Annotated in this window: 53 protein-coding genes (2 of these 53 cut by a window edge); 28 read left to right on the plus strand and 25 right to left on the minus strand. The window is 55.7% G+C overall.

The window, feature by feature from the left end; translation table 11 throughout:
• The 7 genes from rhaD to rhaM form a co-directional block, all read left to right on the plus strand.
• On the plus strand, positions 1-84 hold the 3' end of the coding sequence (rhaD, locus tag SK62_RS19395) for a rhamnulose-1-phosphate aldolase (RefSeq protein ID WP_047718182.1). The gene continues 747 nt to the left of window position 1, outside the view; the window shows 84 of its 831 coding nt (coding positions 748-831); the start codon falls outside the window, past its left edge; it ends in the stop codon at positions 82-84.
• An 82-nt stretch (positions 85-166) separates the two neighbouring features.
• The gene (gene rhaS, locus SK62_RS19400) at positions 167-1,153 is read left to right on the plus strand and encodes a rhamnose ABC transporter substrate-binding protein (RefSeq protein WP_032649875.1); all 987 of its coding nucleotides are present in this window, start codon (positions 167-169) and stop codon (positions 1,151-1,153) included.
• A 99-nt stretch (positions 1,154-1,252) separates the two neighbouring features.
• Complete coding sequence (locus SK62_RS19405) at positions 1,253-2,755, plus strand: sugar ABC transporter ATP-binding protein (protein WP_047718180.1); 1,503 nt, start codon at positions 1,253-1,255, stop codon at positions 2,753-2,755.
• Positions 2,756-3,760, plus strand: coding sequence for an ABC transporter permease (locus SK62_RS19410; protein WP_047718178.1), 1,005 nt, complete (start codon positions 2,756-2,758; stop codon positions 3,758-3,760).
• Positions 3,757-4,761, plus strand: a complete 1,005-nt coding sequence (locus tag SK62_RS19415) for an ABC transporter permease (protein ID WP_015569926.1) — start codon at positions 3,757-3,759, stop codon at positions 4,759-4,761. The genes SK62_RS19410 and SK62_RS19415 overlap by 4 nt, the downstream gene beginning before the upstream one ends.
• A gap of 97 nt (positions 4,762-4,858) precedes the next feature.
• The gene (gene fucO, locus SK62_RS19420; RefSeq protein ID WP_047718177.1) at positions 4,859-6,007 is read left to right on the plus strand and encodes a lactaldehyde reductase; all 1,149 of its coding nucleotides are present in this window, start codon (positions 4,859-4,861) and stop codon (positions 6,005-6,007) included.
• Complete coding sequence (gene rhaM / locus SK62_RS19425) at positions 6,004-6,318, plus strand: L-rhamnose mutarotase (protein ID WP_015569925.1); 315 nt, start codon at positions 6,004-6,006, stop codon at positions 6,316-6,318. The genes fucO and rhaM overlap by 4 nt, the downstream gene beginning before the upstream one ends.
• Here rhaM and SK62_RS19430 read toward each other — a convergent pair.
• The 4 genes from SK62_RS19430 to SK62_RS19445 all read right to left on the minus strand — a co-directional run bounded on the left by SK62_RS19430 (position 6,306) and on the right by SK62_RS19445 (position 11,418).
• Positions 6,306-7,583, minus strand: a complete 1,278-nt coding sequence (locus SK62_RS19430; RefSeq protein WP_015569924.1) for an MFS transporter — start codon at positions 7,581-7,583, stop codon at positions 6,306-6,308. The two genes, rhaM and SK62_RS19430, sit on opposite strands and share 13 nt — an antisense overlap.
• A 44-nt stretch (positions 7,584-7,627) precedes the next feature.
• A complete protein-coding gene (locus tag SK62_RS19435) occupies positions 7,628-9,751 on the minus strand; it encodes an alpha-galactosidase (protein ID WP_047718175.1) in 2,124 nt (707 codons plus the stop codon).
• Positions 9,752-9,856: 105 nt separating this feature from the next.
• Positions 9,857-10,852, minus strand: coding sequence for a LacI family DNA-binding transcriptional regulator (locus tag SK62_RS19440; RefSeq protein WP_003861974.1), 996 nt, complete (start codon positions 10,850-10,852; stop codon positions 9,857-9,859).
• A 17-nt stretch (positions 10,853-10,869) separates the two neighbouring features.
• Positions 10,870-11,418 carry a helix-turn-helix domain-containing protein gene (locus SK62_RS19445; RefSeq protein ID WP_003861973.1) on the minus strand — a complete coding sequence of 183 codons (549 nt, stop codon included), beginning with the start codon at positions 11,416-11,418 and terminating at the stop codon, positions 10,870-10,872.
• A 103-nt stretch (positions 11,419-11,521) separates the two neighbouring features.
• Here SK62_RS19445 and SK62_RS19450 point away from each other — a divergent pair, with 103 nt between their 5' ends.
• Both SK62_RS19450 and SK62_RS19455 read left to right on the plus strand, forming a co-directional pair.
• On the plus strand, positions 11,522-12,181 hold the full coding sequence (locus tag SK62_RS19450; protein ID WP_047718174.1) for an AzlC family ABC transporter permease: 660 nt from the start codon (positions 11,522-11,524) through the stop codon (positions 12,179-12,181).
• On the plus strand, positions 12,181-12,504 hold the full coding sequence (locus SK62_RS19455; protein WP_015569921.1) for an AzlD domain-containing protein: 324 nt from the start codon (positions 12,181-12,183) through the stop codon (positions 12,502-12,504). The genes SK62_RS19450 and SK62_RS19455 overlap by 1 nt, the downstream gene beginning before the upstream one ends.
• Before the next feature lie 42 nt (positions 12,505-12,546).
• On the opposite strand, the gene SK62_RS19460 is transcribed toward SK62_RS19455, so the two are convergent.
• The 6 genes from SK62_RS19460 to fdhD form a co-directional block, all read right to left on the minus strand.
• Complete coding sequence (locus SK62_RS19460) at positions 12,547-13,146, minus strand: DUF1120 domain-containing protein (RefSeq protein WP_017382680.1); 600 nt, start codon at positions 13,144-13,146, stop codon at positions 12,547-12,549.
• Positions 13,137-15,560 carry a fimbrial biogenesis usher protein gene (locus SK62_RS19465; protein WP_047718172.1) on the minus strand — a complete coding sequence of 808 codons (2,424 nt, stop codon included), beginning with the start codon at positions 15,558-15,560 and terminating at the stop codon, positions 13,137-13,139. The genes SK62_RS19460 and SK62_RS19465 overlap by 10 nt, the downstream gene beginning before the upstream one ends.
• A 26-nt stretch (positions 15,561-15,586) precedes the next feature.
• Positions 15,587-16,273, minus strand: a complete 687-nt coding sequence (locus SK62_RS19470) for a fimbria/pilus chaperone family protein (protein ID WP_015569918.1) — start codon at positions 16,271-16,273, stop codon at positions 15,587-15,589.
• Between the two features lie 77 nt (positions 16,274-16,350).
• Positions 16,351-17,064 (minus strand): DUF1120 domain-containing protein, encoded by a 714-nt coding sequence (locus tag SK62_RS19475; protein WP_015569917.1) that lies wholly within the window; start codon positions 17,062-17,064, stop codon positions 16,351-16,353.
• 486 nt (positions 17,065-17,550) lie between these two features.
• Positions 17,551-17,763 (minus strand): YdgH/BhsA/McbA family protein, encoded by a 213-nt coding sequence (locus tag SK62_RS19480; RefSeq protein ID WP_015569916.1) that lies wholly within the window; start codon positions 17,761-17,763, stop codon positions 17,551-17,553.
• A gap of 114 nt (positions 17,764-17,877) precedes the next feature.
• A complete protein-coding gene (fdhD, locus tag SK62_RS19485) occupies positions 17,878-18,714 on the minus strand; it encodes a formate dehydrogenase accessory sulfurtransferase FdhD (RefSeq protein WP_023295636.1) in 837 nt (278 codons plus the stop codon).
• Between the two features lie 371 nt (positions 18,715-19,085).
• On the opposite strand from fdhD, the gene fdnG reads away from it, so the two are divergent.
• Genes fdnG through fdhE form a run of 4 tightly spaced genes read left to right on the plus strand, consistent with a single transcriptional unit; the run spans position 19,086 to position 24,609 of the window.
• Positions 19,086-22,136 carry a formate dehydrogenase-N subunit alpha gene (gene fdnG / locus SK62_RS19495; RefSeq protein WP_085929672.1) on the plus strand — a complete coding sequence of 1,017 codons (3,051 nt, stop codon included), beginning with the start codon at positions 19,086-19,088 and terminating at the stop codon, positions 22,134-22,136.
• 12 nt (positions 22,137-22,148) lie between these two features.
• Positions 22,149-23,051 (plus strand): formate dehydrogenase subunit beta, encoded by a 903-nt coding sequence (gene fdxH, locus SK62_RS19500; protein ID WP_014072386.1) that lies wholly within the window; start codon positions 22,149-22,151, stop codon positions 23,049-23,051.
• The gene (gene fdoI, locus SK62_RS19505) at positions 23,048-23,683 is read left to right on the plus strand and encodes a formate dehydrogenase cytochrome b556 subunit (RefSeq protein WP_015569914.1); all 636 of its coding nucleotides are present in this window, start codon (positions 23,048-23,050) and stop codon (positions 23,681-23,683) included. Before fdxH ends, fdoI begins: the two co-directional genes overlap by 4 nt.
• Positions 23,680-24,609 carry a formate dehydrogenase accessory protein FdhE gene (gene fdhE / locus SK62_RS19510; RefSeq protein ID WP_003861956.1) on the plus strand — a complete coding sequence of 310 codons (930 nt, stop codon included), beginning with the start codon at positions 23,680-23,682 and terminating at the stop codon, positions 24,607-24,609. Before fdoI ends, fdhE begins: the two co-directional genes overlap by 4 nt.
• A 39-nt stretch (positions 24,610-24,648) precedes the next feature.
• Here the strand turns inward: fdhE and SK62_RS19515 are convergent, their stop codons facing one another.
• Together SK62_RS19515 and SK62_RS19520 are read right to left on the minus strand one after the other, a co-directional pair.
• Positions 24,649-25,020, minus strand: a complete 372-nt coding sequence (locus SK62_RS19515; protein WP_015569913.1) for a PIN domain-containing protein — start codon at positions 25,018-25,020, stop codon at positions 24,649-24,651.
• A 2-nt stretch (positions 25,021-25,022) separates the two neighbouring features.
• Positions 25,023-25,265 (minus strand): ribbon-helix-helix domain-containing protein, encoded by a 243-nt coding sequence (locus SK62_RS19520; RefSeq protein ID WP_015569912.1) that lies wholly within the window; start codon positions 25,263-25,265, stop codon positions 25,023-25,025.
• Positions 25,266-25,463: 198 nt separating this feature from the next.
• Between SK62_RS19520 and SK62_RS19525 the strand changes: the two genes are divergently transcribed.
• Positions 25,464-26,384 (plus strand): alpha/beta hydrolase, encoded by a 921-nt coding sequence (locus SK62_RS19525; RefSeq protein ID WP_047718170.1) that lies wholly within the window; start codon positions 25,464-25,466, stop codon positions 26,382-26,384.
• Positions 26,385-26,392: 8 nt separating this feature from the next.
• Here the strand turns inward: SK62_RS19525 and fabY are convergent, their stop codons facing one another.
• From fabY to SK62_RS19555, 6 genes are all read right to left on the minus strand, one after another.
• Positions 26,393-27,334: a fatty acid biosynthesis protein FabY gene (gene fabY / locus SK62_RS19530; RefSeq protein ID WP_015569910.1), complete on the minus strand. Its 942-nt coding sequence runs from the start codon at positions 27,332-27,334 to the stop codon at positions 26,393-26,395.
• Between the two features lie 44 nt (positions 27,335-27,378).
• Positions 27,379-27,816: a D-aminoacyl-tRNA deacylase gene (gene dtd / locus SK62_RS19535; protein ID WP_045348649.1), complete on the minus strand. Its 438-nt coding sequence runs from the start codon at positions 27,814-27,816 to the stop codon at positions 27,379-27,381.
• Positions 27,813-28,694: a virulence factor BrkB family protein gene (locus SK62_RS19540; RefSeq protein WP_003861949.1), complete on the minus strand. Its 882-nt coding sequence runs from the start codon at positions 28,692-28,694 to the stop codon at positions 27,813-27,815. The genes dtd and SK62_RS19540 overlap by 4 nt, the downstream gene beginning before the upstream one ends.
• On the minus strand, positions 28,688-29,287 hold the full coding sequence (gene yihX / locus SK62_RS19545; RefSeq protein ID WP_003861947.1) for a glucose-1-phosphatase: 600 nt from the start codon (positions 29,285-29,287) through the stop codon (positions 28,688-28,690). The genes SK62_RS19540 and yihX overlap by 7 nt, the downstream gene beginning before the upstream one ends.
• A gap of 118 nt (positions 29,288-29,405) precedes the next feature.
• A complete protein-coding gene (locus SK62_RS19550; protein ID WP_003861944.1) occupies positions 29,406-30,206 on the minus strand; it encodes a DeoR/GlpR family DNA-binding transcription regulator in 801 nt (266 codons plus the stop codon).
• A gap of 34 nt (positions 30,207-30,240) precedes the next feature.
• A complete protein-coding gene (locus tag SK62_RS19555) occupies positions 30,241-31,137 on the minus strand; it encodes a sugar kinase (protein ID WP_039269436.1) in 897 nt (298 codons plus the stop codon).
• A gap of 155 nt (positions 31,138-31,292) precedes the next feature.
• Between SK62_RS19555 and yihU the strand changes: the two genes are divergently transcribed.
• From yihU to ompL, 7 genes are all read left to right on the plus strand, one after another.
• The gene (gene yihU / locus SK62_RS19560) at positions 31,293-32,183 is read left to right on the plus strand and encodes a sulfolactaldehyde 3-reductase (RefSeq protein ID WP_032649900.1); all 891 of its coding nucleotides are present in this window, start codon (positions 31,293-31,295) and stop codon (positions 32,181-32,183) included.
• A 17-nt stretch (positions 32,184-32,200) separates the two neighbouring features.
• Complete coding sequence (gene yihT / locus SK62_RS19565) at positions 32,201-33,076, plus strand: sulfofructosephosphate aldolase (protein ID WP_047062213.1); 876 nt, start codon at positions 32,201-32,203, stop codon at positions 33,074-33,076.
• Between the two features lie 14 nt (positions 33,077-33,090).
• Positions 33,091-34,332: a sulfoquinovose isomerase gene (gene yihS, locus SK62_RS19570; protein ID WP_023295642.1), complete on the plus strand. Its 1,242-nt coding sequence runs from the start codon at positions 33,091-33,093 to the stop codon at positions 34,330-34,332.
• Positions 34,333-34,348: 16 nt separating this feature from the next.
• Complete coding sequence (locus SK62_RS19575) at positions 34,349-36,373, plus strand: alpha-glucosidase (protein ID WP_015569903.1); 2,025 nt, start codon at positions 34,349-34,351, stop codon at positions 36,371-36,373.
• Positions 36,374-36,418: 45 nt separating this feature from the next.
• Positions 36,419-37,801: an MFS transporter gene (locus tag SK62_RS19580; protein ID WP_003861932.1), complete on the plus strand. Its 1,383-nt coding sequence runs from the start codon at positions 36,419-36,421 to the stop codon at positions 37,799-37,801.
• 43 nt (positions 37,802-37,844) lie between these two features.
• Positions 37,845-39,269: an MFS transporter gene (locus SK62_RS19585; RefSeq protein WP_017382668.1), complete on the plus strand. Its 1,425-nt coding sequence runs from the start codon at positions 37,845-37,847 to the stop codon at positions 39,267-39,269.
• Positions 39,270-39,343: 74 nt separating this feature from the next.
• Positions 39,344-40,030: a porin OmpL gene (ompL, locus tag SK62_RS19590; RefSeq protein ID WP_003861929.1), complete on the plus strand. Its 687-nt coding sequence runs from the start codon at positions 39,344-39,346 to the stop codon at positions 40,028-40,030.
• An 80-nt stretch (positions 40,031-40,110) separates the two neighbouring features.
• On the opposite strand, the gene typA is transcribed toward ompL, so the two are convergent.
• Entirely contained in the window at positions 40,111-41,934 is a 1,824-nt protein-coding gene (typA, locus tag SK62_RS19595; RefSeq protein ID WP_048249824.1) for a ribosome-dependent GTPase TypA, read from the minus strand.
• A gap of 377 nt (positions 41,935-42,311) precedes the next feature.
• Here typA and glnA point away from each other — a divergent pair, with 377 nt between their 5' ends.
• The 4 genes from glnA to SK62_RS22995 all read left to right on the plus strand — a co-directional run bounded on the left by glnA (position 42,312) and on the right by SK62_RS22995 (position 46,583).
• On the plus strand, positions 42,312-43,721 hold the full coding sequence (glnA, locus tag SK62_RS19600) for a glutamate--ammonia ligase (RefSeq protein ID WP_003861925.1): 1,410 nt from the start codon (positions 42,312-42,314) through the stop codon (positions 43,719-43,721).
• Between the two features lie 167 nt (positions 43,722-43,888).
• Positions 43,889-44,938 carry a nitrogen regulation protein NR(II) gene (glnL, locus tag SK62_RS19605; RefSeq protein WP_003861923.1) on the plus strand — a complete coding sequence of 350 codons (1,050 nt, stop codon included), beginning with the start codon at positions 43,889-43,891 and terminating at the stop codon, positions 44,936-44,938.
• 11 nt (positions 44,939-44,949) lie between these two features.
• Positions 44,950-46,362 (plus strand): nitrogen regulation protein NR(I), encoded by a 1,413-nt coding sequence (gene glnG, locus SK62_RS19610; protein WP_003861919.1) that lies wholly within the window; start codon positions 44,950-44,952, stop codon positions 46,360-46,362.
• A gap of 110 nt (positions 46,363-46,472) precedes the next feature.
• Complete coding sequence (locus SK62_RS22995; RefSeq protein WP_017382667.1) at positions 46,473-46,583, plus strand: YshB family small membrane protein; 111 nt, start codon at positions 46,473-46,475, stop codon at positions 46,581-46,583.
• 100 nt (positions 46,584-46,683) lie between these two features.
• On the opposite strand, the gene hemN is transcribed toward SK62_RS22995, so the two are convergent.
• Both hemN and yihI read right to left on the minus strand, forming a co-directional pair.
• Positions 46,684-48,057 (minus strand): oxygen-independent coproporphyrinogen III oxidase, encoded by a 1,374-nt coding sequence (hemN, locus tag SK62_RS19620; protein ID WP_015569899.1) that lies wholly within the window; start codon positions 48,055-48,057, stop codon positions 46,684-46,686.
• A gap of 188 nt (positions 48,058-48,245) precedes the next feature.
• A complete protein-coding gene (gene yihI, locus SK62_RS19625; protein ID WP_015569898.1) occupies positions 48,246-48,761 on the minus strand; it encodes a Der GTPase-activating protein YihI in 516 nt (171 codons plus the stop codon).
• Between the two features lie 579 nt (positions 48,762-49,340).
• Between yihI and yihA the strand changes: the two genes are divergently transcribed.
• Positions 49,341-49,970, plus strand: coding sequence for a ribosome biogenesis GTP-binding protein YihA/YsxC (gene yihA / locus SK62_RS19630; protein WP_003861913.1), 630 nt, complete (start codon positions 49,341-49,343; stop codon positions 49,968-49,970).
• A gap of 312 nt (positions 49,971-50,282) precedes the next feature.
• On the opposite strand, the gene polA is transcribed toward yihA, so the two are convergent.
• Entirely contained in the window at positions 50,283-53,075 is a 2,793-nt protein-coding gene (gene polA, locus SK62_RS19635) for a DNA polymerase I (RefSeq protein ID WP_047718167.1), read from the minus strand.
• Positions 53,076-53,514: 439 nt separating this feature from the next.
• On the opposite strand from polA, the gene SK62_RS19640 reads away from it, so the two are divergent.
• Positions 53,515-54,423, plus strand: a complete 909-nt coding sequence (locus tag SK62_RS19640; RefSeq protein WP_045911407.1) for an acyltransferase — start codon at positions 53,515-53,517, stop codon at positions 54,421-54,423.
• A gap of 22 nt (positions 54,424-54,445) precedes the next feature.
• On the opposite strand, the gene dsbA is transcribed toward SK62_RS19640, so the two are convergent.
• The 3 genes from dsbA to SK62_RS19655 all read right to left on the minus strand — a co-directional run bounded on the left by dsbA (position 54,446) and on the right by SK62_RS19655 (position 56,428).
• Positions 54,446-55,069 carry a thiol:disulfide interchange protein DsbA gene (dsbA, locus tag SK62_RS19645; RefSeq protein ID WP_003861908.1) on the minus strand — a complete coding sequence of 208 codons (624 nt, stop codon included), beginning with the start codon at positions 55,067-55,069 and terminating at the stop codon, positions 54,446-54,448.
• Positions 55,070-55,096: 27 nt separating this feature from the next.
• Positions 55,097-56,083, minus strand: coding sequence for a serine/threonine protein kinase (locus SK62_RS19650; protein WP_023295647.1), 987 nt, complete (start codon positions 56,081-56,083; stop codon positions 55,097-55,099).
• A gap of 75 nt (positions 56,084-56,158) precedes the next feature.
• A complete protein-coding gene (locus SK62_RS19655) occupies positions 56,159-56,428 on the minus strand; it encodes a YihD family protein (RefSeq protein ID WP_003861904.1) in 270 nt (89 codons plus the stop codon).
• A gap of 68 nt (positions 56,429-56,496) precedes the next feature.
• On the opposite strand from SK62_RS19655, the gene mobA reads away from it, so the two are divergent.
• Positions 56,497-56,990, plus strand: partial view of a molybdenum cofactor guanylyltransferase MobA gene (mobA, locus tag SK62_RS19660; protein ID WP_017694040.1) — the 5' portion only. Its footprint extends 91 nt past the window's final position; 494 of the gene's 585 nt are visible here — the first part of the coding sequence; its start codon is at positions 56,497-56,499; its stop codon lies off the right edge, out of view.

A 56,990-nucleotide genomic window follows, 5' to 3' on the forward strand; every position in this document is an offset into this window, starting at 1 on the left:
ACCATCACCCGGGAAGAACTGATCGCCCTGGGTAAACGCTTTGGCGTCACCCCCATGCAGTCGGCGTTAGATTTGTACCAATAACAACATCGCGCCCCGCTCACCGAGACGGGGCGAAAACCACCTGCAATCCCTACAACTAACTCAAGTCAGTGGAGTAAAAGCAATGAAAATAAAAGCAAGCTTGATCCTCACCGTTGCCGCTCTGGCGTTGTCCGGTTCCGCTTTAGCAGAAGTGAAAATCGCCCTGGTGGCGAAGTCCTTAGGGAATGGATTCTTCGAGGCAGCGAACGTCGGCGCGCAGGAGGCGGCCAAAGAGTTAGGCGATGTAAAAGTGATTTATACCGGCCCGACCACCACCACGGCGGAAGCGCAGATCGAGGTGCTGAACGGGCTGATCGCCCAGGGCGTGGATGCGATCGCGATTTCCGCGAACGATCCGGACGCCGTCGTGCCGGTGCTGAAAAAAGCGATGCAGCGCGGCATCAAGGTTGTGTCGTGGGATTCCGGCGTGGCGAAAGCCGGGCGTCAGATCCACCTCAACCCGTCCAATAACGCCCTGATTGGCGAAACTAACGTCAAGCTCGCCGCCGATGCCCTGAAAGCGCTGAACGTGGAGAAAGGCGATGTGGCGGTGCTGAGCGCCACGCCAACCTCCACCAACCAGAACACCTGGATTGCGGAGATGAAAAAGGTGCTGCCGAAGTACCCGTCCGTCAATCTGGTGACCGTGGCCTACGGGGACGATCTCTCTGACAAGAGCTACCGCGAAGCTGTCGGCCTGCTGAAAACCTACCCGGAGCTGAAAGTGATTGTTTCGCCTTCTTCCGTGGGCATTGTGGCTGCCGCGCAGGCGGTGAAGGACCAGGGCAAGATTGGCAAAGTGTACGTCACCGGTTTAGGCCTGCCGTCTGAGATGGCGGGCGCGGTGAAGTCCGGCGCAAGCAAGAGCTTTGCCATCTGGAACCCGATTGACCTGGGCTATGCCGCAACCTACCTGGCGGATGACCTGGTGAAAGGCACCGCCACGAAAGGCGAGGCCAGCATGGGCAAGCTGGGCAAAGTGAAGCTGGATGCCGACGGCAACGGCGCGATGGCCGAGCCGTTCGTTTACGATGCCAGCAATATTGATAAGTTCTCAAAAATCTTTTGATGCGATTTGTAGGCCGGATAAGCGTAGCGCCATCCGGCAAAAGGCGGGTGGCGCTGCCGCTTACCCGCCCTACAAATTCCCCTGTCCAGGAGAACTATCATGACCCCATTGCTACAGCTTTCTGGCATCACCAAGGTGTTCCCCGGCGTGCGTGCTCTTGAGAACGTGCAGCTTGCGCTGTGGCCCGGCAAAGTGACGGCGCTTATCGGCGAAAACGGCGCGGGCAAGTCGACGCTGGTCAAAGTGATGACCGGCATATACCAGCCCGACGAGGGCGAAATTCTCTACAAGGCGATCCCCGTTCACCTTCCGACGCCGGAGTCGGCGCATAAAATGGGCATCACCGCCATTCACCAGGAAACCGTCCTGTTCGATGAACTCTCGGTCACCGAAAATATCTTTGTCGGTCAGTACCTTCACAAAGGCTTCCTGAAAAAGCTCGACTGGCCGGAAATGCACCGCCGGGCGCAGTCTATTCTCGCCCGCCTTGAGGTGCAAATCGACCCGCGCGCAACGCTGAAAACCCTGAGCATCGCCCAGCGTCACATGGTGGCGATTGCCCGCGCGCTGTCGTTTGAGGCGCAGGTGGTTATTCTTGATGAACCTACAGCGGCGCTGTCACAGCATGAAATCCTCGAGTTTTACCAGATTGTGGAGCGCTTAAAGCAGGAGGGCAAAGCCATCCTGTTTATCTCCCACAAGTTCGACGAGATTTTTGAGCTGGCCGATCACTACACCATTTTGCGCGACGGCATGTTCGTTGGTGCAGGGGCAATAAATGAGATCACCGAGGAGCGGATGGTGTCGATGATGGTCGGGCGCGCCATTACCCAAACCTTCCCGAAAATCGACTGCGAAAAAGGCGAGACGGTGCTGGAGGTGAAAAACCTCTGCCATCCGACCGAGTTTGCGCATATCTCGTTCTCCCTGCGTAAAGGGGAGATCCTCGGCTTTTACGGGCTGGTGGGTGCCGGGCGTACCGAGCTGATGCAGGCGCTTTCCGGCGTCACGCGGCCATCGTCCGGGGAAATTATCCTCAACGGTCAGCCCCGGCGCTTCCGCCAGCCTGCGGATGCGATCAAAGCCGGTATCGTCTGCGTGCCGGAAGAGCGGCAGAAGCAGGGTGCGATTATCGAACTGTCCATTGCCCAGAACATCAGCCTGCCTCAGCTCAGCAGGCTCAATCCGAACGGCGTACTGCACGACGACCGCGAATGGAAGCTGGCAGACGAATACGCCAGACGCCTGCAAGTGAAAGCCTTCAGCTGGAAGCAGGCGGTGGAGACCCTCTCTGGCGGCAACCAGCAAAAGGTGGTGATCGGCAAATGGCTGGCGACGCACCCTGACGTGATCATCCTCGATGAGCCAACAAAAGGCATCGATATCGGCTCAAAGGCAGCCGTGCATCAGTTTATGTCCGAGCTGGTCAGTCAGGGGCTGGCGGTGATTATGGTCTCGTCCGAACTGCCGGAAGTGATGGGCATGGCGGATCGCATTATCGTCATGCACGAGGGGCTGATGGTGGCCGAATACCAGGCGGGAGACGCGACGGCGGAAACCATCGTCAGCGCCGCCAGCGGTGCAAAACAGGAGGCGGCATAAATGCTTAGCTCACTCTTAAAACACCGCGAGGCGCTGCTTGGCGCGGTGATTGTCCTGATGGTCGTCGCCATTGGCAGCCGCGTGCCATCGTTTATCGCACCGGGCAACCTGGTGGAGATGTTTAACGACACCGCCATTCTGATCGTCCTCGCGCTCGGGCAGATGATGGTGCTGCTCACTAAAGGCATCGACCTGTCGATGGCGGCTAATCTGGCCCTGACCGGGATGATTGTCGCCCTGATTAATTTCCATTACCCGGACGTGCCCGTCTGGGCGCTGCTGATCCTTGCCAGCGCGCTTGGGCTGCTGATGGGCGCAATAAACGGCCTGCTGGTGTGGAAACTGGGCATTCCGGCGATTGTGGTGACGCTCGGCACCATGAGCATCTACCGCGGAATGATCTTTTTGCTCTCCGGCGGCGGCTGGGTGAACTCCAACCAGATGGGTGCAGACTTCCTCGGCCTGCCGCGTGCGTCAGTGCTGGGCCTGCCGGTGCTGAGCTGGTGCGCCATCGCCGTACTGCTGCTGGTGGGCTACTTCCTGCGCTACAGTCGCACCGGACGGGCGCTCTACACCGCAGGCGGGAACGCCACGGCAGCGTACTACACCGGGATCAACGCCGGGAAAATGCAGTTCATCAGCTTCTGCCTTTCCGGTCTGCTGGCCGGGTTCTGCGGCTACCTGTGGATCTCGCGCTTTGCCGTTGCGTATGTTGACGTCGCGAACGGTTTTGAATTGCAGGTGGTGGCCGCCTGCGTGATTGGCGGGATCAGCACCATGGGCGGCACCGGGCGCGTGCTCGGCTGTCTGTTCGGGGCGCTGTTCCTTGGCGTCATCAACAACGCCCTGCCGGTGATCGGCGTCTCCCCGTTCTGGCAGATGGCGATTTCCGGCACGGTCATTGTCATCGCTGTGCTGCTGAACGAGCGCGGCAACAAGCGCAAAGGCAGGCTGATCCTGCGCGACGCGGCGCTGGCACGTCAGAAACTGGCGGTGAAATCATGAGCAAAATGATGACATCTGAAGAGTTCAAACCCACTTCTGCGCCGGGCATCTTCCAGCGCCTGCTGTGCTGGGAGGGCTTCCTGCTGGCGGTGACGCTGGCGGTGTTTGTGGTGAACGCGCTCGCCTCGCCCTACTTCCTCAATATCTGGAACCTCTCCGACGCGACGTTCAACTTCACGGAAAAAGCGATCATTGTGTTGCCGATGGCGATGCTGATTATCGCCCGGGAAATTGACCTGTCTGTGGCCTCCACCATCGCGCTCAGCTCCACGGTGATGGGCTTTTGCGCGGCGGCGGGCGTCGATACGCCGCTGCTGGTGTGCGTGGGATTAGGCGTCGGGCTACTGTGCGGGCTGTTCAACGGCATTCTGGTGACGCGCTTTAACCTGTCGTCCATCGTCATCACCATCGGCACCATGAGCCTGTACCGCGGGATCACCTACATCCTGCTCGGGGACCAGGCGCTGAACAGCTACCCGGAGAGCTTCGCCTGGTTCGGCCAGGGCTACGTCTGGGGTGCGCTGTCGTTTGAGTTCGCGCTGTTTATCGTACTGGCCGCTCTGTTTGCCTTTGTGCTGCACCGCACCAATTTTGGCCGCCGCACCTACGCCATCGGCAACAACCCGACCGGCGCGTGGTACTCCGGCATCAACGTGAAGCGCCACAACCTGATCCTGTTTGCGCTGGTAGGACTGATGTCCGGCCTGGCGTCGGTGCTGCTCACCTCGCGTCTGGGCAGTACCCGCCCGACCATCGCGATGGGCTGGGAGCTGGCGGTGGTGACGATGGCGGTGCTCGGCGGCGTCAATATTCTCGGTGGGTCCGGCAGCATGGTGGGCGTGATTATCGCCGCCTTCCTGATGGGGCTGGTGACCTTCGGCCTGAGCCTGCTCAACGTGCCCGGCATTGTGATGTCAGTGATTATCGGCGCGATGCTGATCGTGGTGATTTCGCTGCCGATTATTACCCGCCGGGTGATGCAGCGAAGACGGATCTCATAGCCGGGTGGCACTGCGTTTACCCGGCCTACTTAACCGTAGGCCCGCGCAAGCGCAGCGCCGCCGGGCATAAAAATCAAAGTAATTAAGGAGAATTATCATGAGCTTTATGTTGGCACTCCCCAAAATCAGCCTGCACGGCGCGGGCGCGATCGGCGATATGGTCAATCTGGTGGCAAACAAACAGTGGGGAAAAGCGCTGATTGTCACCGACGGCCAGCTGGTGAAACTTGGCCTGCTCGACAGTTTGTTTTCCGCGCTCGACGCCCATCAGATGTCGTATCACCTGTTCGATGAGGTATTCCCGAATCCGACGGAAGCGCTGGTGCAAAAAGGCTATGCGGTATATCAGGATGCGGAGTGTGATTACCTGATTGCCTTTGGCGGCGGCAGCCCGATTGATACCGCCAAGGCGATCAAAATCCTCACCGCCAATCCCGGTCCGTCAACCGATTACTCCGGCGTCGGCAAGGTGAAAAACGCGGGCGTGCCGCTGGTGGCGATCAACACCACCGCAGGCACGGCAGCAGAGATGACCAGCAACGCGGTGATCATTGACGCCGCGCGGCAGGTGAAAGAGGTGATTATCGACCCGAACATCATCCCGGATATCGCCGTGGACGATGCCAGCGTGATGCTTGATATTCCGGCCTCCGTGACCGCCGCAACCGGCATGGATGCGTTGACTCATGCGATTGAAGCCTACGTGTCCGTCGGCGCGCACCCGCTCACTGATGCCAACGCGCTGGAAGCGATTCGCCTGATCAACCTCTGGCTGCCGAAAGCGGTCGACGACGGTCACAATCTGGAAGCGCGCGAGCAGATGGCCTTTGGTCAGTATCTGGCGGGCATGGCGTTTAACAGCGCCGGTCTGGGGCTGGTGCACGCCCTGGCGCACCAGCCGGGCGCGACGCACAACCTGCCACACGGCGTGTGCAACGCCATTCTGCTGCCGATCATCGAAAACTTTAACCGCCCGAACGCGGTCGCACGTTTCGCCCGCGTGGCGCAGGCGATGGGCGTTGACACGCGCGGCATGAGCGATGAAGCGGCCAGCATGTCAGCTATTCAGGCGATTCGTGACCTGAGCGCCCGGGTCGGCATTCCGTCCGGATTTAGCCAGCTCGGCGTCACCAAAGCCGATATTGAAGGCTGGCTGGATAAAGCCCTCGCCGACCCGTGCGCGCCGTACAACCCGCGCACCGCCAGCCGCGATGAGGTCCGCGAGCTGTACCTGGAGGCATTATGATCCGCAAAGCGTTTGTGATGCAGGTAAACCCGGACGCGCACGAGGAGTACGCACGTCGCCACAACCCGATCTGGCCCGAGCTGGAAGCGGTGCTGAAAGCCCACGGCGCGCACCACTACGCCATCTATCTCGACAAAGCTCGCAACCTGCTGTTTGCGACGGTGGAGATTGAATCGGAAGAGCGCTGGAACGCGGTGGCAAACACCGATGTCTGCCAGCGCTGGTGGAAATATATGGGTGACGTTATGCCGTCGAACCCGGATAACAGCCCGGTGAGTTCGGCGCTGAAAGAGGTGTTTTACCTGGACTGATGTGTTAACGCTGCTGCCCCCGAGGCGGCAGCAATCTCCCGCCTGCCACTCAGCGTAAACGCCGACACCACCGTGATCGCCAGCACGAAGCAGCCCAGTATCAGATACGTCTCCTGGAAGCCGACCCGGTCATACATATTTCCGGCAAAGGCGGAGAGGAAGATCGCCGCCGACTGTTTGGCAAACTGGAAGCCAATCAGGTAGATGGTGGCCGACAGGCGCGTATCAAACACCCCGGTGATGTACTTGAATGCCCCCACCAGCAGGAACGGGACTTCCAGCGCGTGTAGCATCTTCAGGGCAATCACCTCCACGGCAGTGGTGGCAAACGACGAGCCGATAATGCGCGTCGCCATGATCACCCCGGCAATCAGCAGCGTGTTTTTCGCGCCGATGCGGTTAATGATCCACGGCGAGCAGAACATGATGATCGCGTTACAGATTTCCCCCGCCGTGGTGGCGAAACCAAAGGCGCGGGTCCCCTCCTGCGGCGTGGCGAAGAAGGTTTTGAAGAAGGTGGCAAACTGCTGGTCGAAGACGTCATACACGCAGGCCACGCCAATCACGTACAGGATGAACATCCACATTCTGCGCTGGCGGAACAGGGTAAAGACGGTTTTAGCGGTGATCTGCGGCTGATTCGCACCCAGGGCATTCATCACCTGCGCCGTCTGGTTAGGCTTCGGTTTCGCGACCACCAGCAGCAGCATCAGCAACAGCGCCGCGGCCGACCCCATCCAGAAGACGTACGACGGATCGATGCCGAACAGGATGCCGCCCGTTGAGGCGCACAGCCCCCAGCCGAGACAGCCGAACATACGCGCCTTGCCGTACTCAAAAAAGCTGTTGCGGCTTACGCGCTCAATATAGGCCTCAATCGCCCCCGACCCCGCTGAGAAGACAAAGCCGATATACAACCCACCGCTCAGCGCCCCCAGCCAGATATTGGTTTTCAGCAGCGGGGCGAAGACGTACAGGAAGAACGGCGCGAACAGGAACAGCAGCACCGAGATGATCCAAAGCAGGTGTTTTTTCAGCCCCAGCTTGTCCGAAATGACCCCCAGCACCGGCTGGAAGGCAATGGCCGACAGCGAGATGCAGGAGAAAACAATCCCGGTATGGGTTTTGTTCAGGCCGATGATGTCCGACAGCCAGATCGGCAGGAACGGAAAGCAGGTGGCCATGATGAAGAAGTAGAGAAAGAAGAACAGCCCGAAGATCCAGAAATTAGGGTTGTCTTTGTGGGTACAGGTTGTTGTGTTCATTATTTTTATCCTCAACGGAGGGCCGGTTGCCCGGCCCGTCACCCTTACACGCGTTCCACACCAATCAGAATGGCGGTTTCCGGATCCAGAATCGGCAGCGCAATACCCGCCTGCATCAGCCACTCACCGCTTACCGTTTGCGGCGCGTTCATCCACGCCGGCAGCTTACGCATGGTGTGCCCGCCCTCGCCCGTAATCTGGATGTTCGGGTGATCGAGCAGCGTGATGCGGTACAGCGCGCTGGCGTCTAACCCCGGCATGCGCAGCGGCATCATCAGGGTGTAATCCGGCATCGCGAGCTGGCTGACCAAAAACAGCCCCTGCGTCTTATCTTCGCTCACTATACCCTGCGCCAGGGTGGTGGCGTCCGGCATATCCACGCGCCACTGGGTGCCGTGATGAATGACCTCTCGCCACCGCTTGTGCAGCGCGGCGTAATGGCGATAGCCTTCACGCTCCTGCGCATCGACGGTGAGCGGATCCAGCTCCAGCCCCATGTGACCAAACAGCGCTGTTAGCCCGCGGAACTGAATGCTGTGCTGGCGGAAGGTGGCGTGACATTTATGATGACCGATATGCGCCCCCATCACCTCCGGCGGGAAGAAGTAGCTCATGCCGCGCTGGATAGTGTTGCGCTCCAGCGCGTCGTTGTTGTCGGACGCCCAGAAGCGGTGGCAGCGGGTCAGCACTTCATAATCGATTCGCCCGCCGCCGGAGGAGCAGGATTCAAACTCAATGTGCGGGAAGCGCTCGCCCAGCACGTCCAGCAGGCGATAAAACTGGCGCGTCTGCGCGTCGGCGGCGGCTTTGCCCTTGTGCCCTGGCTGCACCAGCTCGCGGTTCATATCCCATTTCACGTAGTCGACCGCGTGTTCGCCCAGCAGCCAGCTCATGCGTTCGACCAGATATTCAAAGGCCTGCGGAATATTGAGATTGAGCACCAGCTGGTGTCGCCCGGTCGCCTGGGCGTAGCCCGGCAGCGCCAGCACCCAGTCAGGGTGCGCGCGATACAGATCGGAATCCGGGTTAATCATCTCCGGCTCAACCCAGATACCAAACTCCATGCCGAGCTGTTTAACGTGATCGATTACCGGCTTTAGGCCGTTCGGGTATTTTTTCTCGTCCAGATACCAGTCGCCCAGCGCGGCGTGGTCGTCGTTGCGGCCTTTGAACCAGCCGTCGTCAATGATAAAGCGCTCCACACCCAGCGCTGCGGCCTCGTCGGCCATGCGCATGATGTAGTCCGGGTCGTGGTTGAAGTAGATCCCCTCCCAGGTGTTGAGGTGCACCGGGCGCGGTTTATCTTCCGGGAAGCGGATAACATTGTCGCGCAGGTAGCGGTGGAACTGCTGGCTCATGCCGTTCAGCCCGTGCGGGGAGTGGCTGGCATACAGGCGCGGCGTCCAGAGCGTTTCCCCCTCTTCAATCGCCATTTCACCCGGCAGGTAGAGCGCTTCGGCCTGCATATAGCGGCGGCCATCGGTTTTCGCCTCTGCGCGCAGGCGGTGGTTACCACTCCAGCCCAGATGTATACCCCAGACGTTGCCGTGCATTTCACTGAATGACGGCGTACCTGAAATCAGCGCCGGGAAATGTTCATGGGAGGTTTTACCCCGACGGTTTTCAATCACAAAGCTGTCATGTTCAAGCATCACGCGGTGCGGCTGAAACTCCCTGATCCAACGTCCGTGGAAGGCCATCACCTCCTGCGCTCGTTCGGCCACCGGCAGCGTCACGGCAAATCGATCCACCTGCCACGCCTGCATTTTCAGGTTGGTTAACCCATGACGCACCACCAGTACGCCGCTGGCATCCAGCGTTATTTCACTGGTCAGGCGCAGGCCTGCATGCTCGTCTTCAGCAGTGATTGTCAGGGCGTTTAACGCCTGCTGCACCTGCGTGGTTTTAAATACCGGCGATCCGTCCAGCCCCTGGCGGTGCCCCTCGATGCCCGGCGAGCCAAACAGCCCATGCCCCAGCTCTGCCATCAGCGTGACGGGGGAGTCGACGTCCAGCCTGCCATTAGCAACCGGGCGCGCAATACTCAGCACATCCTGCGGCGAAAAGTGCTGAAGGTGTGGCCCCCAGTAGAGAATTTCGGCGAACGGGTGGGTTTTTACCACCACGTCAACCGTATTGCTTTCAAGTCGAAAAATGGAATCTTGCATCAGACATCTCCTGTCATCGGGATGTTCTGAGTGTTGATCCGAAACGTTTCGGATACAAACCAAAACGTTTCGGATCTGTGATCGGGTTTGGAATTTTTGGTGTAATCAGGCAGTCTGGCCTGGGGAGAATTCTGGCTGCCAGAGCACCTGAAGGGTGTCAATGTCGTCGCCATTAATCAGCTGGCGCACCATATCGGCAATCTGTTTCCCGACACCCTGACGGGTAGACTGGATCACCGCCGCGACGTCGATATCGACAATGCTGTCCTGCGGTAAGCCGTCATAGACCACCAGCGAAACGGCATTTTCACCGGTTAAGCGCCCCATCTGCGCCAGGGCCATCGCTGCGCCGTCGCCGTGGGTGTTGCAGTCGGTAATGATGGCCGTGGGCGGCTGCGGCAGGGAGAGAAGTTCTTGCGTGGTGGCATACCCCACGCGACGCGAAGGGGGCATGGCGCGCAGCCATTCGCTGGAAAGTCCGGCTTCCCGCAGCGCGTCCAGGTAGCCCTGGCGGCGCTGGGTGATGAATGCCTGGTTGTTGCTTTCGCCCAGCAGCGCAATGCGCTGATGGCCTTTCTCGATCAGCCAGCGGGTGGCCTGATATGTGCCGGCATAGTTGTCGAAATCGAACCACGCGTACGGCTGCGGGAGCTGGCTGCGGCCGAGCGCCAGGAACGGGAACCCGGCGGCCTGTAGCTGCTCAAGACGCGGATCGTGATCCAGCGTATGCGCCACAATCAGCGCATCCACGCGTCGGCTCTGCACCATGCGCATATAGCTGTGTTTGTCCGCCAGATCGTCGTCAGCGATGAGCAGCAGGTCAATCTCATGTCGCGCCAGTTCGTGGCTAATTTCGCCGACCATGTCCATAAAAACGCTGTTATTGAGCGGAACAGGATGCACCGGAAACACCAGCCCGACGGCGTCGATTTTGCCCATCTTCAGGCGACGGGCAAAGGTATTTGGTCGGTAGCCACGGCGCTGGGCCTCCGCTTCCACGCGGGCGCGCGTCTCAGCAGAAACGTCGTCATACCCGTTGAGGGCGCGGCTGACGGTGGTAACAGACAGCCCCAGTTCTTTGGCAATGGCTTTAAGCGACATGATTTTCCGTATCTTTGTTAGTTTTGTTCCGCCACCAGCAGCGCGTGCGTATCTGGCTCCAGCGCCTTAAAGATATGCGGCTGGTCAGCGGGGTAGCAAATGTAATCTCCCGGGCCGAGCTCTTCCGCCGCGTCGATCAGACCGACCATCGCCCGCCCCTGGGTCACGATAATATGCTCAACCGAACCAGGCGGATGGGGCTGGGAAATACGGTCTGCCCCCGGCTGAGTCAGCAGCAGATAGATATCACGACGCGCGCCAGGCGGACACGCCGCGAGCAAAATCGCCTCGTAGTTCGCCTGCCCGGCGACGACTTTTGTGCCCTCGCCGCGGCGGATCACCTGCGTGACGGGTTGCTGCGGCTCCAGTAACCGGGCAAACGGAATATCCAGCGCCACGCAAAGCGACCACAGCGTTTCCAGGCTAGGATTGCCGTTGCCAGACTCCAGTTGAGAAAGCGTGGATTTGGCGATCCCGGCACGGCGGGCAATTTCCGCCAGTGAGAGCCCGGTTCGCAAGCGTTCTCGCACCAGGCTTTTGGCGATCACGCTGATTGGCTGCGTCATAATAACGGCCTCTTTCTCTCTATAACGAACGAATCGTTCGTCTTGTAAAACGTTTCTGATGCGTTCATTATAATGGAAATACGTTCGATATGGCTAAAATGGTATGAAGAATCACCTCTCTTGCCTGAAAGGCGACACGATAAAAGCGATCGTCCTGGTCTGCCTCGCGGTGGGCGTGGTCGGCATGTCTTATGGCTCACTGGCGATGGCCTACGGTTTCCCGCTGTGGGTGCCGTTTGTCCTCTCCCTCACGGTGCTGGCAGGCGCATCCGAGTTTATGTTTATCGGCATCGTGGCGAGCGGCGGCAATCCGCTGGCAGCGGCAGTGGCCGGTTTACTGGTTAACGCGCGCCATGTGCCGTTCGGCGTTACGGTGCGTGAACTGGTGGGCAAGCGCGGCCTGAGCTTTCTGGGCTGTCATATCATGAATGATGAAAGTGTGGTGTTCGGCCTGTCGCAAAAAACCGCCGAGCAGCGTAAAGCGGCCTACTGGCTGTGCGGCCTGGGCGTGGCAATCATCTGGCCGCTGGGGGCGGTGCTGGGCGCGATGGTCGGCAAGCTGCTGCCAGATCCGGAAACCATTGGGCTGGACGCGGTGTTCCCGGCGATCCTGCTGGCGTTAGTGGTGCCGGCATTTAAAAACCGTACCACGCTGATCCGCGCCTGTAGCGGCGCAGTGTTGTCGCTGGCCGCCGTACCGTTTGCGCCGGTTGGCCTGCCGGTGCTGCTCTCTTTGCTCGGCCTTGCCGCGAGGAAAAAATAATGGAAAACATGACGGTCTTTATTCTCGGCATCGCCATTCTTTCTGCCGGAACCTATCTGATGCGTCTCGGCGGGGCGAAACTCGGTAGCCGGCTGGCGCTTTCTGAACGGTCGCAGGCGCTGCTTTCAGACGCGGCAACCGTTTTGTTGTTCTCCGTCGCGCTGGCAACAACGTTTTATGAAGGGGACCATTTTGCCGGGATGGCGCGCGTACTGGGGGTGGGGTTCGCGGTGTTTCTGGCCTGGCGCAAAATGCCGTTAATTGTGGTGATCGTCGCGGCGGCGGTGGTGACGGCGCTGCTGCGTCTGGCGGGGATCCACTAGAAAATATGCCCGACATAACAGGTCGGCCGGGCATAACAGAGATTATCGCGCAGGAAGCGTATCAACATTGAGCGTCAGCGTTTCTTCAAAATCCGTGGTGTTAGTAACGCTAAACGCCTTGTCAGAGAGATAGGTCGTGATCATCATAGTGGCGACAAACTGCTCGCCCGCCACTTCTGTACCGTTTACCGCCGCCAGCGCTTTTTCCGGCTTCAGCGTCACCTGAGAAGCGCCTCCCTGAACGGCTACCGCGCCAATATCGACCGCGGCCAGCTGCACGGGGTTCCCGTCCACCCGCCCATCTTTGAATTCGATTTTCATCGCGCCGCTGTCCGTAAAACGATACGCCAGGTTCTGTCGGGCAATCCCGTCTACGGAGATGCGCATTTTGCGCACATCCGGACACAGCACCGAAACCTGAACTTCACGCATCACAGAAGCATAACCGTTGTACACTTTGCCAATATGTTCAGCGGACGTTTGCCGCATATCCTCTTTACGGTAGCGCCCGTAATCGACTTTCTTCACCGCCGACATCATTTCACAGGCGCCGTCATCGGCCTGCGCCATTCCCGAAAGTCCCGCTGCGCCGCAGAGCAGCATAAGCATCAGCGCGTATTGACGAACGTTATTCAGAGACATTTCCCTGTCACCTCTTCATAGAATTTATTCGGTTCTGCCTCCGGCAGGGTGTACGTCAGCCTGCAACGCCCTTCATCCAGCTTCGCATACAGCTGCTGGCTGGCAGAGATATCGTTCAGGAAGATCACGCCGTCTTCTGGCGCACTCGTCACATACTCCCCTGCCGCGTCCACAATCGAGACACCTTCCGGCAGCGGCGTACCGTCCGCACGGCGTATACTGAGCAGCACGCGGCGCTGGCTTAACGTCGCAAACTCCCACTTCGCCACAGCGCCGTGAGACGCTTTGATCGCTGTTCTGCCATTTCTTACGTCCAGATTGCCTGGCAGGCTTTCCGTGTTGATCTCAATCGTGCTTTCACGGAACGGCGACAGCGCAGGAATAATCGCCTGGCCCCATTTATCGGTCCATACCGCGCCGCGCGGGGTACCTATCTCGATGCCAGCCACCGGTTTATCCAGTCTGGCAATGGCATACGTATCGGTCACGCGGTAAGGCGAGAAGGTCACCCCGTCGCTGTGGGCGACAATCCCGCCGCTTAATGCTGCTGAGTAGTTGGTATTGCTGTCGTTATCTCCTCCTGCCGCCAGCGCCAGGTTGGTGTAATGCAGATTACTGTTCAGCGAGCTGTCCCAGCTGGTGGTGTTCTCTTCCTGGTCCTGAGTGACCCCCACCGTGTACTGGTTCTCAGCGTTGAGCGAGCCCATCGCCCGCGTGCCGTAAGAACGCTTACCTTCGCTCTCGCGATACCAGGAGCTGGTTGTCACGCCTGAGCGTCCCAGCGGGATCGACACGTTTACGTAAAACTGATCGTTGTCGCTGCTGTCGTGCCGGCTGACATCCGACTCCCAGTTCACGCTCACGTTGAAGTATTTAAAAGTCTGTGACCACGACGAGATAAACCGGCGACTGTCATAGTCGCTGTTCCAGCTCTCGTTGCGATAATAGCTGAGGGAAAAGCGGCCCAGCGTGGTACTCGACCAGTTGATACCGACGCTGGTGTCGTATTTGGTTTGCGACATATCGTCATTGTCGCCGTAAAGTTCCGCCATCTCGCGATAGTCCGGTGTGCCATAGCTACCGCCCAGCGAAAGCCCAATGCCCCACGGCAGGGAGTAACCCAGATCCAGCGTCGTTTTGTTGCCGTCAGTTTGCGTCTGGTTGTCTATTGACGCCAGAAAACCCAACGAGGCATACAGGTTCTGCATCGGTATGGTATCGAGGTTGCCGGAGAAGCCATAATAGTGGTTATCCGCCATCACCATACCGGCCAGGAAATTGACACGCTTATTGACAGACCAGCCGTTGTTGGCGGACACCACCCACGGATTTTCAAAGCGTGAGTCCATGTCTTCAACGCGGCCCATAGCCAGCGTAAAGCCCGGGGCACGGCCTATATGATTGCTGCGGAACGTACTTGCCGAGACAGTGAATCGGTTTTCGCTGCCGTCAGTCTCGGTGACCGTTACGTTCAGGTCGGTGTTGAGGTTCGCCAGCGGCACGTCATCCAGGTTGAACGGACCGGCAGGAACCAGCGTTGAGTAAATAAGCTGTCCGCCCTGGCGGATATCGACGCGCGCCTGCGGATTACGGGCAATACCGCTGACTTCGACGCCCGTCCCCACCTGAGGAGTGAGTGCGGTATCCGGCATCATCTGGACCCCGTAAATTCCCGGAATACTGAAGCGGCTGTTGGCGATGTTAATCTGGCCACCCTGCACCATCACGCCATAATCGGTAAAGGTACGCTGGGCATAGGTGTAGAGGGAGTCGACATCAAAATCCTGATCGCTGCCGTCGCTAATGAACTGCGTGCTGCGCACAATCCAGTCTCCGGCATTAAAGCCCATTTCAAAGGTCGACTGGAAACGGTCAGCGTTCTCATCATCATAGTGATTATGGGTGCCAAACATGGAGTAATTCAGCATGGCTGCACGTCCGCCACGCACCTCGGCGAACTGTCGGTCATAATCAGGGTCGATCGCTTCAGGCGGTACAACAACCGATATTTCATCAATATCCGGCGAAGTCTGAATCGTTGATCCGGACCAGTAGTGATAAATCTTCGGGCAGGTGCCTCTTTTCGTCTGTTTAATCAGGCCCGCGTTTTCCAGAAACGCTTTATCAATACAGGGCGTTCCTTCCTCATCAAATTTCACGGGTATAATATTGCGCTGCTTACCATTAATATTAACCGTCACATTATGGTAGCCAGGGGTAAAACGGGGAGTGAGGGAATAGTAATCCGCAATGGCCGGATCAAGCCCGTTATTTTTTAAAGCATCGCTGTCAAATATGGCTCGCGCCAGTTCCAGAGATTCATTCGCATTAGAGGAAATCTCAGCCCGAATATTAAATGCCAGCACGCTAAGGCAAAACACGAGCATTCCCTTTTTATAGGAACCGTTTAACATAACTACTCCATGTTTGTTAAGTGATTTTATTGCTGAAGGTCGGCGATATAATTCCCTGCCTTATAGCCATAACGCGTTGCCGGATAGATTTCGATTTGTTTTTCGGATGCTGATATTTTGGCTGGGGCGCTGGCCGTCATTTTTTCGCCAGGAAGAATGTAAGTCTTAGCTAATGTCGCGATCGTACCCGAGGCCATTAATTTCACCTTTTGCTCCAGTCGGACGACATAAGGCGTATTATTCTCAACCGTGACATTGCCATTTTTTATCTGCCAGGTGAGTGCCTTCCAGGGTTCAATATTTACCGCCAGGCCAGCCGGGTGAATAATGACGGGAAGGTTCTGGCTAAACACCACTTTAACTTTATTTTTTTCACGCTGAGGGATAGCGGTAAAAATGACACGCTTAAAATGTTCCACCTTCAGCGGCTCATTACTGTTTTTCAGCACAAAACGCACGCGCTGGGTTTTACCCGCATCTACGCGCACAACCGGCTGCGTGGCAATCAGACCCGGTTTGGGGTCGTCCGGGAGATCAATAATTTTGGTGTACAGCAGCTGTGCTTCAGCATCGGTGTTTTTAACATCCATGCTGGCCCCCTGCTTGTCTTCATTGACAATAAGCAGCGAGGTATCCGGCACCATCCCGGCAGCCATACCGTTGAATGAGGCCAGCAGGCAGGCACAGATCAGCGTTCTCTTTAAAAGCAGCATAATATTAGTCCATTAATATTGGTATAGGACACCCCACCGAAGTGAGGTGTCAGGTATTTCATGATACGTGGGGGTGATTACAGATAAACCAGCTCAACGTTGGTTAAGCCGTCCAGGGTAGCTTCATCCGTGATATTTAAATCGTTGGTTGGGTTAATCATCGCGGCAATGCCCACGTTGAAGTTAATTTTAGTTTGTGCAACAGGTGCCACTGTACCGGTCGCTTGATCTGTGAAGGAATAAATCTCACTCTTATCAGGTTTCACCTGTAAGTAGCGAAACCCGCTTTTAACTCCCCATGATGCGCCGTTATCGCTGGTGAAGATTGGATAAAGGTTTACACCGTCTCCGTTGGTCGTCGCCCCGTCGGTCTTTTGGATACCCATTGAATAAGCGCCAATCTTCTTATCGCCATACATCCCCAGGCCAGCCGTAAAACCCGCACTGGTAATGAAATCCGAATCAATAAAGTTCACCGGCATATTCTCCGTAGGCGCAGAATCCACATGCGAATCGTTAAAGGTCACGCCAACGCGGGTCGCTTCTTCACAGGTAATAGAAATAGGGATAATTTTAACATCCGCCAGAGGGGTTGGGGTGGTGGAATTCAGACTAGCCACCTTCATGGTACCAAAATCAGCAATACCGCCACCGCTAATAAATGCCGGTGTACAGGAAGACGGAACAATTTTCCCCGTAACCTGAATATCAACACTGGAAGCCGCCATTGCTGAAGACGCCGCTACTGCCAGTACAGATGCCAGCACTCCTTTTTTAAACATCGCGTTCATTTAATTTCCTTATATGAGTTAAATACAAAATAAACCAAAAGAGAAATATTTGGTTTTAGGGGTAAAGATTTAATATTGTTTTTGAAACTATCATCATGAATAACCGGGGTCAATGACTCCGAATCTCTTTAGGATTAAAGCCTGAGGATTTCCTTATTATTTGGGATCAATTATTGATTATTTATATAATAAATCCCGAAATACAGTCTGAAAGACATGAAATCATACATTATTGAAATGAATTAAAAGAACTGGTCAGACCTTGTATTTAGATCATGTATGAGATTGCTGATTTTTAAGTAAGGGTAACTCAACCGGACGGAACATTATAGTTATTATTCAACCAATAAGAAATATCCCGGAGGATATGGCTATTTTCTGTCAGGTTGAAAATACAGGCGGTTTGTACAGGAAGGCGGGATAAAACAGGGGAGCAGAATGAAACCTGTCCCTGCTCCGAAAAGCAAGGGACAGCGGCTATATGACTTATTTGTTCAGTTCAGCGGTCATGTGTACGCGGTTACCGGTGAATGCCTGGGTAATTTTGTAGGATGACGCGCCCGCTTCCTGAGCCTGTGCGGCGATTTTAGCTTCTGCACCATCCAGCGTAGAGGCGGATGCAGTCACAGTCTGCGCAGCGAAAGAACCGAAAGAAGCAGCCAGAGCGATTACAGCGACAAAAGTTTTGATGCTTTTCATGAGATAAACCTTTTCGTTAAGTTGTTTAGATAAGGCACCGTGCCTTGATGAGATAAATACTAGCCCTCATCATGAACAACTAAAAGCGGAAGGTTTTGCTATACTCATTCAAAATTACTGATTAACAATCAATCGCTGCGGATGGGTGTAAATTGTCGCCCTGCCCGGCTTGCAGAACCCCACCAGCGTCAGGTTGCAGCGCTCTGCCACTTCGACCGCCAGCGTTGTCGCAGCCGACACCGCAAACAGGATCTCAACGCCGCACATGGCCGCTTTCTGTACCATTTCATAGCTGGCGCGGCTGGAAACGAGCGCGGCCCCTTGCTGCCAGACGGCATCTTCACGCGCGCGACGGCCCAGAAGCTTATCCAGCGCCACATGGCGGCCCACATCTTCATGACCTCCGACGATCTCGCCCGACGGGAGCAACCACGCCGCAGCATGTGTACAGCCGCTCAGCTGGCCTATGGGCTGGACATCATTGAGGTGCTCCAGGGCTTTGTCGAGGTTACCGAGGTTGAAGGTCTGGGTAAACGGCAGCGGCGCGACGGGCTTACCGATATCGTTAAGCTGTTCAACGCCACACACGCCGCAGCCGGTGCGTCCGGCCAGCGCCCGGCGGCGCTCTTTCAGCCCCATAAAGCGACGACTGGAGAGTTCGATTTGTACTTCAAGGCCATTACAGGCCTGAACCACATCCATACCGTAGATCTCCTGCGGATGCGCAATGATGCCTTCCGAGAGGGAAAAACCTATGGCGAACAGTTCCAGATCTTTCGGCGAAGCCATCATCACCACATGCGAAATCCCGTTGTAAACCAGGGCAACGGGGACCTCTTCCGCCAGAAAATCCGGCGTGGCATGTGAAATGTGAGGCGGTCTGTGTACCGACAGTTCCACAATGCCCGCAGGCAGTGGCGACACGTGGGCAGCACGGTTTTGTTTAGACACAACGGTATTCCTGAACAACCACGGAAGTGAGCCTGCTATTGCAACACAAACGGCAGGCCTTACGCATAGTATGGATCAACTTTTCAGCAACCATTCTCCTACTCAATACGGAGGGGTGCAACCGATCAGCTGCTACACCTCTTTAACATGCACAGGATAAAATGTGATTGATATCACATTTTATAATCAATGCCGTGATAATACGTTCACTTTGTTTTAACCCCGTTAGAACAGGCGTACCGACATTGTGGTATTCTGGGCTTATCCCTCGGAGAAATGAGGGATTAATGCAAATTTTTCTCCTTTGCGGTTAATTCTCAACCGCAAAGTAAAACTACATAGCAATGTCGTAATGAACCAAGGAGTGACCCATGCAGGTCAGCAGAAGGCAGTTCTTTAAGATCTGCGCTGGCGGTATGGCAGGCACCACGGCGGCGGCACTGGGCTTTGCGCCCGGTGTAGCGCTGGCGGAAACACGGCAGTATAAACTGCTGCGCACCCGCGAAACCCGTAACACCTGTACGTACTGCTCCGTCGGCTGTGGGCTGTTAATGTATAGCCTCGGCGACGGTGCGAAAAACGCCAAAGCATCCATTTTCCACATCGAAGGCGATCCGGATCACCCGGTCAACCGTGGTGCGCTGTGTCCGAAAGGGGCCGGTCTGGTAGATTTTATCCACTCCGAAAGCCGCCTGAAGTTTCCTGAGTATCGCGCTCCCGGCTCTGACAAATGGCAGCAAATCAGCTGGGAAGAAGCGTTCGATCGCATCGCTAAGCTGATGAAAGAAGACCGCGATGCCAACTTTATCGCGAAGAATGCCGAAGGCACCACCGTTAACCGCTGGCTCTCCACCGGCATGCTGTGTGCTTCAGCGTCGAGTAACGAAACCGGCTATTTAACCCAGAAATTTACGCGCGCACTCGGTATGCTCGCGGTCGACAACCAGGCGCGTGTCTGACACGGACCAACGGTAGCAAGTCTTGCTCCAACATTTGGTCGCGGTGCGATGACCAACCACTGGGTCGACATCAAAAACGCCAACCTCATTGTGGTGATGGGCGGTAACGCCGCTGAAGCGCACCCTGTCGGGTTCCGCTGGGCGATGGAAGCCAAAATCCACAACGGCGCGAAGCTGATTGTGATCGATCCCCGCTTTACGCGTACAGCGTCAGTGGCGGATTTCTACACCCCTATTCGTTCAGGTACTGACATCACTTTCCTGTCAGGCGTATTGCTGTACCTGATGACCAACGAAAAATATAACCGCGAGTACACCGAAGCTTATACCAACGCCAGCCTGATCGTGCGTGAGGATTACCACTTCGAAGATGGCCTGTTCAGCGGTTATGACGCCGAAAAACGCAAATACGACAAAACCAGCTGGAACTACGAGCTGGACGAAAACGGCTTTGCGAAGCGCGACACCACCCTGCAACACCCGCGCTGCGTGTGGAACCTGCTGAAAGAGCACGTTTCCCGCTATACGCCGGAGGTTGTCGAAAACATCTGTGGGACGCCGAAAGCGGATTTCCTGAAGGTGTGCGAGCTGATTGCGGAAACCAGCGCGAAAGATAAAACCGCGTCGTTCCTGTATGCGCTCGGCTGGACGCAGCACTCCATCGGCGCGCAGAACATCCGCACCATGGCGATGGTTCAGCTGCTCCTCGGCAACATGGGGATGGCAGGCGGCGGCGTGAACGCCCTGCGCGGTCACTCCAACATTCAGGGTCTGACCGACCTCGGCCTGCTGTCTCAGAGCCTGACGGGTTACATGAACCTGCCGAGCGAGAAACAGACCGATCTGCAAACCTACCTGACGGCCAGCACGCCAAAACCGCTGCTCGAAGGCCAGGTGAACTACTGGGGCAACTATCCGAAGTTCTTCGTCTCGCTGATGAAAGCCTTCTACGGCGACAAGGCGACGGCGGAAAACAGCTGGGGCTTTGACTGGCTGCCGAAGTGGGACAAAGGTTACGACGTACTTCAGTACTTCGAAATGATGCACCAGGGCCAGGTCAACGGCTATATCTGCCAGGGCTTTAACCCGGTGGCGTCGTTCCCGAACAAGAACAAGGTTGTCGAGTCTCTGTCGAAGCTGAAGTTCCTGGTGACGATTGACCCGCTCAATACCGAAACGTCGACGTTCTGGCAGAACCACGGTGAGTCGAACGATGTCGATCCGTCCAAGATTCAGACCGAAGTGTTCCGTCTGCCGTCTACCTGCTTCGCGGAAGAGAACGGGTCTATCGTCAACTCCGGCCGCTGGTTGCAGTGGCACTGGAAAGGCGCGGATGCCCCGGGCATCGCCTTGAACGACGGCGAGATCCTGGCCGGTATCTTCTTACGTCTGCGTAAAATGTACGCGGCTGAAGGCGGCGCAACGCCTGAGCCGGTGCTGAACATGACCTGGAACTACTCGACGCCAGAGAATCCGTCTCCGGAAGAAGTGGCGATGGAGAGCAACGGTAAGGCGCTGGCGGACGTTATCGACCCGGCGACCGGTGCGGTGCTGGCGAAGAAAGGCGATCAGCTCAGCACCTTTGCGCACCTGCGCGATGACGGTACGACCTCCAGCGGCTGCTGGATCTTTGCCGGTAGCTGGACGCCGAAAGGCAACCAGATGGCCAACCGCGATAACGCCGACCCGTCGGGCCTCGGCAATACGCTGGGCTGGGCATGGGCGTGGCCGCTTAACCGCCGCATCCTCTATAACCGCGCCTCTGCTGACCCGCAAGGCAACCCGTGGGATCCGAAGCGTCAGCTACTGAAGTGGGACGGCGCGAAATGGGGCGGCGTGGATATTCCGGACTACAGCACTGCCGCACCAGGCAGCGATGTCGGGCCGTTTATCATGCAGCCTGAAGGGATGGGGCGCCTGTTTGCTATCGATAAGATGGCGGAAGGTCCGTTCCCGGAACACTACGAGCCGTTTGAGACGCCGCTGGGTACCAACCCGCTGCACCCGAACGTGGTCTCTAACCCGGCAGCCCGCATCTTCAAGGGCGATTTTGAAGCGCTGGGTAAAAAGGACAAGTTCCCGTATGTCGGCACCACTTACCGTCTGACCGAGCACTTCCACTACTGGACCAAGCACGCGTTGCTGAATGCCATCGCGCAGCCGGAGCAGTTTGTGGAGATCGGCGAGAAGCTGGCGAACAAACTCGGCATTGCCCATGGCGATACCGTGAAGGTCTCCTCTAACCGCGGCTACATCAAAGCCAAGGCGGTGGTGACCAAGCGTATTCGCACGCTGAACGTTCACGGTCAGCAGGTGGATACCATCGGCATCCCAATTCACTGGGGTTATGAGGGCGTGGCGAAGAAAGGGTTCATTGCGAACACCCTGACGCCGTTCGTCGGTGATGCGAACACGCAGACGCCGGAGTTTAAGGCCTTCCTCGTGAACGTGGAAAAGGTGTAACGGAGACGACTTATGGCTTATCAATCTCAAGACATTATCCGTCGTTCCGCGACTAACGGTTTCACGCCCGCGCCTCAGGCGCGGGACCACCAGCAGGAAGTGGCGAAGCTTATCGACGTGACCACCTGTATCGGCTGTAAAGCCTGTCAGGTGGCCTGTTCAGAGTGGAACGACATCCGTGACGAAGTGGGTCACAACGTCGGGGTGTACGACAACCCGGCGGACCTGACCGCCAAGTCCTGGACGGTAATGCGTTTCTCGGAAGTGGAGCAGAACGACAAACTGGAATGGCTTATCCGCAAAGATGGCTGTATGCACTGTGCGGATCCGGGCTGCCTGAAGGCGTGTCCGTCAGAAGGGGCTATCATTCAGTATGCCAACGGCATCGTCGACTTCCAGTCCGAGCAGTGTATTGGCTGCGGCTATTGCATCGCGGGTTGTCCGTTTGACGTGCCGCGCCTGAACCCGGAAGACAACCGCGTCTACAAATGTACGCTGTGCGTTGACCGCGTAAATGTCGGCCAGGAGCCAGCGTGCGTGAAGACCTGTCCAACTGGCGCTATCCACTTTGGCTCCAAAGAGGATATGAAAACGCTGGCGGCAGAGCGCGTGGGCGAGCTGAAAACCCGTGGTTACGATAACGCAGGCCTGTACGATCCGGCCGGGGTTGGCGGTACGCACGTGATGTACGTGCTGCACCACGCCGACAAGCCGAACCTGTATCACGGCCTGCCGGAGAACCCGGAAATCAGCGCGACCGTGAAGTTCTGGAAAGGTATCTGGAAACCGCTGGCCGCGGTCGGTTTTGCGGCCACCTTCGCAGCGAGCATCTTCCACTACGTCGGCGTTGGTCCGAACCGTGCGGAAGAGGAAGACGACAACCTGCATGAAGAGAAAGACGAGGTGCGCAAATGAGAAAACGTGACACCATCGTGCGCTACACCGCGCCGGAACGCATCAACCACTGGGTCACCGCCTTCTGCTTCATGCTGGCGGCGATAAGCGGGCTGGGGTTCTTCTTCCCGTCCTTCAACTGGCTGATGCAGATACTGGGCACGCCGCAGCTGGCGCGCATCCTTCACCCGTTCGTGGGTGTGGTGATGTTTGCCTCGTTCATCATCATGTTTTTCCGCTACTGGCACCATAACCTAATCAATCGGGATGATATCTTTTGGGCGAAGAATATTCGTAAGATCGTCGTCAACGAGGAAGTGGGTGATACCGGGCGTTATAACTTCGGCCAGAAATGCGTATTCTGGGCGGCGATTATCTTCCTGGTCCTGTTGCTGGTGAGCGGCGTGATCATCTGGCGTCCGTACTTTGCGCCTGCTTTCTCAATCCCGGTGATCCGATTCGCGCTGATGCTGCATTCATTTGCCGCAGTGGCGTTAATTGTGGTTATCATGGTGCATATTTACGCCGCCCTCTGGGTGAAAGGCACCATTACCGCGATGGTGGAAGGCTGGGTCACCAAAACGTGGGCGAAGAAACATCACCCGCGCTGGTACCGAGAAGTCCGCCAGAAACAGGAAAAGTCATCTGAATGAGTATTCGCATAATCCCGCAAGATGAGCTGGGGTCGAGCGAGAAACGTACGGCGGAGTATATTCCGCCGTTGTTATTCCCCAGACTCAAGAACCTCTACAACCGCCGCGCAGAGCGTCTGCGCGAGCTAGCAGAGAACAACCCGCTGGGCGATTTTCTGCGTTTTGCCGCGCTGGTCGCCCATGCGCAGGAAGTGGTGCTGTACGACCATCCGCTGCAAATGGACCTGACCGCACGCATCAAAGAAGCCAACGAGCAGGGCAAACCGCCGCTGGATATTCACGTCCTGCCGCGCGACAAGCACTGGCATAAGCTGCTGCATTCCCTGATCGCCGAGCTGAAGCCCGAGATGAGCGGCACGGCGCTGGCAGTCATTGAGAACCTGGAAAAAGCCTCCGATCAGGAGCTGGAAGAGATGGCGAGCGCGCTGTTTGCTTCCGACTTCTCACTGGTGAGCAGCGATAAAGCGCCGTTCATCTGGGCTGCGCTGTCGCTCTACTGGGCGCAAATGGCGAGCCTGATTCCAGGTAAAGCCCGCGCCGAATACGGCGAAGCGCGCCAGTTCTGCCCGGTGTGTGGTTCAATGCCGGTCTCCAGCATGGTGCAAATCGGCACCACTCAGGGGCTGCGCTACCTGCACTGCAACCTGTGTGAAACCGAGTGGCACGTGGTGCGCATCAAGTGCAGCAACTGCGAACAGACCCGCGATCTGAACTACTGGTCGCTGGAAAATGAAGACGCGGCGGTGAAAGCGGAGAGCTGCGGCGACTGCGGGACCTACCTGAAGATTCTGTATCAGGAAAAAGACCCGAAAGTCGAAGCCGTGGCCGACGATCTCGCCTCGCTGATTCTGGACGCGAAGATGGAGCAGGAGGGCTTTGCCCGCAGCTCGATCAACCCGTTCCTGTTCCCGGGTGAAGGGGAGTAATCTCCTGTGAGAGTGCCGGGCGGCGCGAGCTTGCCCGGCCTACACCTGGTAAGGCGTAAGGACCTCGTCAATACCCGCAAAATCTTTCGTGTTGCGAGAAATCAACGGACATTTTCTGCTCTGCGCTGTGGCCAGAATGATAGCATCAGGCAGTTTCATTCCATGCTTCTCACGTAGTAAAACGCTTCTTTCCGCAATATCCCGAGACACATCAATAATTTCAAAAGCGCCCATAACGGCTGCCGTTTTCGCTTCATGACCATGCCTGCGAGCGCTCACCATTACTTCCATCCAGGTAATTAAGCTGATGGCACGATGCGACGCGGTATGCTCAATCGCATCCGCAGCTTCAATACGGTTGTTGAAGAGATCAATGAGAATATTGGTATCAAACACTGCCATGTGCTCCATGATTACCACTCCTCACGCAGCTTGCGTTCATACTCAAGCCCGTCCTCTTTTCTGTCTCCCCACAGACCAAGCGCATTTCGGATAACAGAAGAACTCTGCTGGTCGAGATACAGCTCTATCGCTTCCCGAAGCAGTTCAGCACGTGGTTGATTTCGCAATTGCTTGAGATTATCCAAACGTTGAATCACGTCATCAGACAAATCGATAAGTATTCTGCCCATATCAAGTTCCGCCAAAACGCTCATATATCACCTTAGTATATCATCTTTGGTTAATTTTCAGGCAAAATACTCTTTATCAATTTAGGGTGAAAGGACGTTTTTTAGGGAATGATCGATTTTGCGAGCCGCTTTCCACAATATGCACCTCTCAACATTTCTCTGTTTTCATCTGCTGTAAACCAGGCTATAAACTGTATAAAAACACAGTAAAAGGACGTAATCATGGCACTGGAAAAGGGTATTGATAAGCTGGTACAGGAGTTTATTGCCACAGGACGACCTTCCTCGCGAAAGCAGAGTATTGATGACCGGAGAAGCGGATATGTCGCCAGCACAGCGCTAGCCGGGGAAACAGAAACGCGTGTCCAGGTTGAAACGCTTGTTCTTGAGGATATGACCTTTCGGGTATTTTCGCCTTTCAATGCCCCTGAAACGTTATCTTGTGCCCTCTACTATCATGGCGGTTGTTTTGTCAGCGGTGGGTTTGAAACCCATGATAATCAGCTTCGCCAACTGGCGTTTTACGGTAACTGCCGGGTCATTGCGGTTCAGTACAGACTCGCACCCGAGCATACTTTCCCCGCTGCGCATGACGATGCAGAGAGAGCGGCAGATCTTGTCTGGCAAAATGCAGAACAATTAGGTGTGGATAAAAACCGGATTACACTTTGTGGAGACAGCGCGGGAGGTCATCTTGCGCTGGTAACGTCATTGCGGCTTAAGGCCAAAGGTCTCTGGGATCCCGCGCAGCTCATTCTTATCTACCCCATGCTCGACGCTACGGCCAGTTTTGAAAGCTATACCCTCAATGGCATGGATTACGTGATTACTCGCGATACCCTTTTGAGCGGCTATGAAATGTATCTGGCTGGAGCCGACCGTCAACATCCTGAAGTCAGCCCACTGTGGCGCAACGACTTTAGCGGTCTGCCGAAGGTCCATATTGTTACCGCGGAATATGATCCGTTACGCGACGAAGGCGAGGCGCTTTATCAGCGCCTCACGGAGCAAGGCGTGAAGTTTACCGCTCAACGATGGTGGGGTGTAATACACGGCTTCTTCCAGTTGGGTGGAATTAGCCAGTCAGCGCGAGACGTTATGCGAGATATTGCCTGGCGCATTAACCATGCCGGGCGAGAGTGAGAAGGAGACTATTCCTCCTCGTTCCCGCCCTCTTCATACGCGCCATACGGCTTCGCTGGCAGAACGATATAGGTGCCTTCAAACACCGCGCCTGGCGTTTCATCGCCGAACAGCTCCACCTGCATCTGTACGCGTGCTTTACGTCCACGCGCCAGACGGTCGAGATCGCCGCCCAGTGCGCCCAGGTCAGCAACCGCGCTCGGCTTGCCGCTGATCGGGGCGCTGTAGCGGATATGGGCATCGGCCAGAATAATGGTGCCGCCGAGATGACGTTCGCGCAGCATCAGCCAGATCAGTCCCCAGCCGGTGAGCGTGGCGAGTGAAAACAGGCTGCCGGCAAACAGGGTATGGTGCGGGTTCTGGTTGCCGGTTTCCGGCATGGTGGTAATAAATTTTTGCCCGGTATATTGCTGAATACGCACACCCATTTTTTCACTGAGCGGAATGTGCTGATACCACGCCTGCTGGAGCTGCCCGCACCAGTCGGCGCGATGGAGAATATCGTCCAGCGTGGCGATGGGTTTGATCATCAAAAAGTGACGAATCGGCGTAGTTTGCGGGGCGGTGATTTCCCCCTGATTCACGAAACCAAGCTTGGCAAAGAACTCAACGGCATCTTCGCGGGCGCTACAGGTGACACGCTTGACCCCTTCCTGACGGGCAACGGATTCCAGCGTCATAGCCATCAGCGTTCCAAGGCCTTTGTCCTGCACGGAGGGATGAACGGCCATAAAGCGGATTGAAGCTTCGTTGTCGGCATTGATATACAGACGTCCCACGGCAACGAGGTTGCCCTCTTCATCAACCACCATCTGGTGGTGCGCCATCGCGTCCCAGGCGTCGCGTTCAGAGCCTTTAGGTTGATGCAGTGGCTTGCGCAGCATTTCCCAGCGGAAATGGTAATAAGCGTCTAATTCTTCTTCCGTTTGCGGTACTCGAAGGTGATACATAGCTGTACTCTCTCTTGTTACCCGCGGCCATGCCGCCAGTTGGCTCATACCTGGAGCCAGAATGTGACGGGGCCATCGTTCACCAGCGAAACCTGCATATCCGCAGCGAATCGTCCGGTTTGTGTATGCATGTCCTGTTGGCGACAGCGCTCAACAAAGTACTCGTAAAGGGCTTCTGCGCGATCCGGTGCCGCGCCCTTCGAAAAACTCGGGCGCATGCCGCGTTCGGTATCCGCGGCCAGCGTAAACTGGGAGACCACCAGCACGCTGCCGCCCGCCTGCTGAACGTTCAGGTTCATCTTGCCTTCCGCATCGCTGAAAATGCGGTAGCCCAGTACGCGCTCACACAAGCGGTTGGCTTTTTGTTCGTCGTCGTCCTTTTCGACACCCAGGAGCACCAAAAGTCCTGGGCCAATTTCACCCGTCACCTCATCCGCCACGGTGACGCTGGCACGGGTTACACGCTGAATCAATGCAATCATGGTTGGTCTGCTTCTTGTTGTTTTTCAGCTTCTGCTGCTTTTTTGAGTTCGCGGTAGACCCCGAGAGTGACAGTTATTTCGGCGCCAAGCAAGACGATACACCACGTCCAGTAGACCCAGACAAACAAAATGGGGATCACCGCCAGCACGCCGTAAATCAGCTGATAAGAGGGGAACATGGTGATATAAAGCGCGAATCCTTTCTTGCCCAGCTCAAAGAGCAACGCCGCGACCAGCGCACCCACCACGGCATCCCGGTTGGGTACGCGCGTGGTTGGTACCACGCTGTAGAGCAGCCAGAACGAAAGCCACGATAAAATCAGCGGGAATATACGCAGCACGTTATCGATCACGCTGTTTAAGTCGGTCGCCCAGCGCAGCGAAAGAAGGTAGGAACTGATCGCCAGGCTTGCCCCCGCCAGCAATGGGCCAAGGGTTAAAATCATCCAGTAGACGGCAAAGGAGTAAACCTTCGGGCGGACTTTTTTGCTCCGCCAGATGGTGTTGAGCGCACTGTCGATGGAGTACATCAGCAGCAGCGCGGTAACAATAAGCCCACATGCCCCCACCGCCGTCATCTTGCTGGAGTTAGCGACAAACTGTTCAATGTAGTTCTGGATCACATCGCCGGTGGCAGGAATAAAGTTCGCGAAAACAAAATGGCGAAGCTGCATGCTCACATCGGCAAACATCGGAAACGCCGAAAAAAGCGCAAAGATCACCGCCACCAGCGGCACCAGCGAGAGCAAGGACACGTAAGCGAGATTGCCCGCCAGCGTGGTCATGTTGTCCTCGTCAATGCGATGCCAGAGGAGTTTCAGCCACGCCCTCAGCGGGCGCGTGTGGTGATTGGCTTTTTGATGAACGGTTTTTAGCATAACTGCTTCGCAAAGTAGTTCGGTATCGTCTCTTTTCCGGTCACCAGAATGGAGGTGATACCTAACTGATTAGCCCCTTCTATATTATCGGCGTTGTCGTCAAAAAAGACCGCATCCGCCGCCGTGAATCCTTCTTCCTGCAATACCGCCTGATAGATGCGCGCCTCAGGTTTACGCATCCCCATCTCCTGGGAGAGATACACCTTATCTGCCGCCGCGTGGATTTCCGGGTATTCATCCGGCCAGAAGGTGGTATGCAGGCGGTTGGTATTCGACAGGACGACGACACGATGCCCCTGCTCGCGCAGCTTGTGCATGATGTCGATCACTTCGGGGCGGATCGCGACAAATATGGCCTGCCAGCCGTGGGAAAACTGCTCGTAGCTTAACGAGAGACCCATTTCCTGACAGAAACGCTCTGCGAACGCTTCATCGCTGATCTCACCGCGCTCGTGCAGATGGAAAGTCTCACCCATCGCGAAATTCTGCTTTAACGTCGCCAGCGGAACACGGCTAAAATCGCTCCATGCGCCCAGCACCCGGTTAAAATCGATATCGACGATTACATTTCCTAAGTCAAAGATATAAAGCATGTTTATCTCCTTTCGCCGTGGAAAAGTAACTGTAGCGGGAAAGAGAAACTTTAGCTATGCGCCAGATTCAGCTTAGAGAAAGGAAAGACCCGAATCGCAATATCGGGCCATAGGATTTTCAGCCAGCCTGCTGCTCTTCTCCGGAATTGACTTCGACAACCTCAACCTTGCTGGATTTGAGGTGATTTTGCAGCGCCGGGCCGGGCAGCTCATCGGTGAACAGCGCCGTCGCCTGCGCCACGTTGCCAATTTCAACCGCCGCGGAGGCGTGGTATTTCGTATGATCGGCCGCCAGTAAAATGTGACGGGAGTGAGCGATCATGGTTTTCACCACGCTGGCTTCGTTAACGTCAAATTCCATCATCGCGCCGTCGTGCTCTATCGCCCCGACGCTGGTGACCAGGTAATCTGCGCGAAATCCTGACACGAACGCCGTTGCCGCAGGACCGATAATGCCGCCGTTATGCGGGCGCAGCGTACCGCCGGGCACCATCACCTCAAAGCGCGGATTCTTATAAAGAATGTGCGCCACCCGCAGGCTGTTAGTGATGATGCGCAGATGATTATGGTTAAGCAGTGCCCGGGCAACGTGCTCCACGGTCGTCCCGATGGTGATAAAAATGGTCGAACCGTCGGGAATATAGTCCGCAATCGCTTCGGCAATCGCCCGTTTCTCTTCGGTAAGCGAGACTTCACGCTGTTCGAACGCCGTGTTGACCACGCTGGATGCCCTGCCCGCGCCGCCGTGATGACGGGTGATCAGCCCCTGCTCGCTGAGCTTACGGATATCCCGGCGCACGGTTTGCGTGGAGACATCCAGCAGCTGCGCCAGTTCATCAATGTTCATATAGCCGCGATCGGCAATCAGCGTCAGCAGCTGATCGTGACGCGGGTTGCCGGTCAGTTCGGTAAGGCTCATGGGCTGTCCTCTGAAAACCATCACGCCCCGCATTTTATACAAAAAGTGACAAAAAAGAGCGGGTTTGATCACAGTCGGGTATACCCGCGCGCCCGCCGGGCTTTGTACATTTCAGTGCTGCGACGGCGCTGGCAAAACGCACGGCGTCTGCGGCGGGTAATTTCTGCCCCAGGCTGACCGCCAGCGCACCGTGGAACACGTCGCCCGCCCCGGTGGTATCAATGACGTTCACTTCAAAACCAGGCTGATGACATAGCGTGTCGTTTTCCAGCCAGAAACAGCCGTCTCGCCCCTGTGTGACATACACATGTCCATTTGTGAGCGTTTGTGCTTTCTTCAGCGCGTTTTCGGTTTCATCCAGCTGCGTTAACCGCCGCAGTCCTGGTGCGGAGAAGGCCGCGTGGTCGCTTAAGGCAATCAGATCCGCGATATCCTGCGGGGTGACATCCGCATCCAGCAGCGTCGGTACGTCCTGCTGGCGGGCCAGGGTAAATGCCTGTTTTGCCCCGTCATGCCAGCGCACGTCGGCTAAGACAATGTCCCACTGAGAGAAGTCGATTTCTTGCAGCCAGTCTGCCGACGCAGGGAGATCGGGGCTGGGGTAGTTGGCAATCACTCTTTCCCCACCTGCGTCCACCAGCACCGCCGATTGCGACGATCGGGCACCCTTACACACGCGCGTGTAGCGGGTATTCACCCCCAGGGATTCCAGCTCCGCAAGCAGTCGTCTGCCGGTATCGTCGTCTCCCACCCGACCAATAAAATCCACTTCCGCCCCCAGTTTCGCGGCTGCCACTGCCGCCGTTGCCGCCGGGCCGCCGCCCACTTCCGTATAGTCTTTTGCGACATATTTCCCCCCTTCTTTCGGTAAATCATCGAGATACCAGATGCGATCCAGCACGGTAATGCCGACACAAACGATGCGAGTCATGGTGATTCCTTCTGCGATTTCTGATGCCTTCATTTTAATTTCACCAAATGTTTAAAAAGTGACCCGTGTCAATTTTTTGACTATAAATTACAAATACGATCAAAAACAGACACCACAAACGCGCAAAAATTGACACGATGTGACAGGAGAGAGGCATGTCAGCAATCGCATTTATCGGTTTAGGGCAGATGGGCGCGCCAATGGCGAAGAATCTGTTGAAGCAAGGTCATCAGCTTAACGTCTTTGACGTGAACCCGCAGGCGGTTCAGGCGCTGGTAGAGAGCGGCGCCCGGGCGGCGGGAACGCCAGCGCAGGCCGTAACGGAGGCCGAATTCGTCATTACCATGCTGCCAAACGGCGACCTGGTGCGCAGCGTGCTGTTCGGCGAGCACGGCGTATGCGAAGGGTTATCCCGCGACGCGCTGGTCATTGATATGTCCACCATTCACCCGCTGCAAACCGACGCACTGATCCGCGACATGGCTGAGCAAGGCTTCAGCCTGATGGACGTGCCCGTCGGACGCACCTCTGATCATGCCATCGCCGGTACGCTGCTCCTGCTGGCGGGCGGTACGGCGCAGCAGGTTGAGCGCGCCACCCCCGTCTTAATGGCGATGGGCAATGAACTGATTAACGCTGGCGGGCCGGGCATGGGCATCCGCGTGAAGCTCATCAATAACTACATGAGCATCGCCCTGAACGCCCTTTCCGCCGAGGCCGCCGTACTGTGCGAAGCGCTTGGCCTCTCCTTTGACGTGGCGCTCAAGGTGATGAGCGGCACGCCGGCGGGTAAAGGCCACTTCACGACATCCTGGCCGAACAAGGTGCTGAAAGGTGATCTTTCACCCGCCTTCATGATCGACCTTGCGCATAAGGATCTGGGGATCGCCCTCGACGTGGCCAACCAGCTCCACGTTCCGATGCCGCTGGGCGCGGCGTCCCGCGAAGTATACAACCAGGCACGCGCCGCCGGGCGCGGGCGCGAAGACTGGACAGCCATTCTTGAACAGGTTCGCGCATCTGCCGGGCTGAAAAAAACACACTGATACGAAAGGACTGAGGAATGACGATGTACACCCTGAAAGATATCACCCGACCTTCCGGCGGTTTTGCGATGCTGGCCGTGGATCAGCGCGAAGCGATGCGCCTGATGTTTGCTGCCGCAGGCGCGCCGGTGCCGGTAACCGACCAGCACCTGACGGATTTTAAAGTCAATGCGGCGAAAATTCTGTCGCCGTACGCCTCTGCGATCCTCGTCGACCAGCAGTTCTGCTACAGCCAGATTGTCGAGCAGCAGGCCGTGGCCAAAAGCTGCGCAATGATTGTCGCCGCCGACGAGTTTATCCCGGGGAACGGCATTCCGGTCGACAGCGTGGTGATCGACAAGAACGTTGACGCGCAGGCGGTCAAACGCGATGGCGGTAAGGCGCTGAAGCTGCTGGTGCTGTGGCGCAGCGATGAAGATCCGCAGCAGCGCCTGGAAATGGTGAAAGCGTTCAATACGCTGTGCCACGACAACGGACTGTTGAGCATTATCGAGCCGGTGGTGCGTCCCCCGCGCCGCGGCGCCGCGTTTGACCGCGAGCAGGCGATTATCGATGCGGCCAAAGAGCTGGGCGACAGCGGTGCCGACCTCTACAAAGTGGAAATGCCGCTGTTTGGTAAGGGCACGCAGCACGAGCTACTGACGGCCTCGCAGAAGCTGAACGAGAACATCGCCATGCCGTGGGTGATCCTCTCCTCCGGCGTGGACGATAAGTTATTCCCGCGTGCCGTAAGCGTCGCCATGCAGGCGGGGGCATCGGGCTTTTTAGCCGGTCGCGCGGTCTGGTCATCAGTGATTGGACTGCCGGACACCGAGCTGATGCTGCGTGATATTTCCGTGCCAAAACTTCAGCGTCTGGGTGAGATCGTCGACGAAATGATGGCTCGCCGTTAAGAAAGGACCCGAACATGAAATGGTTTAACACCCTGAGCCATAACCGCTGGCTCGAACAAGAGACCGACCGCATTCTCGATTTCGGTAAAAACGCCGCCGTACCGACCGGCTTTGGCTGGCTGGGCAATAACGGGCAGGTGCGCAGCGATATGGGCACCCATCTGTGGATCACCGCCCGCATGCTGCACGTTTACGCGGTGGCGGCGAACATGGGGCGCCCCGGCGCGTACGCGCTGGTTGAGCACGGCATTAATGCCCTGAACGGTCCGCTGCGCGACAAACAGCACGGCGGCTGGTACGCCTGCGTAAACGATGAAGGCGTGATTGATGCGTCCAAGCAGGGCTATCAGCACTTCTTCGTCCTGCTGGGCGCGGCGAGCGCCGTCACCACCGGCCACCCGCAGGCACGCAAGCTGCTGGACGATGCCATCGAGGTGATTGAGCGCTACTTCTGGAGCGAACAGGAGCAGATGTGCCTGGAGTCCTGGGACGAAGCCTTCAGCAAGACGGAAGATTACCGCGGCGGTAACGCCAATATGCACGCCGTGGAAGCCTTCCTCATCGTCTATGACGTGACCCACGACCGGAAATGGCTCGACCGCGCCCTGCGCATCGCCTCGGTGATTATTCACGACGTGGCGCGCAAAGGGGAGTACCGCGTTAACGAGCATTTCGACACCAGCTGGAACCCGATCCGCGATTACAACATCGATAACCCTGCCCACCGCTTCCGCGCCTACGGCGGCACGCCGGGGCACTGGATCGAGTGGGGCCGCCTGATGCTGCACCTGCGTGCCGCGCTGGAAGCCCGCTTTGAAACCCCGCCGGAGTGGCTGCTGGAAGATGCGAAAGGCCTGTTTCACGCCACTATTCGCGACGCCTGGGCACCCGACGGGGCGGACGGCTTTGTCTACTCCGTGGGCTGGGACGGCAAGCCTATCGTGCGCGAACGCGTGCGCTGGCCAATCGTCGAGGCGATGGGCACGGCTTACGCGCTCTACACCGTCACCGGCGAGGCGCAGTACGAAGCCTGGTATCAGAAATGGTGGGATTACTGCATCAAGTACCTGATGGATTACGAAAACGGTTCATGGTGGCAGGAGCTGGACACCAATAACGAAGTGACCACCAAAGTCTGGGACGGCAAGCAGGATATTTACCACCTGCTGCACTGCCTGGTGATCCCCCGCCTGCCGCTGGCGCCGGGCTTAGCCCCTGCCGTAGCCGCCGGATTACTGGATAGCCTGGCCAAATAATAAAGACGGAGTTTTTATGCGTACCCTACACAATATTGACCTGAAAAATAACGAAAGTGGTTTCACCCTGCGCTGGCAGGACCGTCTGATTTTATCCCACTCTGCGGATGCCCCCTGCCTGTGGATCGGTGCAGGCGAAGCGGATATCGAGATGTTTCGCGGCAATTTCAGCATCAAAGACAAGCTTAACGAAAAAATTGCCCTGACGAACGCGACCGTCACGCAGCAAAGCGCGGGCTGGGCAATCCGCTTTACCCGCGGCGACGCGGTGAGCGCGACGCTGCTGGTGGGCGTGGATGGCGAAGGCCGTCTGGAGCTGAAGCTGAAAAATGACGCCGCCAGCCATAACCGCATCTGGCTGCGGCTGGCGGCTCAGCCTGACGATCATATCTACGGCTGCGGCGAGCAGTTCTCGTATTTCGATCTGCGCGGCAAGCCGTTCCCGCTGTGGACCAGCGAGCAGGGCGTGGGCCGCAACAAGCAGACTTACGTCACCTGGCAGGCCGACTGCAAAGAGAACGCGGGCGGCGATTACTACTGGACCTTCTTCCCACAGCCTACCTTCGTGAGCACCCAGAAGTACTACTGCCACGTGGATAACAGCTGTTATATGAACTTCGACTTCAGCGCGCCGGACTTCCACGAGCTGGCATTCTGGGAAGATAACGCCACGCTGCGCTTCGAATGCGCAGAAACCTACGTCGATCTGCTGGAAAAACTGACCGGCCTGCTGGGGCGTCAACCGGAGCTGCCGGACTGGGTTTACGACGGCGTGACGCTGGGTATTCAGGGCGGCACCGAGGTGTGTCAGCAGAAGCTCGACGCCATGCGCGAGGGCGGCGTGAAGGTAAACGGCATCTGGGCGCAGGACTGGTCCGGCATCCGGATGACCTCCTTTGGCAAACGCGTAATGTGGAACTGGAAGTGGAACAGCGCGCTCTATCCGCAGCTTGATGAGCGGATTGCGCAGTGGAAAGAGGAAGGCGTGCAGTTCCTCTCCTATATCAACCCGTACGTCGCCAGCGATAAAGATCTCTGCGAAGAGGCGTCGAAGCGCGGCTATCTGACCAAAGATGCCGACGGCAAGGATTACCACGTTGAGTTCGGCGAGTTCTACGCGGGCGTTATCGACCTGACTAACCCGGAAGCCTACAGCTGGTACAAAGAGGTGATCAAAAAGAACCTGATCGAACTGGGCTGCGGCGGCTGGATGGCCGATTTCGGGGAATATCTGCCGACCGATACCTTCCTGCACAACGGCGTGAGCGCGGAGATCATGCATAACGCCTGGCCAGCCCTGTGGGCGAAATGTAACTACGAAGCGCTGGAGGAGACCGGCAAGCTCGGGGAGATCCTGTTCTTCATGCGCGCGGGCTACACCGGCAGCCAGAAGCACTCGGTGATGATGTGGGCGGGGGATCAGAACGTCGACTGGAGCCTGGACGATGGTCTGGCGTCCGTCGTACCGGCGGCGCTGTCGCTGGCGATGACCGGGCACGGGCTGCACCACAGCGACATTGGCGGCTATACGACCCTCTTCGAGATGAAGCGCAGCAAAGAGCTGCTGCTGCGCTGGTGCGACTTCAGCGCCTTTACGCCGATGATGCGTACCCACGAGGGCAACCGCCCTGGCGATAACTGGCAGTTCGATGGCGACGCGGAAACTATCGCCCACTTCGCGCGCATGACCACCGTCTTCACCACTCTGAAGCCGTACATCAAAGCTGCGGTAGCGCAGAACGCGAAGAGCGGCCTACCGGTGATGCGCCCGCTGTTCCTGCACTACGAGGACGACGCGCGCGCCTACACGCTGAAATACCAGTACCTGTTTGGCCGCGATCTGCTGGTGGCGCCGGTTCATGAAGAGGGACGCCGCGACTGGTCGCTCTATCTGCCGCAGGACACCTGGGTCAATGCGTGGACCGGGGAAACCTGCCAGGGCGGTGACATCACCGTTGATGCCCCGCTCGGCAAACCGCCGGTCTTCTATCGCCAGCACAGCGAATGGGCAGATCTGTTTAGCACCTTACGTCATATATGATAAGGCTCGCCCGCGGGGAAACCTGCGGGCAGACGGAGAACAATAATGAGTCAACATACTTCTGATCCGGCAACCCTGCGCCTGCCGTTTAAAGAAAAACTCGCCTACGGGATGGGCGATCTCGGCTCTAACATCCTGCTTGATATCGGCACGCTGTATCTGCTGAAGTTCTACACCGACGTCCTGGGGCTGCCTGGCACCTACGGCGGGATTATCTTCCTGATTGCGAAGTTTTTTACCGCCTTCACCGACATGGGCACCGGGATCATGCTCGATTCCCGGCGCAAGATCGGCCCGAAAGGGAAATTCCGCCCGTTCGTGCTGTATGCAGCCTTCCCGGTAACGTTGCTGGCGATAGCTAACTTCGTCGGCACACCGTTTGAAATTACCGGTAAAACGGTGATGGCGACGGTGCTGTTCATGCTGTACGGCCTGTTCTTCAGCATGATGAACTGCTCCTACGGCGCGATGGTGCCCGCCATTACCAAAAACCCGGACGAGCGTGCTTCGCTGGCCGCCTGGCGCCAGGGCGGCGCCACGCTGGGTCTGCTGCTCTGTACGGTGGGCTTTGTCCCGGTGATGAACCTGATTGAAGGCAACGACCAGCTTGGCTACATCTTTGCCGCCACCCTCTTCTCGCTGTTCGGGTTGTTCTTTATGTGGTGGTGCTATAAGGGCGTAACCGAGCGTTACGTCGAGACGCAGCCTGCTAACCCGGCGCAGAAACCGGGGCTGTTGCAGTCGTTTCGCGCCATCGCCGGGAACCGTCCGCTGTTTATCCTGTGCATCGCTAACCTGTGCACGCTGGGCGCCTTTAACGTTAAGCTCGCCATTCAGGTCTACTACACGCAGTACGTACTGAACGACCCGATCCTGCTGTCGTACATGGGCTTCTTCAGCATGGGCTGTATTTTTATCGGCGTCTTTATGATGCCCGGCGCGGTGCGGCGCTTCGGTAAGAAAAAGGTCTACATCAGCGGGCTGATGATTTGGGTGGCGGGCGATCTGCTTAACTACTTCTTCGGCGGCGGCTCGGTGAGCTTCGTGGCGTTCTCCTGCCTGGCGTTCTTCGGCTCCGCGTTCGTGAACAGCCTGAACTGGGCGCTGGTGTCCGATACCGTGGAATACGGCGAGTGGCGCACCGGCGTACGCTCCGAGGGGACGGTCTACACCGGCTTTACCTTCTTCCGTAAGGTATCGCAGGCGCTGGCGGGCTTCTTCCCGGGGATCATGCTCACGCAGATCGGCTATGTGCCTAACGTGGTGCAATCCGCCGGCACGGTTGAAGGGCTACGGCAGCTGATATTTATCTATCCGAGTCTGCTGGCAGTCATCACCATCGTGGCGATGGGCTGCTTCTACAACCTTAACGAGAAGATGTATGTGCGCATCGTGGAAGAAATTGAGCTGCGCAAACGTACGGCATAAATGACGTGATTGAGCGCCCTGCGGGGCGCTTTGAGGATCGACCATGACACATAATACTGATCCGTTAACCCTGAAATTGAGCCTGCGAGAGAAGTGCGCCTACGGGATGGGTGATTTTGGCTCGAACCTGATGCTGTGTATTGGCACGCTGTATCTGCTGAAGTTTTACACGGACGAGCTGGGCATGCCCGCGTTCTACGGCGGCATCATTTTTCTGGTCGCCAAGTTCTTTACCGCGTTTACCGACATGCTGACCGGGGTGCTGCTGGACTCCCGGCGTAATATCGGCGCGCGGGGCAAATTCCGGCCATTCATTCTCTACGCCTCCGTTCCGGTGGCGCTGGTGGCTACGGCGCAGTTTATGGCCAACGACTTTAGCCTGACGGTGAAAACGGCCCTCGCCACCGTGCTCTTCATGATGTTTGGCCTCTGCTACAGCCTGATGAACTGCGCCTACGGTGCAATGGTTCCGGCCATCACCAAAAACCCGAACGAGCGCGCGCAGCTTGCGGCGTGGCGTCAGGGCGGCGCAACGGTAGGACTGTTGCTCTGTACTGTCGGCTTTATGCCGATTCAGGCGCTGTTCGTCAGCCAGCCCTCACTCGGCTATCTGGTGGCCGCGCTGGTGTTCGTCACCGGGGGACTGTTCTGCATGTGGTGGTGCTACAGCGGGGTGAAAGAGCGCTACGTCGAGCTTACGCCCGATCACCATAAGCCCGGCATTCTGAAATCGTTCTGCGCGATTTTCCGCAATCCGCCGCTGCTGGTGCTGTGCATCGCCAACCTGTGTACCCTCGCCGCGTTTAACATCAAGCTGGCGATTCAGGTCTATTACACCCAGTACGTGCTGAACGATCTGCATCTCCTGTCATGGATGGGCTTTTTCAGCATGGGTTGCATTCTGATTGGCGTGTTTCTGGTGCCTGGCGCGGTGAAGCGCTTTGGCAAGAAGCCGGTCTATCTGGGCGGGCTGACGCTGTGGGCGGTGGGCGACGTGCTGAACTTCGTCTGGGGAACCAGTTCCCTGCTGTTCGTGCTCTTTTCCTGCATGGCCTTTTTCGGCACCGCGTTTGTGAACAGCCTGAACTGGGCGCTGGTGCCGGATACGGTTGATTACGGCGAGTGGAAAACCGGGATCCGCGCCGAAGGGTCGGTGTATACCGGCTATACCTTCTCGCGCAAAATCTCCGCGGCGCTGGCCGGTTTTCTGCCCGGTATCATGCTGACCCAGATTGGCTATGTTCCCCATGCCGTACAGAGCGCAGGCACGCTGCTTGGGTTGCGCCAGCTTATTTTCCTCTGGCCGTGCGGCCTGGCGATCGTTGCCGCCGTGACCATGGGGCTGTTTTATAAACTCAACGAAGCGCGCTTCGCCTTTATTATCGAGGAGATTGGAAAACGGAAAAAACAGACAGCAAATACCCCTGAGATAACCACCAACAATAAAGCGTCAGCAGTCACTTTATAACAATAAATCCGGCCAGTATGTCCTTCCTGTTTATCAGGAGGGAGGCCTTTCTGTACCTGATACATGGACAAATTATGAAAAGAATCATCACCGTACTGATCGTGTCGTCTGTGTCCTGCCCGGTTTTTGCCGGGGCTTATGTCGAAACGCGCGAAGCCTACAACACCGCCTCTGAGCTGCACGAAGTGATCCTGCGTGCGGGCTATAACTTCGATATGGGCGCGGGACTGATGTTCACCAACGCTTATAACGTGGGGAAATGGGACGAACTGAAGCACAGCTATAACGAAATTGAGGGGTGGTATCCACTCTTCAAACCGACCGACAAACTGACCTTCCAGCCCGGCGGCTTGATTAATGACAGCAGCGCAGGATCAGGTGGCGCGGTTTATTTAGATACTAACTATAAATTTACGGACTGGTTTAATCTGACGTTCCGCTATCGCTATAACCATAACAATTACGATACGCCGGACTATAACGGGCAGATGGATAAGAACGACACACATGAATTTGCCAACTACTGGAATTTCAAAGTGACGGATGCGTTTTTCTACACCTTTGAGCCGCACTTTTTCCAGCGGGTGAATGATTACCACAGCAAAAATGGCAAAGATCATCACTGGGAAATTACCAATAAATTCAGCTATAAGATCGACAGAAACTGGCTGCCGTATCTTGAGCTACAGTGGCTGGACCGATGGAATGATTACAACCGCGAGCAGTACCGGATCCGTTTAGGGTTGCGGTATTCGTTCTAATAAAAAAAGCCGCTGATCGCTCAGCGGCTTTTTCGTTGCCGGGTGGCGCTTGCGCTTACCCGGACTACGGCATAACCGAATTAGTCTTCTTTCGCACCGCGCATAGCACGTTTACGATCGTTCTCGGTCAGGTGACGTTTACGGATACGAATTGACTGAGGCGTCACTTCGACCAGTTCGTCATCATCGATGAATTCCAGAGCCTGCTCCAGCGTCATCTTGATCGGTGGAACCAGAACCGTTGCTTCGTCAGTACCGGACGCACGCATGTTGGTCAGTTTCTTACCGGTCAGGCAGTTTACCGTCAGGTCGTTAGAACGGCTGTGAATACCGATGATCTGGCCTTCGTAAACTTCAGCACCGTGGCCCAGGAACAGCTTACCGCGATCCTGCAAACCGAACAGCGCAAACGCAACCGCTTTACCCTGACCGTTGGAGATCAGCACGCCGTTGTTACGCTGGCCCACTTCGCCCGGACGAACGTCGTCGTAGTGGCTGAAGGTGGAGTACAGCAGACCAGTACCGGAAGTCATGGTCATGAACTCAGAACGGAAGCCGATCAGGCCACGGCTTGGGATCACGTAGTCGAGACGTACGCGGCCTTTGCCATCTGGATTCATGTTTTTCAGGTCGCCTTTACGCTCACCCAGTGCCTGCATCACAGAACCCTGGTGCTGTTCTTCAACGTCCAGCGTTACGTTTTCGAATGGCTCTTGTTTACGGCCATCGATTTCGCGGAAGATAACTTTCGGACGGGAAACCGCCATCTCGAAACCTTCACGACGCATGTTCTCAATCAGAACAGACAGGTGCAGCTCACCACGACCCGAAACGCGGAATGCATCAGCGTCTTCGGTTTCTTCAACGCGCAGCGCAACGTTGTGCACCAGCTCTTTGTTCAGGCGGTCAAGGATCTGACGAGAGGTAACAAACTTACCTTCTTTACCACAGAACGGAGAGGTGTTGACGTTGAAGAACATGGATACGGTTGGTTCATCAACGGACAGGGCTGGCAGCGCTTCGACGTTCTGCGGATCGCAGATGGTGTCGGAGATGTTCAGTTCACCCAGACCGGTGATGGCGATGATGTCGCCCGCTTCAGCGATGTCGCTCTCGATACGCTCAAGACCCAGGTGAGTCAGAACTTTACCGACTTTACCGTTACGGGTTTTGCCTTCGCTATCGATGATAGTGACCTGCTGGTTAGGCTTCACTTTACCGCGCTTGATACGACCAATGCCGATTACGCCAACATAGTTGTTGTAGTCGAGCTGAGAGATCTGCATTTGCAGGGTGCCTTCCAGGTCAACGTTTGGCGCAGGAACGCGGTCAACAATCGTCTGGTACAGCGGAGTCATGTCTTCCGCCATGTCTTCGTGATCCAGACCGGCGATACCGTTCAGCGCAGACGCATAAACGATAGGGAAGTCCAGCTGTTCGTCGGTCGCGTCGAGGTTAACGAACAGGTCGAAGACCTGGTCAACAACCCAGTCAGGACGCGCGCCAGGACGGTCAACCTTGTTGATCACAACGATAGGTTTCAGGCCGTGGGCAAATGCTTTTTTGGTCACGAAGCGCGTTTGCGGCATAGGGCCATCAAATGCGTCAACCACCAGCAGCACGGAATCCACCATGGACATCACGCGCTCAACTTCACCACCGAAGTCGGCGTGCCCTGGGGTATCAACGATGTTGATACGGTAGTCATTCCATTTGATAGCGGTGTTTTTGGCGAGGATGGTAATCCCACGCTCTTTCTCCAAATCGTTGGAGTCCATCACACGCTCTTGAGTTTCGGCACGAGTATCAAACGTACCGGACTGCTGTAGCAGCTTATCAACCAGGGTAGTTTTACCATGGTCGACGTGCGCGATGATGGCGATATTACGCAATTTTTCGATCACAACTTTGCCTCAGGCATTTAGAAATAGCGCGTTATTGTACACGGATTAATCGCACTACAAAACAGGATCACAAACATCCCCCGCAAACAAGTATTGCAGAGATGCTTTGTGATCGCTTTCACGGAGCGGTAAAAGGGCACTTTAACGTAAATTGCACCAATATGGTGCTCGATGTTCACACAGAAGCACTATAATGGTGCAACAAATCCAATGTGGTGCAGCCCTTCTGCACTATGGTGCGCATGATAACGCCTTTTTGGGGTGTTTTAAAAGTTGGCACAGATTTCGCTTTACAGAAATACAGTAAAAATATGGCAGCCCAGCCGATTTGAAGACCTCGTTACCACGACGACAATGACCAATCTGGAGAGTTAAGTATGTCCGCTGAACACGTTTTGACGATGCTGAACGAACATGAAGTGAAGTTTGTTGATCTGCGCTTCACCGATACCAAAGGTAAAGAACAGCACGTCACGATCCCTGCTCATCAGGTGAACGCCGAATTCTTTGAAGAAGGCAAAATGTTTGACGGCTCCTCCATTGGCGGCTGGAAAGGCATTAACGAATCCGACATGGTTCTGATGCCAGATGCAACCACTGCGCTCATTGACCCGTTCTACGAAGAACCTACGCTGATCATCCGCTGCGATATCCTGGAACCTGGCACGCTGCAAGGCTATGACCGTGACCCACGCTCTATCGCAAAACGCGCTGAAGAGTACCTGCGTTCTACCGGTATCGCAGACACCGTTCTGTTCGGGCCAGAGCCAGAGTTCTTCCTGTTCGATGACATCCGTTTTGGTGCTTCCATTTCTGGTTCCCACGTCGCTATCGATGACATCGAAGGCGCATGGAACTCTTCCACCAAATACGAAGGTGGTAACAAAGGTCACCGTCCGGGCGTGAAAGGCGGTTACTTCCCGGTTCCTCCGGTCGATTCTTCACAGGACATCCGTTCTACCATGTGTCTGATCATGGAAGAGATGGGCCTGGTTGTTGAAGCGCACCACCACGAAGTGGCAACGGCTGGCCAGAACGAAATCGCAACCCGCTTCAACACCATGACCAAGAAAGCGGATGAGATTCAGATCTACAAATACGTTGTGCACAACGTTGCGCACCGTTTCGGTAAAACCGCGACCTTCATGCCAAAACCCATGTTCGGCGACAACGGTTCCGGCATGCACTGCCACATGTCCCTGTCCAAGAACGGCACCAACCTGTTCTCTGGCGACAAATACGCGGGTCTGTCTGAGCAGGCGCTGCACTACATCGGCGGTGTTATCAAACACGCTAAAGCGATCAACGCCCTGGCGAACCCGACCACCAACTCCTACAAGCGTCTGGTCCCAGGCTACGAAGCACCGGTGATGCTGGCTTACTCTGCCCGTAACCGTTCTGCTTCTATCCGTATCCCGGTGGTGGCGTCTCCGAAAGCGCGTCGTATCGAAGTGCGCTTCCCGGACCCGGCGGCTAACCCATACCTGTGCTTCGCAGCACTGCTGATGGCCGGTCTGGACGGTATCAAGAACAAGATCCACCCGGGCGAAGCCATGGACAAAAACCTGTACGACCTGCCGCCAGAAGAAGCGAAAGAGATCCCACAGGTTGCTGGCTCTCTGGAAGAAGCCCTGCAAGCGCTGGACGCAGACCGTGAGTTCCTGACCGCTGGCGGGGTGTTCACCGATGAAGCTATCGACGCTTACATCGCGCTGCGTACCGAAGAAAACGACCGCGTTCGCATGACGCCGCACCCGGTTGAGTTCGAACTGTACTACAGCGTTTAATTGATTTGTTTTACCCGGCGCATACGCGTCGGGAGTAGTTGCCGTGGAAACTTTAGCCCATCTTCGGATGGGCTTTTTTCTCCACCAACAACCTGATCTCACGCGCTTTTTACCTCTAAAACGCTATACTGCACTAAAATAGTGCAACGACTCCAGGAGACTGCTGAATGGCAACTGGCACGCTGCCCGATGCTGGGCAGATCCTCAATTCTTTGATTAACAGTATCTTGCTGGTCGACGACGAGCTGGCGGTGCATTACGCCAACCCGGCGGCGCAGCAGCTGCTCGCTCAAAGCGCCCGTAAACTGTTTGGCACGCCGCTGCCTGAACTGCTGAGCTATTTCTCGCTGAATATTGGTCTGATGCAGGAGAGTTTGCAGGCGGGTCAGGGCTTCACCGATAACGAAGTGACGCTGGTGATTGACGGACGCTCGCATATTTTATCCCTCACCGCACAGCGCCTGCCAGATGGCATGATTCTGCTGGAAATGGCGCCGATGGATAACCAGCGTCGTCTCAGCCAGGAGCAGCTACAGCATGCTCAGCAGATTGCGGCGCGCGACCTGGTACGCGGGCTGGCTCATGAAATTAAAAACCCGCTGGGCGGCTTACGCGGTGCGGCACAGCTTTTGACCAAAGCGCTGCCTGACCCTGCCCTGGCGGAGTATACCAACGTCATTATCGAGCAGGCGGACCGTCTGCGTAATCTGGTCGATCGCCTGCTCGGGCCGCAGCAGCCGGGGATGCATGTTTCAGAAAGCATTCACAAGGTCGCGGAGCGGGTGGTGAAACTCGTCTCTATGGAGCTGCCGGATAACGTCACGCTGGTGCGTGATTACGACCCAAGCCTGCCGGAGCTGGCGCACGATCCGGACCAGATTGAACAGGTGCTGTTGAACATTGTGCGTAACGCGTTGCAGGCGCTGGGCCCGGAGGGTGGCGAAATTATTCTGCGTACCCGCACCGCGTTCCAGCTGACGCTGCACGGCGTGCGTTATCGTCTGGCGGCACGTATTGATGTGGAAGATAACGGGCCGGGGATCCCGCCGCATCTCCAGGACACCCTGTTCTACCCGATGGTCAGCGGTCGCGAAGGCGGCACCGGGCTGGGGTTATCCATAGCCCGTAATTTGATTGACCAACACTCCGGCAAAATTGAATTTACCAGTTGGCCGGGACATACCGAGTTTTCGGTTTTCCTGCCGATTAAAAAATAAAGGTGACGTTTATGCAACGAGGGATAGTCTGGGTAGTCGATGACGATAGCTCCATCCGTTGGGTGCTTGAACGCGCGCTCACAGGAGCGGGATTAAGCTGCACGACGTTTGAGAGCGGCAGCGAGGTGCTCGACGCACTCACCACCAAAACGCCGGACGTTCTGCTCTCGGATATTCGCATGCCGGGCATGGACGGACTGGCGCTCTTAAAGCAGATCAAACAGCGCCACCCTATGCTTCCGGTCATCATAATGACCGCTCACTCCGACCTGGATGCCGCCGTTAGCGCCTACCAGCAGGGGGCGTTTGATTATCTGCCAAAACCGTTTGATATCGACGAAGCCGTTGCCCTGGTCGAACGCGCCATCAGCCACTATCAGGAGCAACAGCAGCCCCGTCACGCGCCGGATTTCGGGCCTACGACGGACATCATCGGTGAAGCGCCAGCCATGCAGGACGTGTTTCGCATCATCGGGCGTCTGTCGCGCTCGTCTATCAGCGTCTTGATTAACGGTGAATCAGGGACCGGTAAAGAGCTGGTTGCGCACGCCCTGCATCGCCACAGCCCGCGGGCGAAAGCGCCCTTTATCGCCCTGAACATGGCGGCGATCCCCAAAGATTTGATTGAATCTGAGCTGTTCGGCCACGAAAAAGGGGCGTTTACCGGGGCAAATACCATTCGTCAGGGACGCTTTGAACAGGCTGACGGCGGAACGCTATTCCTGGATGAAATCGGCGATATGCCGCTGGATGTTCAGACCCGACTGCTGCGCGTGCTGGCAGATGGCCAGTTTTACCGCGTGGGCGGCTATGCGCCGGTAAAGGTGGACGTGCGTATTATTGCCGCGACGCACCAGAACCTGGAGCTGCGCGTGCAGGAGGGGAAATTCCGTGAGGATTTATTCCATCGTCTGAACGTGATCCGCGTCCACCTCCCGCCGCTGCGCGAGCGTCGGGAAGATATCCCGCGTCTGGCGCGCCATTTCCTGCAAGTGGCGGCCCGCGAGCTGGGCGTGGAAGCCAAGCAGCTTCATCCGGAAACGGATGCCGCCCTCACCCGTCTGGCGTGGCCGGGCAACGTGCGTCAGCTGGAAAACACCTGTCGCTGGCTGACCGTGATGGCCGCCGGACAGGAAGTGTTGATTCAGGATCTCCCCGCCGAGCTGTTTGAAGCCACCGTGCCCGAAAGCACCGCCGGACATGCGCTGCCGGACAGCTGGGCGACGCTGCTGGCGCAGTGGGCAGATCGCGCGCTGCGTTCCGGTCATCAAAATCTGCTCTCCGAAGCGCAGCCTGAGATGGAGCGCACGCTGTTGACTACCGCGCTTCGTCATACCCAGGGCCACAAACAGGAAGCGGCTCGCCTGTTGGGATGGGGTCGAAACACCCTGACGCGCAAGCTGAAAGAGCTGGGAATGGAGTGATCTTACTCCGCTGTGTAAAGGTTACTAATTGAGCGCAAAGTGCCGTTATTTTGCGCTTTACTGTTCCGATGAGTTTTGTATGATCGTGCCCGGAAACAGGGGGGAGCATCATGCTGGAATCATTAGTGACTTTGCTTTCGAGCGGAGCAGCAGAAAGCCACACGCCACAAACTGCCGTTGCGGCGGTATTGTGTGCGGCACTGGTTGGGCTGTTTAGCTAACGAGCTGTTGATGAAAAGCCGGGTGGCGGCTTCGCCTTACCCGGCCTACATAAGTGCGAGATGTAGGCCGGGTAAGCGAAGCGCCACCCGGCATTGCAGCTCAAATCACCCGCGAGAACTGCTGTAAACGCGCCTTCTGACGCAGATAGGCATCGAAGCACATGCAGATATTACGAATCAACAGACGTCCTTTCGGCGTGACGACAACCGCACTCTCCGACACATCCACCAGCCCGTCTTTCGCCAGCGGCGCCAGAAGCTTCAGGTCTTCGGCAAAGTAATCGCTGAATTGCAGATCCCATTGCGACTCCACCTCGCGAAATTCGAGACGGAAGTTGCAGATAAGCGCCTTAATCACGTCCCGACGGATGCAGTCGTCGCGCGTTAGCGCAATGCCGCGCCACAGCGCGTTGCCGGTTTCGTCTATCTGCTGATAGTACAGCTTCAGCTCTTTCTGATTCTGGGCGTAGCAGTCGCCAATCATGCTGATGGCGGAGACGCCCATTCCGAGCAGATCGGTATCGCCCTGGGTGGTGTAGCCCTGGAAGTTACGGTGGAGAACACCTTCGCGCTGGGCAATCGCCAGCTCATCGTCAGGGCGGGCAAAGTGATCCATTCCGATAAACTGATAGCCGGTTTCGGTCAGCGAGGCGATGGTCTCCTGCAAAATGTCCAGCTTCTGCTGGGCGGAAGGCAGATCCGCATCTTTGATTTTGCGCTGAGCGGCGAACAGCGTCGGCAGGTGCGCATAGTTAAAGACGCTCAGACGGTCCGGGTTAAGCTCAGCCACGCGTTTAAGCGTGTAGGCGAAGCTCTCCGGCGTCTGCTTCGGCAGGCCGTAAATCAGGTCTATATTCGTTGAGGTAAAGCCGATTTCACGCGCATGGTTGAGTAAGGCAAAGATAAACGCTTCGTCCTGCTCGCGGTTTACCAGGCGCTGTACTTCTTTGTTGAAGTCCTGTACGCCCATACTCAGGCGGTTGAAACCTTCGGCGCGTAAATGATCCAGCACATCCAGCTCGATTTCACGCGGATCGACCTCGATCGAAATTTCGGCGTCGTCGTTAAAACTGAAATTGCCGCGCAGCAGCGCCATCAGGCGGCTAATCTGCGCTTTATTCAGATAGGTTGGCGTACCACCGCCCCAGTGAAGCTGGCTGACGTGACGGCCTTTAAACAGCGGTGCGCGGTGCAGAATTTCCTGTTCGAGCGCATCGAGGTATTGATCGGCTTTGTGCTGCTGGCGGGTAACGATTTTATTGCAGCCGCAGAAGTAGCAGAGCTTATGGCAGAACGGAATATGGACGTAGAGCGACAGCGGGCGCTCGGGATAGCGCGCCACAGCTTGCTGAAAATCCGCCTCGCCGAAAGCGTCAGAAAACTCCAGCGCGGTGGGGTATGAGGTATAACGCGGCCCGGAATAGTTATATTTCTGGATCAGGGCCAAATCCCAGTCGATAGATGGTACAGACATGCTCACTCCTTCCGTTGGTGTCGCGTTCGTATACGGCGGCCCGCTCTGGTCCCGTTACGGGCCATCATTCGGGTGCGCAGCCACTTCTGTCGCCGCGACAACCGCCGTAGTTTAACGAATAACCACACCAGATAACATATAACCGGAAGGGTTATAAGCAGGACGAGTGTACCTGCCGGGTGCAAATGTTAGTTTCCACCTTTCAGCAGACGCATCATATCTTCCTGCTTTTCGTCTTCCTCTTCGTCTTCTTCATCATCGTAGGACAGACCCAGCTTCTGCATCAGTTCATCAATGCGGTCCAGTTTGGCGTCCACCCAGGACTGCTCTTCAGCGGTCAGGGTTTCACCCTCTTCAAGACGTTCCAGCAGCGCATCCAGGCGCTCATCGTTCTCCAGCATATCCAGCTCAGCCTGCGGTGAAAGCATAGGTTTCTCGCTCTTTGGTTTGTGCTGCTTAGTGACCGGCGTGTCTGTCACGCCCAGTGGAATGGGAGTTTTACTGCCGATACGAGGATCTTTCTGCTGTTTGCCTTTTGCAGAAGCGCCTGCGGCACCGCCACCGTTAGCACGGCTACCCGCAGCATGGCCACGATGTTTTTTATCGCGTTTGCGATCGCGCGCTTCCTGATTCAGTTCTTCGCGCGTTTTGCGGCGTGCTTTTGCAGGGCGTTTCACGCCCGCAGCGGAGGTCGGTTTTTTCATGATGTTTTATCTTTAAGTCGTTTTCTTCAGTATAGAATTGCGGCGAAATCTAGCAGAAAGCAAGCAAAGAAAAAAGGCGACAGAGCAATCTGTCGCCTTTTTTCCTGACTCACAACCCTTAACGGGTCAGACATTCCCTGTTTGCCTGCAACAAACCCTGTTTATCCCTTGGCTACTACCGTCCGTGATACGGTTCCGTTTCCTGTTAAAAACGCCTCCAGGCGCCGGTCGTCCTGACAATCCTGAGTCTTCGCCTCCTGGCGCTCCTGACCCTTATCCTTAAGTCGTTATCCTGTTGGCATCCTCGCCCTGGCACACACTTTACCTTGTTCCCTTAAACTAACAAGCTATGAAAAGGTACAAAACCGGATTTTCAGATAATTACTCATTAATAACTCTTTGAATTTTAATATTTTGAGTTTTTTAGCGCCTGCGATTTCTCTTAAATTTCTCATACGCTTAAGGGCAGATCTCTTACATTCCGTAGGGCTTTCACTTACATGTCAATGACGAAGGGAAAAGCCTTTTGCCCGCATTCAGGTATAATCCCCGCAGATTACGATTTTTGGAGACGACCACGTGACTACCTGGAACTACCAACAGACGCATTTTGTCACCAGTGCGCCCGATATTCGCCACCTGCCCTCAGACACAGGGATTGAAGTGGCATTTGCTGGCCGCTCCAATGCGGGAAAATCCAGTGCCCTGAATACGCTCACCAATCAGAAAAACCTGGCGCGTACCTCGAAAACACCTGGCCGTACTCAGCTGATTAACCTGTTTGAAGTGGCTGAAGGCAAACGCCTGGTCGATTTACCGGGCTACGGTTACGCGCAGGTACCGGAAGAGATGAAGATCAAATGGCAGCGTGCGCTGGGTGAATACCTGGAAAAACGCATGTGTCTGAAAGGTCTGGTGGTGCTGATGGATATTCGTCATCCGCTAAAAGATCTCGACCAGCAGATGATTGACTGGGCGGTGGCAAGCGATATTGCGGTGCTGGTGCTGCTGACAAAAGCAGATAAGCTGGCGAGCGGCGCGCGCAAGGCGCAGGTGAACAAGGTTCGTGAAGCGGTGCTGGCATTCAACGGCGATGTACAGGTTGAACCGTTCTCCTCGCTGAAAAAGCAGGGCGTGGATAAACTGCGACAGAAGCTCGACAGCTGGTTTAACGATCTGGAACCGGCGACTGAAGCGGAAGCAGAGTAACAACAGGCGCGGCGATGACCGCGCTTTTTTTCGCCTGAAACTTTCTTTGCCGCAATAAAAAACGCCCCAGTCATTACTGACTGGGGCGGCTAAAATATTCAGCCAAATCCGATTACGTGAAGTAAAAGGTCTGAAAGATAGAACATCTTACCTCTGTACCCTACGTCGTTAACTCTACTCTTTTTTTATCGCTGGACAAAGCACTTTTTGTAGTTTTTTTTCATTCTTTACATAGGGAATTCTAATGATCGTCACAAATCGCGCGTACTTATGTTGCTTACTTACATAAAACGCGCGTTATACCGATAACCCTTAGTGAGCCTGATCCCAGTTTTCGCCGCTACCCACTTCCACCAGCAACGGAACGTCCAGCTTCATGCTGTTTTCCATCAGTTCATGGATCTTCTGAGAGACCATCTCCAGATCGTCTTTATGAACTTCAAAGACCAGTTCATCGTGTACCTGCATGATCATTTTCACGCGCGGTTTCTCTTTTTCGAGCCAGGCATCGACGGCGATCATCGCGCGTTTAATGATGTCCGCCGCAGTGCCCTGCATGGGGGCGTTGATCGCAGCACGTTCAGCACCAGCCCGGCGCGCGGCGTTGCTGGATTTGATGTCCGGAAGGTAGAGACGACGGCCATCCAGCGTTTCAACGTAGCCTTTCTCTTTCGCCTGTGCGCGGGTACGTTCCATATATTCCAGCACGCCCGGATACCGCTCGAAGTAGAGATCCATATACTTCTGCGACTCTTTACGCGGGATATTGAGCTGGCGTGAAAGACCAAAGGCACTCATGCCGTAAATCAGACCGAAGTTGATCGCTTTTGCACTACGACGCTGCTCGTTTGTCACGCTCTCCAGCGGCAGCCCAAACACTTCGGCAGCGGTTGCCCGGTGGATGTCCTTCCCTTCGGCAAAGGCCGTCAGCAGGCCTTTGTCGCGTGACAGGTGCGCCATAATACGCAGTTCGATTTGCGAGTAGTCCGCGGAGACAATCAGATAATCCTCTGGCGCAATGAAAGCCTGGCGAATACGGCGGCCCTCTTCATTACGCACCGGAATGTTCTGAAGGTTAGGATCGGTTGACGAAAGTCGCCCGGTCGCCGCCACAGCCTGGTGATAGGAGGTGTGCACGCGGCCCGTTTTCGGGTTGATCATCAACGGCAGTTTGTCGGTATAGGTCGATTTCAGCTTAGCCAGACCACGGTATTGCAGAATAACTTTTGGCAGCGGATAGTCCAGCGCCAGCTCTTCCAGCACCTCTTCAGACGTTGAAGGGGCGCCACCCGGGGTTTTCTTCAGCGGCTTGATACCCTGTTTTTCAAACAGGATGGTTTGCAGCTGTTTCGGTGAAGACAGGTTAAATGCCTCGCCAGCAAGCTCATGCGCTTTCTGTTCAAGCTCGGTCAGGCGCTGCGCCAGCTCACCAGAGTGGTTATGCAGCACCGTTGGGTCGATTTTAACGCCATTGCGCTCAATGCGGGACAGCACAGGCACCAGCGGCATCTCAATGTTCTGGAACACATTCAGCGGCCCTTCGTGCTTCTGCAATTTCGGCCACATTTTGAGATGCAGCTGTAGCGTGACGTCAGCGTCTTCCGCGGCGTAGCGGCCTGCTTCTTCCAGCGCGATCTGGTTAAAGGTCAGCTGATTTTTGCCCTTACCGGCAATTTCTTCAAAGGTGATGGTTTTGTGTTTCAGCCAACGATCGGATAAGGAATCCATATCATGGCGGCCCGCCACGCTGTCCAGAATGTAAGATTCCAGCATGGTGTCAAAAGCGATACCACGCAGCTCAATGCCGTAGTTTTGCAGAATACCGCGGTCGTACTTCAGGTTTTGCCCAACCTTCAGCACTTTCTCGTCTTCCAGAATCGGCTTCAGCAGTTCTAAGGCGCGCTCGCGGGAGATTTGCTCCGGCGCATCCAGATAGTCGTGAGCCACCGGAACATAGGCTGCAATCCCCGGCTCCGTTGCGAATGACAGGCCCACCATATTAGCCGTAATGTTATCAAGGCTGTCCGTTTCGGTATCGAAAGCAAATACTGGCGCTTTTTTCAGCTTTTCAATCCAGGCGATGAGCCGTGACTCTTCAAGGATGGTTTCATAGTTGTCGAAGGAGAGCGCTACCGCCTCTTCTTCTGCCTGCTCTTCGGCATTGACAACGATGGTCTCTTTCGGCTTCGCCGCAGGTTTAGCCCCTTTCGCCTGAAGCCATTTCCCGGCTTCAACATCCGCGGTCCAGCGTTTAAATTCGTATTTTTTGAACAGGCCAAGCAGTTCGTCGGCGGCGGGTTCCTGCACTTCCAGCTGCTCGCAGGTAAGCTCCAGCTCTACGTCAGTTTTGATGGTGGCCAACTGATAGGAGAGATAAGCCACCTCTTTGTTATCGGCGAGCTTTCCGGCCATGGTTTTTGCGCCACGGAAGGTAAGACCGGCAATTTTGTCGGGTTCTGCATACAGCGTATCCAGCCCGCCCAGCCCTTGCAGCAGCGCCTGAGCTGTTTTTTCGCCTACGCCCGGTACGCCAGGAATGTTATCCGAGGAATCGCCCATCAGGGCGAGGAAATCAATAATGAGCTCTGGCGGCACGCCATATTTGGCGACCACTTCTTCCGGGCCAAGAATGGTGTTTGTCATGGTGTTGATCAGCGTGATCCCGGGCGTTACCAGCTGCGCCATGTCTTTATCACCGGTACTGATCAGAACCGGGCGGCCTGCTTTTTCCGCTTCGCGCGCCAGGGTACCAATTACGTCATCAGCTTCAACGCCTGAGACCGCCAGCAGTGGCAGCCCCATCGCTTTCACCATAGCGTGCAACGGTTCAATTTGCGCACGCAGATCGTCAGGCATAGGGGGACGGTGAGATTTGTAATGCTCAAATAATTCATCGCGGAAGGTTTTACCCTTCGCATCAAACACCACGGCCGCATGGGTTGGGTGGTATTGCAGAATCAGGCTGCGAAGCATATTCAGCACGCCGTACATTGCGCCGGTAGGTTCCCCTGCGCTGTTGGTCAGAGGAGGAAACGCATGATACGCCCGATACAGGTAAGAAGAGCCATCGACGAGTATAAGTGGGTTTTCTGGGATCTGAACCATAATGTCCGTGCCTTTTATGAATTTATGGGTAAAGGATGCCACAGAAGGATGAAAACATCAGGTTTTAGCGCTTTATACAGAAAAAGATTTTGCGATCGGGAAGATCGCTCGCAAAACAAAACTGTGGATAAGTTTGTGTATATTTTTAATACAGGTGAATAACAGCTTTATAAAAGTGATACTGAAAACTTATTTATATAATAAAATCAAAGCATTGCTATAAGATCACTTAAGATCGCGCTTCACTGATGTTTATTTAGTCTATGTGGATATAAGACTTAAGCACTCTGTCTATATGCAAAAATTCGCTGCCTGGCAGGAAAAGCCGCAGCCTCCTGGTGTGAAACCGCCCTGGTCTGAGCGAATTTCTGATAAGATCGGCGCCCAGCACCGGATAGCCGGCTGCTCAATTACAGCTAACTATCTGAATAAATTCATTATGTCGAGAATACTCGCAGCGATAACATTATGGTTAAGCGTCATTTTAACTATTCTGGTTACCATCGCCTGTTCTGTGCCAATCATCGTTGCCGGAATAATTAAACTTCTGCTGCCTGTCCCTCCGGTATGGCGCGCGGTGTCTGCTTTTTGTAATTTTATGATGTACTGCTGGTGTGAAGGGCTGGCGATCCTGCTGCATCTGAACCCCTGGCTGAAGTGGGATGTTCAGGGGCTGGAGAAGCTGAACAAAAAGAACTGGTATCTGCTGATCTGCAATCACCACAGCTGGGCCGACATCGTTGTATTGTGCGTACTGTTTCGCAAACACATTCCGATGAACAAATACTTTCTGAAACAGCAGCTGGCCTGGGTGCCTTTCATTGGACTGGCCTGCTGGGCGCTGGATATGCCATTTATGAAACGCTATTCACGCAGCTATTTAATTCGTCATCCGGAACGCCGCGGTAAGGACGTGGAAACCACGCGCCGTTCTTGCGAGAAGTTTCGCGCGCATCCCACCACCATTGTTAACTTCGTCGAAGGATCACGCTTTACCGAAGAGAAGCGCCAGCAGACTCGTTCTCCTTATCAGAACCTGTTGCCGCCAAAGGCTGCGGGCATCGCAATGGCGCTCAACGTGCTGGGTGAGCAGTTCGATAAATTGTTGAACGTAACGCTCTGCTATCCGGAAAATGACAGGACGCCGTTCTACGATATGCTCAGCGGCAGGCTGACGCGTATCGTTGTCCGCGTTGATCTGATGTCCGTCAACACTGAACTGCACGGGGATTATGTCAACGATAAAAACTTCAAACGTCGTTTCCAGCTTTGGCTTAATACACTCTGGAAAGAGAAAGACGAGCAGATAGCGAAGATTAAATCTTCATACAAAAACGCCGGTCAGTGACCGGCGTTTTTCTTTATGTTTGTTACTTTTTCTCAACCAGGTATTTCACGGTATCAGCGTACTGTTGTACGAAGATATCCATGCTGGTCGTGTCCATACCACGCATATTCACCTGGTATTTGCCGTTAACATACATCGCCGGCACGCCCTGCAACTGGAAGTCAGCGGCAGCTTTTTCCTGCTGTGCCACGAGTGATTTCACCACGAAACTGTTCCAGGCAGCGTCGTAGTCTTCACCTTTAACACCGGCATCCACGAACACTTTACGGATATCTGCCGTAGTTTGTACGGTTTGGGTTTTCTGTACGGCTTCAAACATAGGCGCGGTGATCTTATCTTCCACACCCAGCGCAATCGCGACCGCCCATGCCTGAGTCAGATCTTTACCCAGTGGGCCAAGGAACTCAACGTGGTATTTCGTCATTTTGGTGCCTTCCGGCAGCTTTTTCTTCACGTTGTCAGAAACATGAAGTACCTGCTCAAACTCATAGCAGTGCGGGCAGTAGAAGGAGAAGAACTCCAGCACCTGAGGCTCGCCAGCAACAGGCTTGTCCAGCGTAATGTACTGCTTGCCGTCGGTAAACTGCGCAGCAGTTGCGCTAAATGCCAGAATCATACCAGCCAGCGCCAGCCAAATTTTTTTCATGATTAACTCTCTCCTGGGTGTGTCCAATTAATACATCGGCGTTAATTGCAAAGGGGGTTCCTGTAGAACCTTAACCTGCGCGGTAAATGTGGATATCTGGTTGCGCCAGTAATCCTCCCCGGTAAGCCAGGGGAAATTTCGGGGAAAAGCCGGGTCTTCCCAACGCCTGATTAACCACGCGAGATAATAAACAAATCGCATCGCACGTAAAGGTTCTATCAAGGCAATTTCGTCTGAATTAAAGGGGCTAAATTCTTCATAAGCTTCAATTATGGTCTCAAGCTGCATGCGCTGCTCGGCTTTATCACCGTTGAGCAGCATCCACAGATCCTGCACCGCGGGTCCCATACGTGCGTCATCAAGATCGACAAATAGTGGGCCATCACGCCAGAGAATATTCCCGGCGTGGCAGTCACCGTGCAGGCGCAGAGTAGTAATATCATCCCGCCAGCAGGCTTTTACAGCATCAATAAGCTTATCGGTCGCCGTGAGGAAATTATCCTTTAGCGCATTCGGGATCAGCGCCGATGTTTCGAATACCTGTCGCGGCTCAATAAGATATTCCTGAACACCAATCGTCGGACGGGCAACAAACGGTTTTTTACGTCCCGTCTGATGAATGCGCCCCAGATAGCGGGCAACCCATTCCATCTGATCGATATTATCTGCCTCAAACTGTCTTCCGCCCAGGCTCGGAAATACCGCGTAGTAAAAGCCCTGATGGGTCAGCAGCGTTTGGTTATTGAATTTAATGGGTGCCGCAACGGGAACATCGTCATCCAGCAGATCGTGGGCAAACTGATGCTCTTCCTGAATTTGTTCTGCGGACCAGCGCTGTGGACGGTAAAACTTTACGACAAAGCGCTGGCGCTCTTCGTCCTGAAATTGGTAGACACGGTTTTCGTAGCTGTTTAAAGGGGTTAACCCGGAATCCACCCGAATACCCTGTTCGAACAGCGCATCCATAATGGTATCCGGGTGTAATGTCTGGAAAGTAAAAGCCTGGTCGTTCATCCGATCATCCGGAAATTATACGAATGATTCAGGATATCATCTTGTGGCGATTTCGGTGGCTCCGCTTACAAGCTTTTACTCTTTAATTACGCCTCGGGCACGCAGTAATGCGGTTTTAAAATCCTCTTCATAATCTTTCTGAATGCCAGGAATAACAGCATCTTTAGCCGAGTCACGCATTTTCAGGTGATAGATCAGGATGTCGTCAGAAAGGTCTGCCAGTTCACCATCAAAACCTGACTCTTTCGCCAGTTTCTGTAAAAATTGCATCAGATTCAGCTCTGGCTCTTTTTGCCAGGCCGGCTGGAGAAGCTCAATGACTTCATTAAGACGTTTACATTTCATGGTAGTGCTCCTTTCATTTAGAGAGACACGTTAGCAGGGTCAATCCCACAATAAAAGAGGCGATATTCGTGAATCAATGCCAGGAAATCATCGGAGTTGTTCTGGCCGGGGGCAGGGCAACGCGAATGGGCGGAAAGGATAAGGGGCTTCAGCTCCTGAACAACACACCATTATGGCAGCATGTTGCTGATACGCTTGCAGATCAGGTGTCCTCGATGGCGATCAGCGCTAACCGACATGTTGATATTTATCAGCGCAGCGGGTATCCGGTTTATCAGGATAACCTGGTGGACTACCCCGGTCCGCTGGCGGGAATGCTTTCCGTTATGCAGCAGTCGCATGGAGAGTGGTTTCTCTTTTGTTCATGTGATACGCCCTTCATCCCGTCCTGCCTGGTTGAACGTCTGGTGCAGCGGCGCGGTGGTGCTCCCGTCGTCTGGGTACACGACGGTGAACGCGACCATCCAACGATCGCATTGATTAATCGCTCGTTAATATCCGCGCTGGAAGATTACCTGGCCGCAGGAGAGCGACGCGTTATGGTATTTATGCGTCAGTCCGG

This window comes from Enterobacter sp. BIDMC109, assembly GCF_001037885.1.
Taxonomy (GTDB): Bacteria; Pseudomonadota; Gammaproteobacteria; order Enterobacterales; family Enterobacteriaceae; genus Enterobacter; species Enterobacter hormaechei_C.

What these genes read in the sequence shown, in the direction of transcription:
- rhaS (WP_032649875.1), top strand. Translation starts at nt 167, where the DNA reads ATGAAAATAAAAGCAAGCTTGATCCTCACCGTTGCCGCTCTGGCGTTG.
- SK62_RS19405 (WP_047718180.1), top strand. Translation starts at nt 1,253, where the DNA reads ATGACCCCATTGCTACAGCTTTCTGGCATCACCAAGGTGTTCCCCGGC.
- SK62_RS19410 (WP_047718178.1), top strand. Translation starts at nt 2,756, where the DNA reads ATGCTTAGCTCACTCTTAAAACACCGCGAGGCGCTGCTTGGCGCGGTG.
- SK62_RS19415 (WP_015569926.1), top strand. Translation starts at nt 3,757, where the DNA reads ATGAGCAAAATGATGACATCTGAAGAGTTCAAACCCACTTCTGCGCCG.
- fucO (WP_047718177.1), top strand. Translation starts at nt 4,859, where the DNA reads ATGAGCTTTATGTTGGCACTCCCCAAAATCAGCCTGCACGGCGCGGGC.
- rhaM (WP_015569925.1), top strand. Translation starts at nt 6,004, where the DNA reads ATGATCCGCAAAGCGTTTGTGATGCAGGTAAACCCGGACGCGCACGAG.
- SK62_RS19430 (WP_015569924.1), bottom strand. Translation starts at nt 7,583, where the DNA reads ATGAACACAACAACCTGTACCCACAAAGACAACCCTAATTTCTGGATC.
- SK62_RS19435 (WP_047718175.1), bottom strand. Translation starts at nt 9,751, where the DNA reads ATGCAAGATTCCATTTTTCGACTTGAAAGCAATACGGTTGACGTGGTG.
- SK62_RS19440 (WP_003861974.1), bottom strand. Translation starts at nt 10,852, where the DNA reads ATGTCGCTTAAAGCCATTGCCAAAGAACTGGGGCTGTCTGTTACCACC.
- SK62_RS19445 (WP_003861973.1), bottom strand. Translation starts at nt 11,418, where the DNA reads ATGACGCAGCCAATCAGCGTGATCGCCAAAAGCCTGGTGCGAGAACGC.
- SK62_RS19450 (WP_047718174.1), top strand. Translation starts at nt 11,522, where the DNA reads ATGAAGAATCACCTCTCTTGCCTGAAAGGCGACACGATAAAAGCGATC.
- SK62_RS19455 (WP_015569921.1), top strand. Translation starts at nt 12,181, where the DNA reads ATGGAAAACATGACGGTCTTTATTCTCGGCATCGCCATTCTTTCTGCC.
- SK62_RS19460 (WP_017382680.1), bottom strand. Translation starts at nt 13,146, where the DNA reads ATGTCTCTGAATAACGTTCGTCAATACGCGCTGATGCTTATGCTGCTC.
- SK62_RS19465 (WP_047718172.1), bottom strand. Translation starts at nt 15,560, where the DNA reads ATGTTAAACGGTTCCTATAAAAAGGGAATGCTCGTGTTTTGCCTTAGC.
- SK62_RS19470 (WP_015569918.1), bottom strand. Translation starts at nt 16,273, where the DNA reads ATGCTGCTTTTAAAGAGAACGCTGATCTGTGCCTGCCTGCTGGCCTCA.
- SK62_RS19475 (WP_015569917.1), bottom strand. Translation starts at nt 17,064, where the DNA reads ATGAACGCGATGTTTAAAAAAGGAGTGCTGGCATCTGTACTGGCAGTA.
- SK62_RS19480 (WP_015569916.1), bottom strand. Translation starts at nt 17,763, where the DNA reads ATGAAAAGCATCAAAACTTTTGTCGCTGTAATCGCTCTGGCTGCTTCT.
- fdxH (WP_014072386.1), top strand. Translation starts at nt 22,149, where the DNA reads ATGGCTTATCAATCTCAAGACATTATCCGTCGTTCCGCGACTAACGGT.
- fdoI (WP_015569914.1), top strand. Translation starts at nt 23,048, where the DNA reads ATGAGAAAACGTGACACCATCGTGCGCTACACCGCGCCGGAACGCATC.
- fdhE (WP_003861956.1), top strand. Translation starts at nt 23,680, where the DNA reads ATGAGTATTCGCATAATCCCGCAAGATGAGCTGGGGTCGAGCGAGAAA.
- SK62_RS19515 (WP_015569913.1), bottom strand. Translation starts at nt 25,020, where the DNA reads ATGGAGCACATGGCAGTGTTTGATACCAATATTCTCATTGATCTCTTC.
- SK62_RS19520 (WP_015569912.1), bottom strand. Translation starts at nt 25,265, where the DNA reads ATGAGCGTTTTGGCGGAACTTGATATGGGCAGAATACTTATCGATTTG.
- SK62_RS19525 (WP_047718170.1), top strand. Translation starts at nt 25,464, where the DNA reads ATGGCACTGGAAAAGGGTATTGATAAGCTGGTACAGGAGTTTATTGCC.
- fabY (WP_015569910.1), bottom strand. Translation starts at nt 27,334, where the DNA reads ATGTATCACCTTCGAGTACCGCAAACGGAAGAAGAATTAGACGCTTAT.
- dtd (WP_045348649.1), bottom strand. Translation starts at nt 27,816, where the DNA reads ATGATTGCATTGATTCAGCGTGTAACCCGTGCCAGCGTCACCGTGGCG.
- SK62_RS19540 (WP_003861949.1), bottom strand. Translation starts at nt 28,694, where the DNA reads ATGCTAAAAACCGTTCATCAAAAAGCCAATCACCACACGCGCCCGCTG.
- yihX (WP_003861947.1), bottom strand. Translation starts at nt 29,287, where the DNA reads ATGCTTTATATCTTTGACTTAGGAAATGTAATCGTCGATATCGATTTT.
- SK62_RS19550 (WP_003861944.1), bottom strand. Translation starts at nt 30,206, where the DNA reads ATGAGCCTTACCGAACTGACCGGCAACCCGCGTCACGATCAGCTGCTG.
- SK62_RS19555 (WP_039269436.1), bottom strand. Translation starts at nt 31,137, where the DNA reads ATGACTCGCATCGTTTGTGTCGGCATTACCGTGCTGGATCGCATCTGG.
- yihU (WP_032649900.1), top strand. Translation starts at nt 31,293, where the DNA reads ATGTCAGCAATCGCATTTATCGGTTTAGGGCAGATGGGCGCGCCAATG.
- yihT (WP_047062213.1), top strand. Translation starts at nt 32,201, where the DNA reads ATGACGATGTACACCCTGAAAGATATCACCCGACCTTCCGGCGGTTTT.
- yihS (WP_023295642.1), top strand. Translation starts at nt 33,091, where the DNA reads ATGAAATGGTTTAACACCCTGAGCCATAACCGCTGGCTCGAACAAGAG.
- SK62_RS19575 (WP_015569903.1), top strand. Translation starts at nt 34,349, where the DNA reads ATGCGTACCCTACACAATATTGACCTGAAAAATAACGAAAGTGGTTTC.
- SK62_RS19580 (WP_003861932.1), top strand. Translation starts at nt 36,419, where the DNA reads ATGAGTCAACATACTTCTGATCCGGCAACCCTGCGCCTGCCGTTTAAA.
- SK62_RS19585 (WP_017382668.1), top strand. Translation starts at nt 37,845, where the DNA reads ATGACACATAATACTGATCCGTTAACCCTGAAATTGAGCCTGCGAGAG.
- ompL (WP_003861929.1), top strand. Translation starts at nt 39,344, where the DNA reads ATGAAAAGAATCATCACCGTACTGATCGTGTCGTCTGTGTCCTGCCCG.
- glnA (WP_003861925.1), top strand. Translation starts at nt 42,312, where the DNA reads ATGTCCGCTGAACACGTTTTGACGATGCTGAACGAACATGAAGTGAAG.
- glnL (WP_003861923.1), top strand. Translation starts at nt 43,889, where the DNA reads ATGGCAACTGGCACGCTGCCCGATGCTGGGCAGATCCTCAATTCTTTG.
- glnG (WP_003861919.1), top strand. Translation starts at nt 44,950, where the DNA reads ATGCAACGAGGGATAGTCTGGGTAGTCGATGACGATAGCTCCATCCGT.
- SK62_RS22995 (WP_017382667.1), top strand. Translation starts at nt 46,473, where the DNA reads ATGCTGGAATCATTAGTGACTTTGCTTTCGAGCGGAGCAGCAGAAAGC.
- hemN (WP_015569899.1), bottom strand. Translation starts at nt 48,057, where the DNA reads ATGTCTGTACCATCTATCGACTGGGATTTGGCCCTGATCCAGAAATAT.
- yihI (WP_015569898.1), bottom strand. Translation starts at nt 48,761, where the DNA reads ATGAAAAAACCGACCTCCGCTGCGGGCGTGAAACGCCCTGCAAAAGCA.
- polA (WP_047718167.1), bottom strand. Translation starts at nt 53,075, where the DNA reads ATGGTTCAGATCCCAGAAAACCCACTTATACTCGTCGATGGCTCTTCT.
- SK62_RS19640 (WP_045911407.1), top strand. Translation starts at nt 53,515, where the DNA reads ATGTCGAGAATACTCGCAGCGATAACATTATGGTTAAGCGTCATTTTA.
- dsbA (WP_003861908.1), bottom strand. Translation starts at nt 55,069, where the DNA reads ATGAAAAAAATTTGGCTGGCGCTGGCTGGTATGATTCTGGCATTTAGC.
- SK62_RS19650 (WP_023295647.1), bottom strand. Translation starts at nt 56,083, where the DNA reads ATGAACGACCAGGCTTTTACTTTCCAGACATTACACCCGGATACCATT.
- SK62_RS19655 (WP_003861904.1), bottom strand. Translation starts at nt 56,428, where the DNA reads ATGAAATGTAAACGTCTTAATGAAGTCATTGAGCTTCTCCAGCCGGCC.